Source organism: Streptomyces macrolidinus (assembly GCF_023887685.1).
GTDB classification, from domain to species: domain Bacteria; phylum Actinomycetota; class Actinomycetes; order Streptomycetales; family Streptomycetaceae; genus Streptomyces; species Streptomyces macrolidinus.
On the sequence record NZ_JAMWMR010000033.1, the window covers coordinates 1 to 55,543 of the forward strand.

The 55,543-nt window shown below is 71.2% G+C and carries 53 protein-coding genes (1 of these 53 cut by a window edge); 21 read left to right on the forward strand and 32 right to left on the reverse strand.

Annotated elements, in window-relative coordinates; translation table 11 throughout:
- Nucleotides 1–122 precede the first annotated feature (122 nt).
- On the reverse strand, nt 123–986 hold the full coding sequence (locus NGF19_RS26410; RefSeq protein ID WP_252428064.1) for a phosphotransferase enzyme family protein: 864 nt from the start codon (nt 984–986) through the stop codon (nt 123–125).
- 186 nt (nt 987–1,172) lie between these two features.
- Between NGF19_RS26410 and mgt the strand changes: the two genes are divergently transcribed.
- Entirely contained in the window at nt 1,173–2,375 is a 1,203-nt protein-coding gene (gene mgt, locus NGF19_RS26415) for a macrolide-inactivating glycosyltransferase (protein ID WP_252428065.1), read from the forward strand.
- A gap of 86 nt (nt 2,376–2,461) precedes the next feature.
- Here the strand turns inward: mgt and NGF19_RS26420 are convergent, their stop codons facing one another.
- A complete protein-coding gene (locus NGF19_RS26420; RefSeq protein WP_252428066.1) occupies nt 2,462–4,729 on the reverse strand; it encodes an MMPL family transporter in 2,268 nt (755 codons plus the stop codon).
- Nucleotides 4,730–5,006: 277 nt separating this feature from the next.
- On the opposite strand from NGF19_RS26420, the gene NGF19_RS26425 reads away from it, so the two are divergent.
- From NGF19_RS26425 to NGF19_RS26435, 3 genes are all read left to right on the forward strand, one after another.
- Nucleotides 5,007–5,555 (forward strand): DUF1697 domain-containing protein, encoded by a 549-nt coding sequence (locus NGF19_RS26425; RefSeq protein ID WP_252428067.1) that lies wholly within the window; start codon nt 5,007–5,009, stop codon nt 5,553–5,555.
- Between the two features lie 100 nt (nt 5,556–5,655).
- On the forward strand, nt 5,656–6,264 hold the full coding sequence (locus NGF19_RS26430) for a TIGR03086 family metal-binding protein (protein ID WP_252428068.1): 609 nt from the start codon (nt 5,656–5,658) through the stop codon (nt 6,262–6,264).
- Nucleotides 6,265–6,320: 56 nt separating this feature from the next.
- Complete coding sequence (locus NGF19_RS26435) at nt 6,321–6,938, forward strand: mycothiol-dependent nitroreductase Rv2466c family protein (RefSeq protein ID WP_252428069.1); 618 nt, start codon at nt 6,321–6,323, stop codon at nt 6,936–6,938.
- Here the strand turns inward: NGF19_RS26435 and NGF19_RS26440 are convergent.
- The 13 genes from NGF19_RS26440 to NGF19_RS26495 all read right to left on the reverse strand — a co-directional run bounded on the left by NGF19_RS26440 (nt 6,901) and on the right by NGF19_RS26495 (nt 20,186).
- A complete protein-coding gene (locus NGF19_RS26440) occupies nt 6,901–7,683 on the reverse strand; it encodes a sirohydrochlorin chelatase (protein ID WP_252428070.1) in 783 nt (260 codons plus the stop codon). The two genes, NGF19_RS26435 and NGF19_RS26440, sit on opposite strands and share 38 nt — an antisense overlap.
- Before the next feature lie 6 nt (nt 7,684–7,689).
- Nucleotides 7,690–8,592 (reverse strand): ABC transporter permease, encoded by a 903-nt coding sequence (locus NGF19_RS26445; protein WP_252428071.1) that lies wholly within the window; start codon nt 8,590–8,592, stop codon nt 7,690–7,692.
- Nucleotides 8,585–9,463 carry an ABC transporter ATP-binding protein gene (locus NGF19_RS26450; protein WP_252428072.1) on the reverse strand — a complete coding sequence of 293 codons (879 nt, stop codon included), beginning with the start codon at nt 9,461–9,463 and terminating at the stop codon, nt 8,585–8,587. The genes NGF19_RS26445 and NGF19_RS26450 overlap by 8 nt, the downstream gene beginning before the upstream one ends.
- A gap of 12 nt (nt 9,464–9,475) precedes the next feature.
- The gene (locus NGF19_RS26455; protein ID WP_252428073.1) at nt 9,476–10,591 is read right to left on the reverse strand and encodes an aliphatic sulfonate ABC transporter substrate-binding protein; all 1,116 of its coding nucleotides are present in this window, start codon (nt 10,589–10,591) and stop codon (nt 9,476–9,478) included.
- A 363-nt stretch (nt 10,592–10,954) separates the two neighbouring features.
- Nucleotides 10,955–12,307, reverse strand: a complete 1,353-nt coding sequence (locus NGF19_RS26460; RefSeq protein WP_252428074.1) for a sulfate adenylyltransferase subunit 1 — start codon at nt 12,305–12,307, stop codon at nt 10,955–10,957.
- 2 nt (nt 12,308–12,309) lie between these two features.
- On the reverse strand, nt 12,310–13,248 hold the full coding sequence (gene cysD / locus NGF19_RS26465; protein ID WP_252428075.1) for a sulfate adenylyltransferase subunit CysD: 939 nt from the start codon (nt 13,246–13,248) through the stop codon (nt 12,310–12,312).
- A gap of 50 nt (nt 13,249–13,298) precedes the next feature.
- The gene (locus tag NGF19_RS26470; protein ID WP_252428076.1) at nt 13,299–14,009 is read right to left on the reverse strand and encodes a phosphoadenylyl-sulfate reductase; all 711 of its coding nucleotides are present in this window, start codon (nt 14,007–14,009) and stop codon (nt 13,299–13,301) included.
- Entirely contained in the window at nt 14,006–14,221 is a 216-nt protein-coding gene (locus tag NGF19_RS26475) for a hypothetical protein (RefSeq protein ID WP_252428077.1), read from the reverse strand. Before NGF19_RS26475 ends, NGF19_RS26470 begins: the two co-directional genes overlap by 4 nt.
- A complete protein-coding gene (locus NGF19_RS26480; protein WP_252428078.1) occupies nt 14,218–15,909 on the reverse strand; it encodes a nitrite/sulfite reductase in 1,692 nt (563 codons plus the stop codon). The genes NGF19_RS26475 and NGF19_RS26480 overlap by 4 nt, the downstream gene beginning before the upstream one ends.
- Before the next feature lie 125 nt (nt 15,910–16,034).
- Entirely contained in the window at nt 16,035–16,118 is an 84-nt protein-coding gene (locus tag NGF19_RS31185) for a putative leader peptide (RefSeq protein WP_365624005.1), read from the reverse strand.
- 105 nt (nt 16,119–16,223) lie between these two features.
- Complete coding sequence (locus NGF19_RS26485) at nt 16,224–16,793, reverse strand: GNAT family N-acetyltransferase (protein ID WP_252428079.1); 570 nt, start codon at nt 16,791–16,793, stop codon at nt 16,224–16,226.
- A 99-nt stretch (nt 16,794–16,892) separates the two neighbouring features.
- Nucleotides 16,893–18,272 (reverse strand): hypothetical protein, encoded by a 1,380-nt coding sequence (locus tag NGF19_RS26490; RefSeq protein ID WP_252428080.1) that lies wholly within the window; start codon nt 18,270–18,272, stop codon nt 16,893–16,895.
- 261 nt (nt 18,273–18,533) lie between these two features.
- Nucleotides 18,534–20,186, reverse strand: a complete 1,653-nt coding sequence (locus NGF19_RS26495; protein WP_252428081.1) for an acyl-CoA dehydrogenase family protein — start codon at nt 20,184–20,186, stop codon at nt 18,534–18,536.
- Between the two features lie 205 nt (nt 20,187–20,391).
- Here NGF19_RS26495 and NGF19_RS26500 point away from each other — a divergent pair, with 205 nt between their 5' ends.
- On the forward strand, nt 20,392–21,486 hold the full coding sequence (locus NGF19_RS26500) for a YihY/virulence factor BrkB family protein (RefSeq protein ID WP_372505888.1): 1,095 nt from the start codon (nt 20,392–20,394) through the stop codon (nt 21,484–21,486).
- A 7-nt stretch (nt 21,487–21,493) separates the two neighbouring features.
- Nucleotides 21,494–22,234 (forward strand): helix-turn-helix domain-containing protein, encoded by a 741-nt coding sequence (locus NGF19_RS26505; protein WP_252428082.1) that lies wholly within the window; start codon nt 21,494–21,496, stop codon nt 22,232–22,234.
- Nucleotides 22,235–22,275: 41 nt separating this feature from the next.
- On the opposite strand, the gene NGF19_RS26510 is transcribed toward NGF19_RS26505, so the two are convergent.
- Nucleotides 22,276–22,677 (reverse strand): VOC family protein, encoded by a 402-nt coding sequence (locus NGF19_RS26510; protein WP_252428083.1) that lies wholly within the window; start codon nt 22,675–22,677, stop codon nt 22,276–22,278.
- A 68-nt stretch (nt 22,678–22,745) separates the two neighbouring features.
- Nucleotides 22,746–23,669, reverse strand: a complete 924-nt coding sequence (gene mmuM, locus NGF19_RS26515; protein ID WP_252428084.1) for a homocysteine S-methyltransferase — start codon at nt 23,667–23,669, stop codon at nt 22,746–22,748.
- 108 nt (nt 23,670–23,777) lie between these two features.
- Between mmuM and NGF19_RS26520 the strand changes: the two genes are divergently transcribed.
- A complete protein-coding gene (locus NGF19_RS26520) occupies nt 23,778–24,533 on the forward strand; it encodes a class I SAM-dependent methyltransferase (protein WP_252428085.1) in 756 nt (251 codons plus the stop codon).
- On the opposite strand, the gene NGF19_RS26525 is transcribed toward NGF19_RS26520, so the two are convergent.
- Complete coding sequence (locus NGF19_RS26525; RefSeq protein ID WP_252428086.1) at nt 24,514–25,368, reverse strand: alpha/beta fold hydrolase; 855 nt, start codon at nt 25,366–25,368, stop codon at nt 24,514–24,516. The genes NGF19_RS26520 and NGF19_RS26525 overlap by 20 nt on opposite strands.
- A 59-nt stretch (nt 25,369–25,427) precedes the next feature.
- Between NGF19_RS26525 and NGF19_RS26530 the strand changes: the two genes are divergently transcribed.
- Complete coding sequence (locus NGF19_RS26530; protein WP_252428087.1) at nt 25,428–25,805, forward strand: MerR family transcriptional regulator; 378 nt, start codon at nt 25,428–25,430, stop codon at nt 25,803–25,805.
- 25 nt (nt 25,806–25,830) lie between these two features.
- Here the strand turns inward: NGF19_RS26530 and NGF19_RS26535 are convergent, their stop codons facing one another.
- Entirely contained in the window at nt 25,831–26,553 is a 723-nt protein-coding gene (locus NGF19_RS26535; RefSeq protein ID WP_252428088.1) for a TetR/AcrR family transcriptional regulator, read from the reverse strand.
- 65 nt (nt 26,554–26,618) lie between these two features.
- Between NGF19_RS26535 and NGF19_RS26540 the strand changes: the two genes are divergently transcribed.
- From NGF19_RS26540 to NGF19_RS26550, 3 genes are all read left to right on the forward strand, one after another.
- Nucleotides 26,619–27,248, forward strand: coding sequence for a class I SAM-dependent methyltransferase (locus NGF19_RS26540; protein ID WP_252428089.1), 630 nt, complete (start codon nt 26,619–26,621; stop codon nt 27,246–27,248).
- Nucleotides 27,249–27,530: 282 nt separating this feature from the next.
- Complete coding sequence (locus tag NGF19_RS26545; protein WP_372505886.1) at nt 27,531–28,025, forward strand: hypothetical protein; 495 nt, start codon at nt 27,531–27,533, stop codon at nt 28,023–28,025.
- On the forward strand, nt 28,022–28,828 hold the full coding sequence (locus NGF19_RS26550; RefSeq protein ID WP_252428090.1) for an isocitrate lyase/PEP mutase family protein: 807 nt from the start codon (nt 28,022–28,024) through the stop codon (nt 28,826–28,828). The genes NGF19_RS26545 and NGF19_RS26550 overlap by 4 nt, the downstream gene beginning before the upstream one ends.
- Nucleotides 28,829–28,850: 22 nt before the next feature.
- Here NGF19_RS26550 and NGF19_RS26555 read toward each other — a convergent pair whose 3' ends face one another.
- From NGF19_RS26555 to NGF19_RS26580, 6 genes are all read right to left on the reverse strand, one after another.
- Nucleotides 28,851–29,933, reverse strand: a complete 1,083-nt coding sequence (locus tag NGF19_RS26555) for a lytic polysaccharide monooxygenase (protein ID WP_252428091.1) — start codon at nt 29,931–29,933, stop codon at nt 28,851–28,853.
- 46 nt (nt 29,934–29,979) lie between these two features.
- Nucleotides 29,980–31,107, reverse strand: a complete 1,128-nt coding sequence (locus NGF19_RS26560) for a glycoside hydrolase family 12 protein (RefSeq protein ID WP_252428092.1) — start codon at nt 31,105–31,107, stop codon at nt 29,980–29,982.
- Nucleotides 31,108–31,302: 195 nt separating this feature from the next.
- On the reverse strand, nt 31,303–32,094 hold the full coding sequence (locus NGF19_RS26565; RefSeq protein WP_252428093.1) for an alpha/beta fold hydrolase: 792 nt from the start codon (nt 32,092–32,094) through the stop codon (nt 31,303–31,305).
- Entirely contained in the window at nt 32,091–32,699 is a 609-nt protein-coding gene (locus NGF19_RS26570; protein WP_252428094.1) for a TetR/AcrR family transcriptional regulator, read from the reverse strand. The genes NGF19_RS26565 and NGF19_RS26570 overlap by 4 nt, the downstream gene beginning before the upstream one ends.
- A gap of 100 nt (nt 32,700–32,799) precedes the next feature.
- Complete coding sequence (locus NGF19_RS26575; protein WP_252428095.1) at nt 32,800–33,615, reverse strand: alpha/beta fold hydrolase; 816 nt, start codon at nt 33,613–33,615, stop codon at nt 32,800–32,802.
- A gap of 124 nt (nt 33,616–33,739) precedes the next feature.
- Nucleotides 33,740–34,606, reverse strand: a complete 867-nt coding sequence (locus tag NGF19_RS26580; RefSeq protein ID WP_252428096.1) for an RNA polymerase sigma-70 factor — start codon at nt 34,604–34,606, stop codon at nt 33,740–33,742.
- A 285-nt stretch (nt 34,607–34,891) separates the two neighbouring features.
- On the opposite strand from NGF19_RS26580, the gene NGF19_RS26585 reads away from it, so the two are divergent.
- Together NGF19_RS26585 and NGF19_RS26590 are read left to right on the forward strand one after the other, a co-directional pair.
- Complete coding sequence (locus tag NGF19_RS26585; protein WP_252428097.1) at nt 34,892–35,377, forward strand: carboxymuconolactone decarboxylase family protein; 486 nt, start codon at nt 34,892–34,894, stop codon at nt 35,375–35,377.
- Between the two features lie 119 nt (nt 35,378–35,496).
- Complete coding sequence (locus NGF19_RS26590; RefSeq protein ID WP_252428098.1) at nt 35,497–36,729, forward strand: MFS transporter; 1,233 nt, start codon at nt 35,497–35,499, stop codon at nt 36,727–36,729.
- A gap of 94 nt (nt 36,730–36,823) precedes the next feature.
- Here the strand turns inward: NGF19_RS26590 and NGF19_RS26595 are convergent, their stop codons facing one another.
- Nucleotides 36,824–39,697, reverse strand: coding sequence for a glycoside hydrolase family 2 TIM barrel-domain containing protein (locus NGF19_RS26595; protein WP_252428099.1), 2,874 nt, complete (start codon nt 39,695–39,697; stop codon nt 36,824–36,826).
- 178 nt (nt 39,698–39,875) lie between these two features.
- Here NGF19_RS26595 and NGF19_RS26600 point away from each other — a divergent pair, with 178 nt between their 5' ends.
- The 3 genes from NGF19_RS26600 (at nt 39,876) to rsgA (ending at nt 43,449) form a co-directional block, all read left to right on the forward strand.
- Complete coding sequence (locus NGF19_RS26600; RefSeq protein WP_252428100.1) at nt 39,876–40,550, forward strand: pyridoxamine 5'-phosphate oxidase family protein; 675 nt, start codon at nt 39,876–39,878, stop codon at nt 40,548–40,550.
- A gap of 57 nt (nt 40,551–40,607) precedes the next feature.
- Nucleotides 40,608–41,957, forward strand: a complete 1,350-nt coding sequence (locus NGF19_RS26605; protein ID WP_252428101.1) for a radical SAM protein — start codon at nt 40,608–40,610, stop codon at nt 41,955–41,957.
- Nucleotides 41,958–42,366: 409 nt separating this feature from the next.
- The gene (rsgA, locus tag NGF19_RS26610; RefSeq protein ID WP_372505889.1) at nt 42,367–43,449 is read left to right on the forward strand and encodes a ribosome small subunit-dependent GTPase A; all 1,083 of its coding nucleotides are present in this window, start codon (nt 42,367–42,369) and stop codon (nt 43,447–43,449) included.
- 52 nt (nt 43,450–43,501) lie between these two features.
- Here rsgA and NGF19_RS26615 read toward each other — a convergent pair whose 3' ends face one another.
- Nucleotides 43,502–43,873 (reverse strand): DUF4180 domain-containing protein, encoded by a 372-nt coding sequence (locus NGF19_RS26615; protein WP_252428103.1) that lies wholly within the window; start codon nt 43,871–43,873, stop codon nt 43,502–43,504.
- Nucleotides 43,874–44,047: 174 nt separating this feature from the next.
- Here NGF19_RS26615 and NGF19_RS26620 point away from each other — a divergent pair, with 174 nt between their 5' ends.
- Complete coding sequence (locus NGF19_RS26620; protein ID WP_252428104.1) at nt 44,048–45,307, forward strand: SGNH/GDSL hydrolase family protein; 1,260 nt, start codon at nt 44,048–44,050, stop codon at nt 45,305–45,307.
- On the opposite strand, the gene NGF19_RS26625 is transcribed toward NGF19_RS26620, so the two are convergent.
- Complete coding sequence (locus NGF19_RS26625; RefSeq protein ID WP_252428105.1) at nt 45,277–46,257, reverse strand: TrmB family transcriptional regulator; 981 nt, start codon at nt 46,255–46,257, stop codon at nt 45,277–45,279. The genes NGF19_RS26620 and NGF19_RS26625 overlap by 31 nt on opposite strands.
- Before the next feature lie 501 nt (nt 46,258–46,758).
- Here NGF19_RS26625 and NGF19_RS26630 point away from each other — a divergent pair.
- The 3 genes from NGF19_RS26630 to NGF19_RS26640 all read left to right on the forward strand — a co-directional run bounded on the left by NGF19_RS26630 (nt 46,759) and on the right by NGF19_RS26640 (nt 50,355).
- Nucleotides 46,759–47,856, forward strand: coding sequence for a protein phosphatase 2C domain-containing protein (locus NGF19_RS26630; protein WP_252428106.1), 1,098 nt, complete (start codon nt 46,759–46,761; stop codon nt 47,854–47,856).
- 122 nt (nt 47,857–47,978) lie between these two features.
- A complete protein-coding gene (locus NGF19_RS26635) occupies nt 47,979–49,721 on the forward strand; it encodes a pyruvate dehydrogenase (RefSeq protein ID WP_252428107.1) in 1,743 nt (580 codons plus the stop codon).
- Nucleotides 49,722–49,878: 157 nt separating this feature from the next.
- Nucleotides 49,879–50,355, forward strand: a complete 477-nt coding sequence (locus NGF19_RS26640) for an ATP-binding protein (protein ID WP_252428108.1) — start codon at nt 49,879–49,881, stop codon at nt 50,353–50,355.
- 153 nt (nt 50,356–50,508) lie between these two features.
- Here the strand turns inward: NGF19_RS26640 and NGF19_RS26645 are convergent, their stop codons facing one another.
- Entirely contained in the window at nt 50,509–51,552 is a 1,044-nt protein-coding gene (locus NGF19_RS26645) for a DUF2637 domain-containing protein (RefSeq protein WP_252428109.1), read from the reverse strand.
- A 384-nt stretch (nt 51,553–51,936) separates the two neighbouring features.
- Here NGF19_RS26645 and NGF19_RS26650 point away from each other — a divergent pair, with 384 nt between their 5' ends.
- Nucleotides 51,937–52,728, forward strand: coding sequence for a GntR family transcriptional regulator (locus NGF19_RS26650; RefSeq protein WP_289738092.1), 792 nt, complete (start codon nt 51,937–51,939; stop codon nt 52,726–52,728).
- A 34-nt stretch (nt 52,729–52,762) separates the two neighbouring features.
- Here NGF19_RS26650 and NGF19_RS26655 read toward each other — a convergent pair whose 3' ends face one another.
- From NGF19_RS26655 to NGF19_RS26665, 3 genes are all read right to left on the reverse strand, one after another.
- Nucleotides 52,763–53,287: a DUF2231 domain-containing protein gene (locus tag NGF19_RS26655; RefSeq protein WP_252428110.1), complete on the reverse strand. Its 525-nt coding sequence runs from the start codon at nt 53,285–53,287 to the stop codon at nt 52,763–52,765.
- A 172-nt stretch (nt 53,288–53,459) separates the two neighbouring features.
- Nucleotides 53,460–54,245, reverse strand: a complete 786-nt coding sequence (locus NGF19_RS26660; RefSeq protein WP_252428111.1) for a hypothetical protein — start codon at nt 54,243–54,245, stop codon at nt 53,460–53,462.
- 151 nt (nt 54,246–54,396) lie between these two features.
- On the reverse strand, nt 54,397–55,543 hold the 3' portion of the coding sequence (locus NGF19_RS26665; protein WP_252428112.1) for a PucR family transcriptional regulator. 602 nt of this gene lie beyond the right edge of the window; the window shows 1,147 of its 1,749 coding nt (coding positions 603–1,749); its start codon lies beyond the right edge, outside the window; it ends in the stop codon at nt 54,397–54,399.

The window sequence follows — 55,543 nt, forward strand, 5'->3', positions numbered from 1 at the left end:
GGGGGCGGGCGCGCGGGGGGGGGGGGGGGGGGGGGGGGGGGCGGGGGGGGGGGGGGGGGGGGGGGGGCGGGGGGGGGGGGGGGGGGGGGGCGGGGGGAGGGGGGGCGGGGGGGGGTCGGGGGTCAGAAGGGGTACCAGCGGACGGACTCGTCCCCCTCCCGCAGCGACGCCACCCGTCGCTCGAACTCGGCCAGCGCCTTGGGGTTGCTCGGCGCGTGCTGGGAGACCCAGGCGCAACTCGCGGTCTCGCGCGCCCCGCGGAGCACCGAGCAGCCCTCCCACTCGCGCACATCCCAGCCGTAGGCCCGCGTGAAGGACTCGTACGCCTGTGTCGGCAGCCCATAGCGGTCGTGGGACAGCGCCATCACCACGAGGTCGTGCTCGCGCAGATCGGAGGCGAAGGTCTCCAGATCGACCAGCACCGGGCCGTCCGGACCGATGTGCACATTGCGGGGCAGCGCGTCGCCGTGGATCGGACCCGGCGGCAGATGCGGCGTCAGTGCGGCAGCGGCGGCGGCGAACCCGTCGCGGCGCTCGCGCAGATACGCCGCGTCCGCCGGGTCGACGGCGTCGCCCGCGAGCCGCAGCCAGCGCTCCACACCGCTCAGCAGATCACGGGCGGGCAGCGCGAAGGAGGGGGAGGGCAGGGCGTGCACGATCCTCAGCAGCTCCGCCAGATCCCGCGGCTCGGCGGGGCGTACGGCATCGGGCAGCCGATGCCATACCGTCACCGGGTGGCCGTCCACCAGCAGCGCCTCGGGCTCGGCGGCGCGTACCGCGGGGACCTCCGCTTCGGCCAGCCAGCGGGCGATGTCCAGCTCCCGTCGTGCGCGGTCGAGGAGTTCGGCGTCGCGGCCGACCTTGACCACGAGGTCACCGGCGGCGAACACCGCGTTCTCGCCCAGGGCGAGGAGCCGCGCGTCGCTCGCCGGGCCGGGCACTACGCCCGCCGCGGCCAGTACGTCGCGTGCCGTCGCCTCGTCCATCGTCCGCCTCCGTGTGCTCGACGCGTCGCCGTCGTCCTCGGTGTCCTGTCGTTCGCCGGTCAGTGTCGCATTCGCACAGGTGGGGCCGTACGGGTGGTGCCCTGATGGCCGGTGTGCACAGGGCCACCGGCGCGGTCGTCCGTAATCGCATTGCACGAGACGTATCGTCTCGCCTACGGTCGGGGCATGCCTACCACTCCGCACCCCGCCCATATCGCCATGTTCTCCATCGCCGCGCACGGCCATGTGAACCCGACCCTGGAGGTGATCCGTGAACTCGTCGCGCGTGGACACCGGGTCACCTACGCGATCCCACCCGCGCTCGCGGACAAGGTCGCCGAGACCGGAGCCGAACCCGTCCTCTATCGCACGACACTGCCCGCCCCCGACGACGACCCCTCCGCCTGGGGCACCACCCTCCTCGACAACGTCGAACCCTTCCTGGACGACGCGATCCAGGCGCTGCCCCAACTCATCGAGGCGTACGAGGGCGACGAGCCGGACCTCGTCCTGCATGACACCGCCTCCTACCCGGCCCGCGTCCTCGCCCACCGCTGGAACGTCCCGGTGATCTCCCTCGCCCCCCACTACGTCGCCTGGAAGGGATACGAGGAGGAGGTCGCCGAACCCCTGTGGGCCGAGCCCAGGAAGACCGAGCGCGGGCAGGCGTACTACGCCCGCTTCGCGGCCTGGCTCGCCGAGAACGGCATCAGCGAGCACCCCGACCGGTTCGCCGGCTACCCCACGCGCTCGCTCGTCATGGTCCCGAGGGCCCTCCAGCCCAACGCCGACCGCGTCGACGACACCGTCCACACCTTCGTCGGCGCCTGCCAGGGCGACCGCACGGCGCAGGGCGACTGGCACCGGCCGGCCGGTACCGACAAGGTGCTGCTGGTCTCCCTCGGGTCCAGCTTCACCAAGCAGCCCGCCTTCTACCGCGCCTGCGTGGAGGCGTTCGGCGGACTGCCGGGCTGGCACATGGTGCTCCAGATCGGCCGGCACGTCGATCCGGCGGAACTCGGGACCGTGCCCGACAACGTCGAGGTACGGGACTGGGTGCCGCAGCTCGCCATTCTGAAGCAGGCCGACGCCTTCATCACGCACGCCGGAGCGGGCGGCAGCCAGGAAGGCCTCGCGACCGCCACCCCGATGGTCGCGGTGCCCCAGGCGGCCGACCAGTTCGGCAACGCGGCGACCCTCGAATCGCTGGGCGTCGCCCGCCAGTTGCCGACCGAGGAGGCGACGGCCGAGGCGCTGCGGGAGGCGGTGCTGGCCCTCGTCGACGACCCCGAGGTGGCGCGCCGGTTGAGCGAGATCCAGGCGCAGATGGCACAGGAGGGCGGCACCCGGCGGGCCGCGGACCTGATCGAGGCGGAACTGCGCGGGTGATACGGCCGGTTGTGGTCCCGACATGACGTCGACGGCCGGGGCGAGCGCCCCGGCCGTCGACGTTCGACGTCAGTACCGGCGGAAGGTCAGACCCCGACCCGCTCGCCCTCCGGCGCCTGTCGCGGCGGCACCACGGGCGACTCGTCGTGGGTGAGGTCCGGCAGCCGGTGCAGCCACTTCGGCAGATACCAGTTCCGCTCGCCGAGCAGCGACATCACCGCCGGGAGCAGGACGCCCCGGATGACCGTCGCGTCGATCAGGACGGCGGCGGCGAGGCCCACGCCCATCTGCTTCATGGACTGCATGGACAGCGTGCCGAAGATCGCGAAGACGGCGACCATGATCACCGCGGCGCTGGTCACGACACCTGCCGTGGTCACCACACCGTGCGTGATCGCCTCCTTCGTCGTACGGCCCCGCAGCCGCGCCTCACGGATCCGGGAGACCACGAACACGTGGTAGTCCATCGAGAGCCCGAACAGGATGACGAAGAGGAACAGCGGCAGCCAGGTGACGATCGCGCCCACACCCTCGGCGCCCACCAGAGACGCGCCCCAGCCGTGCTGGAAGACCGCGACCAGGATGCCGTACGCGGCGCCGACCGACAGCAGGTTCAGCACGATCGAGGTGATCGCCACCGTCAGCGAGCGGAACGACAGCAGCATCAGCAGGAAGGCGAAGACGACGACGAACGCGAAGACCGGGATCACCGATCCGACGAGCTGGTCATTGAAGTCGTGCGACCCCGCGATCTGTCCGGTGATCGGCGCCTGGACGCCCTCGACCTTGCCGAGCGTGTTCGGCCGCACCGTGTCCCGCAGCAACTCCAGGCTCTTGCTCGCCTTGTCCTGGTCGGAGCCGCCGACCAGCGGGACGGACACCAGGGCGACGTTCTGCGCGTCGTGCGTCTTCACGGTGACCGGGCCGCGCGACGCCCCCGAACTGACCGCCTGGGCACGGAACGCGGCGAGCGCGTCCTTCACCTCGGGAGCGTTGATGTCCTTCGCCTTGACGACGACCTCGGCCGGCTCGGAGCCGCCCGGGAAGGCGTCGTTGACGCGGTTGTAGGTGGCCACGATGGGCAGCCGGTCGCCGAACTCCTGGTCCAGCGTGAGGTTCTCGGTCTTCATACCGAGCGCGGGCGACGCGATCGCCAGCAGCGCACCGGCCGCGACCACCAGCGAGACCGCGGGCTTGGCGAGGACGACCTTCAGCACGGCACGCCAGGTGCGGCTGCCCTCCGCCGCGGTGCGGCCCCGACGGGCGTTGCGCGCCCGCCGCTTGTCCGGGTGCAGGAACGGGATGCGGCCCTTCTCGACCCGCTCGCCGAGCAGCGACAGCAGCGCGGGCAGCACGGTCACCGAACCGACCATGGCGACCGCCACGACCATCAGCGAGGCCAGACCCATCGCCTCGAAGGTGGCGAGCCCGGTGAACAGCATGCCCGCCATCGCGACGCACACGGTGACACCGGAGACGATGACGGCGCGTCCGCTGGTCGCGGCGGCGATCCGCAGCGCGGTGGCCGGGTCGTGCCCGGCGGCCCGCTCCTCGCGCTCGCGGCGCAGATAGAAGAGGCAGTAGTCGACACCGACGGCCAGACCCACCAGCAGCATCACGGAGTTGGCGGTGTCGTCCATCGGCTGGAGATGGCTGACGATGCCCATCAGACCCATCGTCGCGATGATCGCGGTGAGGGCGAGCGCCACCGGCAGCAGCGCCGCGACCAGCGCCCCGAACGCGATCAGCAGGATGCCGAGCGCCACCGGCACCGCGGAGTACTCGGCCTTCTTGAAGTCGTCGCCGAACGCGTCGGAGAACGTCTTCTGCATGCTGGCGCCGCCGATCTCCTCGATCCGCAGCCCCGCGTGCTCCTTCTCGACCTGGGCGACGGCCTTCAGCACCGGCTCGACCCGGTCGCCCGCGGTGTCCGGGTCGCCGCGCATCTCGAACTGCACGAGTGCGCTGCGCCCGTCCTTCGAGATCGTCTTGGTGTCGTACGGCGAGGTCACGCCGGTCACCCGGCCGGTGCCCTCGACGGTCCGCACGACCGCGGTGACGGCGGCGCGGAACCGCTCGTCGGTGGCCGTGGTGTGCCCGTCCTCGGCCTGGATCAGCACCGTCTCGCTCGCCGGCTGCTTGATCCCGGCGTCCTCGATGATCCTGGCGGCGGTGCGCGTCTCCCCCTTGAGCTGGTCGGCGTTGTCGACATCGACCCGGCCCGCCGCCGAGCCGACGGCCATCGCCAGCACCACGAACACCACCCAGATGCCGACGGCGGCCCAGCGGTGCCGGGCGCTCCAGCCGCCGGCCCGCGCGGCGATCCCTCGCACCCGCTCGTCCCCACTCCCCATGCCGGGCCTGCCCCCTCGTTCGCGGGTGACGACGCCCTGCCGCCACCGTTCGATTCGAAGGTAGGGGAGGCATAAGCGCGACTCGTCGTACTGGTCGGTGAATCGTGAGCGCCCCGGCTCCTCCCGGCGGACCGCGCCGGTCTACCCATCCGGGAGGACCCGCCCCTTACATCTACTCAGGGTTGTCGGGGGTCGGTATCAGGGTCCGACCGCCGTCTCCCGAGCCATGGCAACAGGCCAACCCTCAGATCGCGCACGGCCGTTCTAGGGTGAGCGGATGACGACGACGTACGCGGCGCTGCTGCGCGGGATCAACGTGGGCGGCCACCGGAAGCTCCCGATGGAGCGGTTGCGCGCGCTGCTGACCGGGCTCGGACACACCGGGGTGACCACGTATCTCCAGAGCGGCAACACGGTCTTCACGGCGGGCCACGGTGACGAGGAGAGCCTGGCCTTGGAGGTGAGCGGCGCGATCGAGGAACAGCTCGGCTTCGCTGTCGACGTCCTCGTACGCGACCACGCGTATCTGACGGCGGTACGGGACGCCTGCCCGTTCCCGGCGGACGAACTGGAGGGTCGGCAACTGCACGTCACGTACTTCTCGGCCTCCGTGGACACCGAGCGGTACGCGGAGATCGACCCGGCCGCGTATCTGCCCGAGGACTTCCGGCTCGGCGAACGCGCGCTCTACCTCTACGCCCCCGACGGACTCGGCCGCTCCAAGCTGGCCGAGCAACTGGCCAGGCCCCGACGGAACAAGGGGCTGATCGCCACGACCCGCAACTGGAACACGGTCGTCAAACTGGCGGAGCTGACGGCTCCTTGAGCGCACCGCAGCTCGCGTACATCGCCGCCCGAGCCGGACTCCCCGGCCCCCTGTCGCGTTTGTTCAAGAGCCCGCCCGCCACCCCTCCTAGCGTGGAGGCATGAACGACGCCTACAAGAACGTGCACCCCTTCCTGGTCGAATGCGCCGCCGAGGCGGCCCGCGTGGCCCGCGGTGTCACGGCGGAGCAGTTGTCCGACCCCACCCACTGCCCCGGATGGGATGTCCGTGCCCTGGTGAACCACTGGGTCCTCTACACCTCCCACGGCATGGAGCACCGCGCCCGGCGTACGACGCTTCCCGAGGAGCTGACCGCACGCGACTTCACCGCGGACCCGAACTGGGCGCGGGCGTACGCCGACCAACTCGACCGTGCCGTCGCCGCCTGGGACGACCCCGCCGTGTGGGAGGGCGAGATCGACCTGGGCATGGCGAAGACACCCGCTGCCGAACTGGCGTCGATGATCGTCAAGGAGATGGCCGTCCACGGCTGGGACGTGGCCGTGGCCACCGGCCAGGAGTACCACGTCTCCGAGGCGGCGGCCCGGCTGATCCTGGACGTCGTCGAGACCCACGGCGACCTCTACCGCCAGTACGACGGCTTCGCCGCCCCGGTGCCCGTCCCGGCCGACACCCCTGTCTTCGCACGGGCGTTGGCGGCGAGTGGGCGCGACCCGCAGCAAGGCCGGGCCGGAGAAGTGGATCACTGAAAAAGGCCGGCGATTGGCCCACGGTCCCGGGCCCTTCGGCGGCTAGCGTCGACGGCATGCCGACTACTCCTGCCGTGCGCGTCGACGCCTACTTCGACCCCGCCTGCCCCTTCGCCTGGATCACCTCCCGCTGGCTGCTGGAGGTCGAGCGGGAACGCCCGCTCGACCTCCGCTTCCATGTGATGAGCCTGTATCTGCACAACCTCGGCAACGAACTGCCGGACTGGTACCGCACATTGGTCGACAAGTCGATCGGCCCGGTCCGGGTCGCCGTCGCCGCCGCCGAGCATCACGGCGAGAAGGTGCTGCGGGATCTGTACACCGCGTTCGGGACCCGGATACACGAGCGCAAGGAAGAGGACTTCGACGCGGTGATCACCGAGTCCCTCGCCGAACTCGGGCTGCCGGCCGACCTCGCCGCCGCCGCGCACGACCCCGCCTACGACGACGCCGTACGCCGCAGCCATGACGCGGGCGCCGAGCCGGACTCGGGCGACTATGTGGGCACGCCCACCCTCCATGTCGACGGAACCGTGTGGTTCGGACCCGTGCTCCGGGCCATTCCGAGAGGCGCGGACGCGGCCGAACTCTTCGACAGCTTCCGGGTGTTGGCCGCGCACCCCGACTTCTTCGAGCTCAAGAGGACAAGGACGGGATCGCTGCGCTTCGACTGAGACGACACGAGGGGGCGCGGGCCGGTAGCGGGGCTCGCGCCTCGGCGTAGCGTTCCAGTACCAGCCGCGCCATCTCCGGTGCCGGGCCCAGGACTTCCGCGCAGACGTCCGCGTGCGCCGCGTCCCGAGCGATACGGTCCGGCAGCAGGCCGGGCGCCAGGACGTACGGGGCCACGGCCACGCGGGCGCAGCCGAGGGCGCGCAGTTCGCGTACCGCGTCCTCGGTGCGCGGGAGAGTGGCGGAGGCGAACGCAGGCCGCACGGCGCACCAACCGGTGTGCCGCCACTCCCGCGCGATGTCAGCGATCACTGCGATCGCCTCCGGGTCGGTGGACCCCGCCGAGGCCAGGACGACCCCGGTCGAGGGCTTGTCGGCGGGCGTCAACCCCGCCTCGTACAGGCGCCGTTCCAGCGCCTGGAGCAACAGCGGCGACGGGCCGAGCACGTCGGCCTGCCGGATCCGCAGCGTCGGCGGCGCGTTCCGCAGCACCGCCGGGATGTCCGCCTTGGCGTGGAAGGCGCGGGTCAGCAGCAGCGGCGCGGCGACGACGTCCCGTACGCCGTCCGTCGCCAGCGACTCCAACGCCCCAGTGACGGAAGGGGCGTTGAAGTCGAGGAAGCCCGTCTCCACGCGCAGCCCCGGCCGCAGCGAGCGTACCCGCCGAACCAGGGCGTGAACGGTCGCCGCGTGCCGCGCGTCGCGGCTGCCGTGGGCGATGACCAGGAGAACCGGCGCAGGGCGCACGGGACTTCAGCCCTTCACCAGCAGGCCGCGACCGCGCAGCACACGCCGTTCCAGCGGGCTGAAGACCAGCAGGTCGACGGCGACTCCGACGAACAGGATGAGGAGGATGGCCTCGAAGACCATGGCCATCGAGCTGGCGTTGCGGCCGTTCTCCAGCAGCGCGCCCAGGCCGATACCGAGGTCCGGCGACGAGGCGATGATCTCCGCCGCCATCAGCGAGCGCCAGGAGAACGCCCACCCCTGCTTCAGGCCCGCCAGATAGCCCGGCAGCGCGGCCGGCAGGACGATGTGCCAGGCGCCCCGCAGCCCCGTCGCGCCCATCGTGCGGCCCGCCCGCAGGAACAGCGGCGGCACCTGGTCGATACCGGAGACCAGGCCGCCCGCGATCGAGGGGACCGCGCCGAGCAGGATCACCGCGTACATCATCGAGTTGTCCAGGCCGAGCCAGATCACGGCGGGCGGCACCCACGCCACCGACGGCAGCGACTGCAGACCGGACAGGACCGGCTTGACGGCCGCGCGCACGAACTTCACGCGGGCCACCAGCAGTCCGAGCGGGGTGCCGATGGCGAGCGCGAGCAGGAAGCCGAGCAGGCCGCGCGAGACGCTGGTCCAGATGTAGCCGAGCAGCCTGCCCTCGAGCCAGGCGTTCTCGAACTCGCGTCCCACGTCGGCGGGCGACGGCAGCTTCGCCGGGTCGTCGACGATCTTCAGGGAGATCAGGGCCTGCCAGACCACGAGGACCAGGGCGACCGCGATCAGCGGCGGCAGGATCTTGTGGACGACGGTCTGCCGCAGCGGCGGGCGGCTCGTGGCCGGGACCTCCAGAGCGTCAAGTCCCGCCTCGACACTGCCCTGTTCGGCGCCCCGAGTCGGCCTCGTCGCTGTCGTCGTCTCGGTGTCAGCCATGACGGCGGATCTCCCCCCGCAGTACTTCGGTGATCTGCAGGGACAGTTCGGCTACCGGCGCGTCCTCGACACGGCGTGGCTGGGGGATGTCGACCGTCCACTCACGGGCCACCCGGCCCGGCCGGGAGGACAGCAGCACCACGCGCTGCGCGAGCCGTACCGCCTCGCGCACGTTGTGCGTGACGAACAGCACCGACAGCCCCGTCTCCTGCCAGATCCGGGTGAGTTCGTCGTGCAGGGTGTCGCGGGTGATGGCGTCGAGCGCGGCGAACGGCTCGTCCATCAGCAGCAGTCGGCTGTCCTGCGCGAGCGCCCGCGCCATGGCGACGCGCTGCCGCATACCGCCCGACAGTTCGTGCACCCGCTTGCCGTACGCCCCGTGCAGCCGCACGAGTGCGAGCAGCTCCTCCACCCGCGCGCGCCGCTCGGACGCGGGAACTCCCCTGAGCCGCAGGGCGAGTTCGATGTTCTTGCCCGCCGTCAGCCAGGGGAACAGGGCGTGTTCCTGGAACATCAGGGCCGGGCGGCCGTCCGTCGTGAGGGACCCGGCGCTGGGCCGGTCGAGCCCCGCCACCAGGTTCAGCAGCGTGGACTTGCCGCAGCCCGAGGCGCCCAGGAGGGTGACGAACTCGCCCGGCGCGACATCGAGATCGATGTCGTCCAGGACGAGCTGCTCCCCGCCCGGCCCCGCGAAGGACTTCGAGACATGCCGAAGGCGAGCCGCGTACCGGCCCGCGTCGGCGCTCTCGGAGGCGCTGCCGGTCTCGGCGGCTTCGGCGGCTTCGGCAGCTTCAGCGGCCTGGGCGGCCCGGGCGGCCTTCTCGGCTTTGGCGTACGTCGTGGCCATGGTCGTCATCTCCTGGGAACGCATCGCGTACGGCGGCTACTTGACGCCGAGACCGGCGTCGTCGACCGGACTCTCGCCCGCGGCCTTGAGCACCTTGTCGAGGAGGGTGAGGTCGTAGATGCCGTCCAGCTTCGGGTTCTTCAGCAGGCCGGCCTTGACCGCGTGCCGCGCCTGGGCGTCCAGGGTCGAGGCCAGCGGGTCGTCGGTGAACTGGATGGACTTCCACGCCGGGTCGAGGACGTTCGCGGGGAGCGCCTTGCCGGAGACCACGGCGAGTTGGTCGTTCGCCGCCTTCTTCGCCGCGTCCGGATGGGCCTTGATCCACTTGTTGGTGTCGACCGAGGCCTTCAACACGGCGTCGACGGCCTTCGGGTGCTCCTTGAGGAAGCTCTGGGACACGATGATGTTCGTGATCACGAACGTGTTGTCCGGCCACAGCGTCGACTCGTCCAGCAGGACCTTGCCGCCCTCGGCGACCAGCTTGGACGCGGTCGGCTCAGGCACCCACGCGCCGTCGATGGACCCGGACTTGAAGGCGTCCGGGGTGACCTTGTTGTCGGTGCGGACGACCGAGACGTCGCCCTTGCCGCTCTGCGCGTCGACCTTCCAGCCTTGCTCTGCCGCCCAGTTGAGGAGCGCCACGTCCTGGGTGTTGCCGAGCTGAGGCGTCGCTATCCTCCTGCCCTTGACGTCCTTCAAGGAGCTGATCTTGTTCGGATTCACGACCAGCTTCACACCCCCGGCCGCCGAACCGCCGACGATACGCAGGCTCTTGCCGCCGGACTGCGTGTAGCCGTTGATCGACGGGGACGGGCCGATCCAACCGATGTCGATGGCACCGGAGTTCAGGGCCTCGATCTCGGAGGGACCCGCGTTGAAGATCTGGTACTTGGCCCGCGTACCGCCAAGTGCCTCCTGGAAGAAGCCCTTTCGCGCGCCCACGAGCGCGGTTCCGTGCGTCAGGTTGCCGAAGTAGCCGATCTTCACGGAGTCGAGCCCGTCGATCTTCTTCGCCCCGGCGGCGACCTGCTGGGTGGACGGGTCCTCCTGGGCCTGCGAGCCGTAGCCGCATGCGGTGAGCGCGAGGAGGGGGAGGGCGACGAGCGCGGCGAGGCGGCGGCGAAGCCGGGACGGGGGGAGGGTGGCAGACACGGGAGGTGGTCCTCTCGTCGGTCCGGCGGTCACGGGTTCTCAGGTCGTGGCCGGGATATCGGCAGGTCTTCGGTCCCGCGGAGCGCGGGAGGTGTGGGCGCGCGGGCAGTGCGCGTACGTCATCACGCACATCGCGCCACTCCGCCCTGCCCTCCCCCAAACTCCGTTCGGGGGGACCCCCACCCGAGGGCACCTCCCCCAGACTTCGTCCGGGGGGACCCCCAGCCGACGCGGCCACCCTCCTTCGCGAACGTGGAGTAGACGTCGGTGGGAGTCATCGAGGGAGTCATCGAGGGAGTCGCGGAGGGGGGCATGCGGGGGGTCATGGAGGGGCGCATGGCCGTGGTCATGGTGGGGGCCATCTCAGAAGTCCCACCCGTCCTCGGCGGCCGGGTCCGTCACCGGCTCGGGCGCGGCGAACGACTCGCCGACCATGCCCGCGGTCAGCGTGGTGCCGTCGGCCGGGTCGATCAGGATGAACGAGCCGGTCCGGCGGGAGTCCGCGTAGGCGTCCACGGGCAGCGGTTCGGCGGTGCGGAGCGTCACGCGGCCGATGTCGTTGGCCACGAGCTGCCCCGGCCGCGGGTGCGGGGAGAGGTCGTCGAGGGTGAGCCGGGAGGGGATGTCCTGGACGAGGGCCTTGACCGTGCGCGTGCCGTGCTTGAGCAGGACCCGGTGCCCGACGGTCAGCGGCTGGTCGGCGACATGGCAGACCGTCGCGTCGATGTCCTGCGTGGCCGAGGGTGCGTGCTCGGTCGGCACGATCAGATCGCCGCGGGAGATGTCGATGTCGTCCGCCAGCAGCAGGGTCACCGACTGCGGGGTCCGGGCGGCCTCGACCGGGCGGCCCAGCAGGTCGATGCCGGAGATCGTCGTCGTATGCCCGGACGGCAGGACCGTGACCCGCTCCCCGACCCGGAACACACCGGCGGCGATCTGGCCCGCGTACCCCCGGTAGTCCGGGTGCTCGGCGGTCTGCGGGCGGATCACGTACTGCACCGGCAGTCGCGCGTGGCCGTGCGCCGGGTCGTGGCCGACCGGCACGGTCTCCAGATGCTCCAGGACGGTCGGGCCGCCGTACCAGTCCATGGTGGCGGACGGCTCCACGACGTTGTCACCGGCCAGTGCGGAGATCGGGATCGCGGTGACCTCCAAGACGCCCAGCTCGGTCGCGTACGCCGTGAACTCCTCGGCGATCGCCGCGAAGACGGGTTCCCGGTAGTCGACGAGGTCCATCTTGTTGACGGCGAGGACGACGTGCGGGACGCGCAGCAGGGCCGCGATCGCCGCGTGGCGGCGGGTCTGCTCGACCACGCCGTGGCGCGCGTCGACCAGGATCACCGTCAGTTCGGCCGTGGAGGCGCCCGTGACCATGTTGCGGGTGTACTGCACATGGCCGGGCGTGTCGGCGAGGATGAACCGGCGCCGTGGCGTGGCGAAGTAGCGGTAGGCCACGTCGATGGTGATGCCCTGCTCGCGCTCCGCGCGCAGCCCGTCGGTGAGCAGCGCCAGGTCGGGACCGTCCTGGCCGCGGCTCGCCGAAGCGCGCTCCACGGCCTCCAACTGGTCGGCGAGGACCGACTTGGAGTCGTGCAGCAGCCGGCCGACGAGCGTGGACTTGCCGTCGTCCACGGAACCGGCGGTGGCGAACCGCAGGAGGGTGGTGGCGGAGAGATCCGCCGCCCTGGTGGTCGGGGTGGTCGTCGTTGTCGTCATGGTCAGAAGTACCCCTCGCGCTTGCGGTCCTCCATGGCGGCCTCGGAGAGCTTGTCGTCGGCGCGGGTGGCGCCGCGCTCGGTCAGCCGGGAGGCGGCGATCTCGGCGATGACCTGCTCCAGCGTCACCGCGTCCGAATCGACTGCGCCGGTGCAGGACATGTCGCCGACGGTGCGGTAGCGCACCAGCCGCCGCTCGACCCGCTCGTCCTCCTCCGGGCCGCCCCAGGCGCCCGCCGTCAGCCACATGCCGGACCGTTGGAAGACCTCCCGCTCATGGGCGAAGTAGATCTCGGGAAGCTCGATGCCCTCCCGCGCGATGTACTGCCAGACGTCCAGCTCGGTCCAGTTGGACAGTGGGAAGACGCGGACATGCTCGCCGGGCGCGTGGCGGCCGTTGTAGAGCTGCCACAGCTCGGGGCGCTGGCGGCGCGGGTCCCACTGGGAGAACGCGTCGCGCAGGGAGAAGACGCGCTCCTTGGCGCGGGCCTTCTCCTCGTCCCGCCGCCCGCCGCCGAAGACGGCGTCGAACCGCTCGGACCGGATCTTCTCCGTCAGCGGCAGCGTCTGGAGCGGATTACGGGTGCCGTCGGGACGTTCCCTCAACACACCCCGGTCGATGTAGTCCTGTACGGAGGCCACATGGAGGCGCAGCCCATGGGCCGCCACCACACGGTCGCGGAACTCCAGCACCTCGGGGAAGTTGTGTCCCGTGTCCACATGCAGCAGCGAGAAGGGCACCGCGGCGGGCGCGAACGCCTTCAGCGCCAGATGCAGCATGACGATGGAGTCCTTGCCGCCGGAGAAGAGGATCACCGGCCGCTCGAACTCGCCCACCACCTCGCGGAGGATGTGCACGGCCTCGGATTCGAGGGCGTCGAGATGGGAGAGGGCGTACGGGGTGTCCGTCCCCTCCCGCGCCGTGACGACGGGTGGCGTCATCCGGGTCTCCTTCATGCTCGTCATAGTGTTCGCGGAAGTCGCCGTCATCGTCAGCCGTGCAGCCCGCACTCGGTCTTGGCGCGCCCCGCCCAGCGGCCGGCGCGCGGGTCCTCGCCCGCCGGCACCCTGCGGGTGCACGGGGCGCAGCCGATGGAGGGGTAGCCGTCCTGCAGCAACGGGTTGGTGAGCACGCCGTGTTCGGCGACGTACGCGTCCACGTCGTCCTGCGTCCAGCGGGCGATGGGCGAGATCTTGACCTTGCCGCGCTTCTCGTCCCAGGCGACGACAGGGGTGTCCGCCCGGGTCGGGGAGTTGTCGCGGCGCAGCCCGGTCACCCAGGCGTCATAGCCCTTCAGCCCCTCCTCCAGCGGCTGGACCTTGCGCAGCGCGCAGCACTGGTCGGGGTCGCGGTCGTGCAGTCGGGGGCCGTGCTCGGCGTCCTGCTCGGCGACCGTCCGGCGCGGGGTGAGCGTGACGACGTTGACGTCCATCACGGCCTCGACCGCGTCGCGGGTGCCGATGGTCTCCGGGAAGTGGTAGCCGGTGTCGAGGAACACGACGTCCACGCCGGGCAGCGCACGGGAGGCGAGATGGGCGACCACCGCGTCCTCCATGGAGGAGGTCACGCACCAGCGCGTACCGAAGGTGTCGGCGGCCCACCGCAGGACGTCCAGCGCCGGGGCGTCCTCCAGGTCGCGACCGGCACGCTCGGCAACTGCCTTGAGATCCAACGCCGTTCGCTCATTCTGACGGTTCGTCATATCTGGTCCTCTCCGCTGTCGGTACGCCGAAGACCCCGGCTCAGCAGGCCGAGGAACGCGAGCCGGAAGGCCCGGTTGCACGACGCGCACTCCCACGCGCCTCCCCCACTCTCGACTGCGCTCGAGCGGGGGGACCCCCATCCTTCTTCGCTGGGCCGCAGGTCCTCGTCGCCGCAGTACGGGCAGTAGAAGGGTGCCGCTCGCCCGCTCACGACAGCGCCTCCTCGTCGGCGCGCGCGGCCCAGGCGGCGAACCGCTCGCCGTCCGCGCGTTCGGTCTGGAACCGGGTGAGTACGCGCTCGATGTAGTCCGGCAGGTCGCGCGAAGTGACCTTCAGACCACGGACCTTGCGGCCGAAGCCCGCTTCGAGGCCGAGCGCGCCGCCGAGGTGCACCTGGAAGCCCTCGACCTGCTGACCGTCGTCGTCCAGGACCAGTTGACCCTTGAGGCCGATGTCGGCGACCTGGATACGGGCGCAGGCGTTCGGGCAGCCGTTGAGGTTGATGGTGATCGGCTCGTCGAAGTCCGGGAGGCGGCGCTCCAGTTCGTCGATCAGCGAGGAGCCGCGCGCCTTGGTCTCGACTATGGCCAGCTTGCAGAACTCGATACCGGTGCAGGCCATGGTGCCGCGCCGGAACGGCGAGGGCCGCACGACGAGGTCCAGCGCCCGAAGGCCCTCGACCAGAGCGTCCACCTCCGACTCCGCCACATCCAGCACGATCATCTTCTGCTCGGCCGTCGTACGGACCCGGCCCGAGCCGTGCGCTTCCGCGAGGTCCGCGATCTTCGTCAGCGTGCTGCCGTCGACACGGCCCACGCGCGGCGCGAAGCCGACGTAGAAGCGGCCGTCCCGCTGCCGGTGCACGCCGACGTGGTCGCGCCAGCGCGTCACGGGCTGCGCGGGCGCCGGACCGTCGGCCAGCGCGCGCTTCAGATACTCGTCCTCCAGCACCCGGCGGAACCGCTCGGCACCCCAGTCGGCGAGCAGGAACTTCAGGCGGGCGCGATTGCGCAACCGCCGGTAGCCGTAGTCGCGGAAGAGGGAGATGACGCCCTCGAAGACATCGGGGACCTGGTCCAGCGGCACCCAGGCGCCGAGCCGCTGCCCGAGCCTCGGGTTGGTGGACAGGCCGCCGCCGACCCACAGATCGAAGCCGGGGCCGTGTTCGGGGTGGCGCACGCCGACGAAGGCCACGTCATTGATCTCGTGCGCCACGTCCAGCGACGGCGAACCGGAGATCGCGGCCTTGAACTTGCGGGGCAGGTTCGAGTAGGCCGGGTTGCCGATGACCCTGCGGTGGATCTCCTCGATGGCCGGGGTGCCGTCGATGATCTCGTCCTCGGCGATCCCGGCGACGGGCGAGCCGAGGATCACACGGGGCGTGTCGCCACAGGCCTCGGTGGTGGACAGCCCGACGGCCTCCAGCCGGTTCCAGATCTCGGGCACGTCCTCGATCCGGATCCAGTGGAACTGGATGTTCTGCCGGTCGGTGATGTCGGCGGTGCCGCGCGCGAACTCCTGCGAGATCTCGCCGATGACGCGCAACTGCCGTGTGGTGAGCCGCCCGCCGTCGATCCGGACGCGCAGCATGAAGTACTCGTCGTCCAGCTCCTCGGGCGCCAGGACCGCGGTCTTGCCCCCGTCGATCCCGGGCTTGCGCTGGGTGTACAGACCCCACCAACGCATGCGCCCCCGCAGGTCGTTGGGGTCGATCGAGGCGAAGCCCCGTCGGGAGTAGATCGTCTCAATACGTGTCCGTACTGCGAGACCGTCGTCATCCTTCTTGAACTGTTCGTTGGCGTTGAGCGGAGTGAAGTGCCCCGCCGCCCACTGTCCCTCGCCACGGTGACGACTCACCTTGCGGCGGGACACGGCAGGGTTCTGTGGCGTGGCGGCCATGGGGAACACGTCCTTCGAGGCAGGCAGACGGAACCGCTCGGACCTGCGGAAACGGGCGCACGGCGCAGTGCGCGCGGCAGGGCGCGAGAGTGAAAGAGAGGGGGGAACGGGGCTGGTCGGTACGCTCAGCTCGCCGGACAGATGGCGCTGGACATGCGGCCGAGATCGACGTGCCGTCGACTCACCAAGGCAATTCCAGCTCCAGACATGACGGAAGCGTGGCACGGCACTTTGGACGTAGTCCAGCTTCATCCGACATGCGGACACCCTTGTCTCGTCATACGAAACAAGGGTGTCTGGAAGGTGCGAGGGGATCAGGCGTGGGCACCCGGCCACGGACCCGGCGTGGCGACCTCCGGCTCCTCCGTCACCTCGGTGTCGAACAGCCGGAAGCCGCGCCGCTGGTAGTTGGCCATGGCGTGCTCGCCGTCCTTGCTGCACGTGTGCAGCCACACCCGCTTCGTCTCCGCCAGCCCGGGCCGGCGGTCCGCGAGGTCCCAGGCGCGGGCGACCCCGTACGAGAGCAGATGCCCGCCGATCCGCCGCCCGCGGAAGGCCGGGAGGAGCCCGAAGTAGACGATCTCCACGACCCCGTCGTCCTGCGACTCCAGCTCCACGTATCCCGCGGGCGTGCCCCGGTCGTAGGCGACCCAGGTCTCCACGCCCGGCCGGTCCAGGTACTCCTGCCAGCGCGCGTACGTCCAGCCCAGCCGGTCGGTCCAGCGGATGTCGCCGCCCACCGAGGCGTACAGGAAGCGGCTGAACTCCGGCGACGGCTCCTGCGCGCGGACGACGCGGACATCGCCCTCGGGGGCCTCGGCGTGTCGCAGATCGGCCGGGGACGTCTGCTCCAGCGACCAGGTGGTCACGATCAGGGTGCTCATGCGGTCAGGGAATCACGCGGTCACACGGTACGACAATGGCCGTCCGCCACCGCCCCCTGAACCGGTCGTGCCCCGCACAGGTCCGCCCCTGAACAGGCCCTACTCCAGCGACTCGGCCACGGACTCCAGGGGAACCGCGTACAGCACCCTCCCCGTGGCCTGCCCGTCCGTGTCCGCCACGCCCTCGGTCAGCGTCCACAGTTCGTCCGTCGTGCGCGCGTACGACAGGGACGCGGTGTGCCGTCCCCAGCAGGCATAGGTCCCGTCCGCCGCACAGGTCGCGGCCTTCGCCCCGGAGGTGTTCTGCCGCCAGAGCGTGCCGGGCCTGCCGCCGACGGTCGGTGTCCGGTCGATGTACCAGTCGGGCTGCGCGGTCGGCGTGCGCCGGTACGAGACCACGCCCCGGACCCGGGACGCCTCCGTCTCGTACGCCTCGGTCGCCCGCACGTCGCCGCGCGCGTCCGTGGCCAGCAGACCGCCGCGGCCGGGCTCGGCGCTGTACGCGTAGCGCCACACGCGAGCCGTGCGGCTGGGGTTCGTACGGGTCACCTGCTCGCCCGCGACCAGGCTGCCGCTGCTCGGCGTCGAGGTGCTGTCGAGCGAGAGGGCGGCGAAGCAGGGGGCCGCGCGGTTGTCGGATCGTGAACAGGGGCCCTGGGTCAGACGGTAGGAGCCGACCGCGGGCAGCACATAGCGGTTGCCGTGGGCCGCGTAACCGCCCTCGACGCGGCCGACCGCGCTGCTGTCGACGTTCGCCCGCAGGATGCGGCGCAGGTCGAAGACCAGCAGGGAGTTGCGGGCGGTGACGAGCAGCTTGTCCTGGTGCCAGACCATGCCGGACATCCGGGTGCGGACGGGGACGAAGTCCTTGCCGCCCTCGCGCGGGGCGACCAGCAGGACCCAGCGGTAGGCGAGGCGCGCCGGGTCGTTCGCGTCGATGAAGGCGATCCGGGCGAGGCCCTGGTCGGCGTCCGGGCCGCCGGAGCGGTGGTGGGGGTGCGTCCAGCCGGACAGGATGACCCGGTCCGGGCCCCAGCGGCCGTCGGCGCCCGCGCTGTCGGAGGTGGTGACGGACCGGGGCATCCACTGCGTCGTCGTCGCGTCGTCACGGTCCCAGCAGTAGGCGCGCGCGGCCGTCGGCTTGACGGGCAGCGCGGCCGTCTCGGAGCTGTCGCAGCCGGGCCGGTCGCGCAGCGTGTGGTCGGCGGACGCGAGGACGTCGTGCACGCCGACGCCGCCGCCGAGGGAGCGGGTGAGAGTGTCGAGGGTGCCGCGGTCGGTGAGGTTCTCGTGAAGGCGGAACTGCGCCATCCGGTGCGCGGAGGTGATCCGGGTCAGGCCTCCGGGGTTGTCCCCGCCCACGGCCTGTGAGGTGCTGATCAGCGTGGCGGCGCCGGTGAGCGCCAGCGCGGCCCCGGTCAGTGCCGCCCGCAGCGCACGGCCTCGGTTCCTGCGTCGATGCCTGCCACGGTGCTTCATACAACCTCCTGGCATGGGCCAACTGCTCCTCGTGGTGTGCGCGTTGACGAGGAGCAGGTGGGGTGGCCTGTGAGAGGGATGCTACGACAGCCGGATACGGGAGCGATCGAAGACCCGGGAAAACGAGGGCAATCCCTACCGAGGGGTGCTATGGGTGCCAGAACGACGGAGCAGCGGAGCGACGCAGGGGCGCGCGGCTGCCCTGCGCGCCCCTGTCACAGGGCGCTGATCGACCTTCAGGTGACGGCTGGTGACGAGGCGTCAGGAGACCGGCCGCGCCCGCTCCACCACCGAGGCCAGGTCCAGCGTGTGCGGCAGCGTGCCGAACGCCCCGCCCCAGTCGCCGCCCAGCCGGGAGGCGCAGAACGCGTCGGCGACCGCCGACGGCGCGTAACGGACGAGCAGTGACCCCTGGAGCACCAGGGCGATCCGCTCCGTCAGCCGCCGTGCCCGCGCCTCGATGCCCTCCAGGTCGGCGAGTTCGGTGAGCAGGCCCTTGATCGCGCCGTCGAGGCGGTGGTCGGCGCCGCGCGCCTGGCCGACCTCCCGCAAGAAGGCGTCGAGCGCCCCCGGTTCACGCTGGAGCGCCCGCAGCACATCGAGCGACTGGACGTTGCCCGCGCCCTCCCAGATGGAGTTGAGCGGCGACTCGCGCAGCAGCCGGGGCATCCCGGACTCCTCCACATAGCCATTGCCGCCGAGGCACTCCGAGGCCTCCGTCACCAGCGGCGTACAGCGCTTGGTCACCCAGTACTTGGCGGCCGGCACCGCGAGCCGCAGCAGCGCCCGCTCCTGCTCGCTCCCGTCGTCGTACGCCGCCGCGAGCCGCAGCGCCAGCGTCGTCGCCGCCTCCGACTCCAGCGCCAGGTCGGCCAGGACGTTGCGCATCAGCGGCTTGTCGACGAGCCTGCCGCCGAACGCCTCCCGGTACGTGCAGTGGTGGATCGCCTGCGCCACGGCCTGCCGCATCAGCGAGGCCGAACCGAGGACGCAGTCGAGCCGCGTCGCCGCGACCATCTCGATGATGGTGCGCACCCCGCGCCCCTCGTCGCCCACCCGGCGCGCCCAGGTGCCGTCGAACTCGACCTCGCCGGAAGCGTTCGAGCGATTGCCGAGCTTGTCCTTGAGCCGCTGGATCATGAACACGTTGCGGGTGCCGTCCTCCAGCACACGCGGCACGAGGAAGCAGGTGAGGCCCCCCTGGCCCGTCCCCGAAGGGGCCGCCTGCGCGAGGACCAGGAACCCGTCCGACATCGGGGCCGAGCAGAACCACTTGTGGCCCGTCAGCGCGTACGTCCCGTCCTCGGCGAGCGGCCGGGCCACCGTGGTGTTCGCCCGTACGTCGCTGCCGCCCTGCTTCTCCGTCATGCCCATACCGAAGACGGCCCCGGCCTTGCGGGACGCCGGGCGCAGCTCACGCTCGTAGACCACGGACGTCAGCCGCGGCTCCCACTCGGCGGCGAGCGCCGGTTCCGACCGCAGGGCGGGCACCGCGGCATGGGTCATCGACAGCGGACAGCCGGTGCCCGCCTCCACCTGCGTCCACACCAGGAAGGCCGCCGCGCGGCGCACATGCCCGCCCGGCCGCGCCCAGGCCGCCGTCAGACCCGCGCCGACGGCCTTGCCCATCAGCCGGTGCCAGGACGGATGGAACTCCACCTCGTCGATCCGGTTGCCGTAGCGGTCGTGCGTCTTCAGCTTCGGGGGGTTCTCATTGGCCTCCACCCCCCACTCCTGCACCTGGGCGGAGCCCGCGCCACGCCCGAGCTCCGACAGCTCGTCGCGGGCCTCGTCCAGGAGCGTGGGATCGAGATGCCGTTCGACGGCCTCGCCGAGGGCCCGGTCGGCACGGAAGACGTCGTAGGCGACCAGCGGCGGGGCCTGATTGGTCACGGTGTGCGTGCGCGCTGCCATGTCTGCGAACTTACCGCCCGGTACGCCATCGGTCACCCCCCATCACCCGGGTGCGACCGCCGCACCGCGCGGGGCCGTTCCTCACCGGGACCGGTGTGCCGCACGGCGGCGATACCGTAAGAGCGTGCAGTCAGCAGCAAGTGATACCCCCGAGCCGACGTCCGGCCGCCTCCGCCGAGCGCGCGCCCTCTACCGGAACGTCTCCATGCGCAGGACCACCTGGCTGTTGCTGAAGGACACGGTCAACTCGTGCATGGAGTACCGCATCCTCGGCCTCGCCGCCGAGGCGGCGTTCTTCACCCTGCTCTCCGTGCCGCCGCTGCTGCTGAGCCTGATCGGCCTGCTCGGGTACGTCGACGTCTGGACCGGCGCCGACACCATCCACAGCCTGGAGAACAACCTGCTGGAGGCCTCGCGGACCGTCCTGTCCGACCGGGGCGTCAAGGAGATCGCCCAGCCGATCCTGCACGACGTGATGAAGGGCGGCGGACCGGACGTCATCTCCCTCGGCTTCCTGATCGCCCTGTGGTCCGGATCGCGGGCGGTGAACGTCTTCGTGGACACGATCACGGTGATGTACGGGCTCGACGGCGCCCGGGGCATCGTGAAGACCCGGCTGCTCGCGTTCGGCCTGTTCATCGTGGCGCTGCTGATCGGCTCGGTGGCACTGCCGCTGATGGTGGCGGGACCGGACGCGATGGTGAAGGTCCTGCCCTGGTCGACGACCGTGGTCCAGGTCCTGTACTGGCCGGTGGTCATCGTCCTGTCGATCGTGTTCCTGACCACGCTGTACCACGTGTCCGTACCGGCGCGGTCGCGCTGGGTCGAGGACGTGCCCGGCGCGCTGGTGGCGCTGGCGATGTGGGTCCTCGGCAGCTTCCTGCTGCGGATCTATCTGACGCACACGGTCGAGGGTCCGACGATCTACGGCTCGCTCGCCGCGCCCGTCGCCGTGCTGCTGTGGATCGGCGTGTCGGCCTTCGCGGTACTCGTCGGCGCGGCCGTCAACGCGGCGATCGACCGGGTCTGGCCGGCCGCGGCGACGGCGGCGGCCCGCGAGGCGAACGAGCGGCTGCGGCAGGAACAGGCGGCGGAGTACGCGGCGCGGGCCGCCGCCGCCCGCGCGGCCGACGCCGACCCCGACGACCCGGACATGCCCTCCGAGTTCCCCGAGCGCTGGTCCCGCTTCCTGCCCCCGGAGGACGTGACGTCCCGCCTGCGGATGCAGACACGCAGCGCGCCCAGCACCCCCAGCGCGTCCGCCCAGTCGCAGAACGGGCGAGGGGCGGCGGGGGACTGAGACGCGCGTGGCCGCCGCCGAAGACACCCCTGACACTGCCGCCGGGTACGCGGAGCGGGCGTCCCGGCTCGCGGGTGCCGTCGTGTGGACCAGCACACCGGCGCCCGCCGCACCCGTCGTGCCCGCCGAGGGGCGGCCGGTCCTGCCCGACGGCTGTATGGACCTGCTCTGGACCGAGGGCCGCCTCCTGGTCGCCGGACCGGACACCCGCGCGTACCACCCCGAGGGCCCGCCCGCACGCTGGGCCGGCGTCCGTTTCGCCCCCGGTGCCGCACCGGCCTTCCTGGGTGTCCCAGCCCATGAACTGCGGGACCGCCGCGTCGAGTTGGCCGATCTGTGGCCCGCCGCGCGGGTACGCCGACTGACCGGGCGCGTGGACGCCGCCGCCGATCCCCCGAGCGCACTGGAGAAGATCGCGCTGGACCGGGCGCGGGAGATGCCCGCCCCGGACCCGCTGCCCGGCGCGGTGGTCGCGGCGCTCACCGCGGGCCGCTCGGTCGCCGCCACCGCCGACGAACTGGGCCTCGGCCCCCGCCAGTTGCACCGCCGCTCGCTCGCCGCGTTCGGCTACGGACCGAAGACGCTGGCCCGAGTGCTGCGGCTCCAGCGGGCGCTGGCACTGGCGCGGTCCGAAGTCCCGTACGCGGAGACGGCGTTCCGCGCGGGCTTCGCCGACCAGGCGCATCTGGCCCGGGACGTGAAGGAGCTGACGGGGATGCCGCTGGGCGCGCTACTGGCCCGCGGGTAGGCCCGCGCGCCCAACTGACCCGTGGACAGGTCCGCGACGCCCTACTGGCCCGCGGGGAGGTCCGCGAACAGATCGACCCCGTTGCCGTCCGGGTCGTGCACGACCGCGTACCGCATCCCCCACACCGCGTCCCACGGCTTGAGTTCACCATGGTGCCCGGCGTCGACCAGCTCCTCGTACGTCCCGTCCACCTCGGCCGGGGAGCCGCAGCGGAAGGCCAGCCCGACCCGGCCGCCGCCGGTCGACGGCCGCCGGCCGGGGTGGAAGGAACGGACGACCTCCTCGGTGTCCAGAGCGAGCCGCAGCCCGCCGGGCAGTGCCGCCTCGACATGCGGCTGCTGCTCGGCATCCTCGGGGAAGACGGGCCCGAGACGGCGGTAGAAGGCGAGGGAGGCGGCCATGTCGGAGACGACGAGGCCGATCACATCGAAGCGTGGAGTCATGCCGTCACCGTAGGCGGCGCCCGCAGACCGGGTCTTGAACGAATCGGACACGACCGGCCCCGGCCGGTTCAGGCCGCCGCCCGCAGCGTCGCGGCGATCGACGCGATCGTCTCCGGTCCCACCCGGCAGCAGCCGCCGATCAGCCGCGCCCCGGCGTCGCGCCAGCCCGCGACCCGCGCGGCGGCGAAGGTGGCGCGGCCGTCCCACGCGTGGGTCCGGGCGTCCCAGGACTCGCCGCTGTTCGGGTAGGCCACCACCGGCTTGCCCGTGACCCGCGCAGCCGTGGCGACCGCGCCGTCCACCTCTTCCGGCGCACAGCAGTTGACGCCCACCGCGATCACTTCGTCCACCTCGGCGGCCAGGGCGAACGCCTCGGCCAACGGCTGCCCGGCGCGCGTACGGTCACCCGAGACGGTGTACGACAGCCAGGCGGGGACACCGAGTTCACGGACCGCGCGCAGCAGAGCGGTGGCCTCGTCCGTGTCCGGGACGGTCTCCAGCGCGAGCACGTCGGGCCCGGCGGACGCCAGCACCTCCAGCCGGGGGCGGTGGAAGGCCTCCAACTCCGCGACCGTGAGCCCGTAGCGCCCCCGGTACTCGGAACCGTCGGCGAGCATCGCCCCGTACGGCCCGGCGGACGCCGCCACCCACAGCGGCCGGGCGACCCCCTCGGCCTGGGCACGCGCCGCAGCCTCGCGAGCCAACCGCACACTGAGTACGAGGAGTTCGGCCGCGCGGTCATGACCGATGCCACGCCTCGCGAACCCTTCGAGCGTCGCCTGGTAGCTGGAGGTGATCGCCACGTCGGCGCCCGCCATGAAGTACCCGAGGTGCGCCTCGGTGATCGCCTCCGGCCGCTCGGCGAGCAGCCGCGCCGACCACAGGGCGTCGCTCAGGTCGTATCCGGCCGATTCGAGCTGGTTCGACAGCCCGCCGTCGAGGACGAGCGGTCCGGCGGCGAGGGCTTCGGCGAGGGCGGGAACGGTGGTCATACCACGACGCTAGTACCGACGTCGGTACCCCGCGCGCGGAGTCCTGGAGCGCTTCGCCGCGACGTCGGACACCTGACAACTGATGCCACGGCAGTTAGCTTCGGCCGTATGGCTGATGAAGAGTTCGCGCACCCCCGGCTCGCCGCGCTCTACGACCCGCTCGACCCTGATCGCGGCGACCTCGACGCATACGTCCGGATGGCCGATGAGTTCGGGGCGCGCCAGGTGCTCGACATCGGTTGTGGAACAGGCGTGTTCGCGCTGATGCTGGCCGATCGCGGGATCGAGGTCGTGGGCGTCGACCCCGCCCGGGCGTCCATCGAGGTGGCCCGAGGCAAGCCGGGCAGTGAGCGGGTGCGTTGGATCTGTGGTGACGCGACATCACTGCCTGCCCTGCGAGTCGACCTGGCGACCATGACCGCGAACGTCGCCCAGGCCATCGTCGAGCCACGGATGTGGCGGCAGACCCTGCGCGGGGCGTTCGAGGCGCTACGGCCGGGCGGCTACCTGGTGTTCGAGACCCGGGACCCGGCGCGGCGCGCCTGGGAGGAGTGGAACCGGGAGGCCTCACGTCGTGTGACGGAGATCCCGGGTGTCGGAGCGGTCGAGACCTGGGTCGAGGTGACCGACGTGAGCGGACCCCTGGTCACGTTTCGCTCGACCTATGTGTTCGCCGCGGACGGGCAGGTCCTGACCTCGGACTCGACCCTGCGCTTCCGCCAACGCGACGAGGTCGAAGCCGAGTTGACCGCACAGGGATACCTGCTGGAGGCGGTGCGCGACGCACCTGACCGTCCGGGCCGGGAGTTCGTGTTCCTCGCGCGTCGTCCCGATGCTGATGCTGTCAGGAGCGGCTCTCGGTGAGGAAGTCGCTGATGAGGGCGGCCCATTCGGCCGGGCGCTCGACGAAGGGGAGATGACCGGTCGCGATCTCGGCGTAACGCGCCCCGGGGATGGCGTCGGCGAGTTGCCGGTGGTGCTGCGGGGTGACGAGTTGGTCGAGCGTGGTGGAGATGACGAGGGTCGGCACGTCGAGCGTGGCGAGGTCGGCCCGGACGTCGACGTGGTCGAGGACCAGGTCGACGTGTTCCGGTGTGCCGGGCGGGACGGTGGCCGCGGCCGTCTTGAGGGCGGCGTCGAGATCGTCCTGGGCGAGGGCTTCCAGGGCCGGGGTGCTGAAGGCGATCAGGGAAGTGAAGGCGGCCACCTGCCGTGGGTCGTCGGCGTCGAGCAGGTCGCGCCAGAGCCGGGCGGCGAGCCGCAACCGCGGGTTGGGACGAGCGAAGCCCGCGGTGAGGACGAGGGCGGTGACGCGGTCGGGGTGGCGGGTGGCGGCTCGGACGGCCACGGGGCTGCCCAGGGAGTACCCGGCGATGGCGAAGGTGTCGAGACCCTCCTCGACGGCGGTGGCGACCAGTTCGTCGGCCAGGGTGTCCAGGTCGAGCGGTGCCGTGGCGCGTGGAGTGCGGCCGGTGCCGGGGTAGTCCGGGCCGACCACGGTGTGCTGTGCGGCCAGAGTGTCCAGTACGGGGCCGTAGTTGGCGTCGATGCCGCCACCGGCGCCATGGGCGAGCAACAGTCCTGGACCGCTGCCGCGCACGATGCGGCCGAGGGTGGAGACGGGCAGGGAAGTGGCGGCCGGAGAAGTGGTGGACGGGGCAAGGGAGTTGATCGGCGAAGTCGCCTTGGTGCTGGTCATGTCGTGGAAGCTGCAGTCTGACATCGATGTGAGAGTCAAGGGAGTGAGGTGGGGGTCACATGCGTATGGGCGAGATGGTCCGGCGGACCGGGGTGAACGAGCGGTTGCTGCGCTACTACGAGGAGCAAGGACTCCTGGCGCCCGAGAGGCTGCCGAGCGGCTACCGGGTCTACAGCGACGCGGACGTGGAGACGGTCCGGCGTATCCGTACCCTGCTCGCGGCGGGACTGCCGACCGCGACCATCGCTCAGGTGCTGCCGTGCGTCCGCGACGACGGTTCCGGGCTCGCACCCGTGTGTCCCGACCTGGTGGCGCAACTGCGCGGCGAGCGTGAGCGCATCAGGCACGCGATCAAGGATCTCCAGGCGTCACAGGGCATGCTCGACACCATCATCGCCGCAGGCCCCGTCGACGGTACGAACCGGCAAGCGGCGTAGGGGAGTTGACCTCGACCGCCGGGCATCACGCGCCCTCGGAGCACAGGTGGGCCGTCAAGGCCGTGCGGGCCCACTCCTCCCAGGCGTCGGGGGTCCAGCCGCGATCGCGGACGAAGATCAGATACAGCTCCGGGCTGAGCAGCCCGTACAACAGGTCGGCGGCGCGGTCGGTGTCGATGCCGGGGCGGGCGTCGGCCTTGGTGACCAGGGCCTTCGCCGCGGCGTGCTGGACGATGTAGCGGGGGTCGGGGCCCGTGGACCACTGCGCGGCGATCTCCGGGTCGGTGGCCGCGGCTGCCGCGATCATCGGAATGATCGGGGCGACCCGGCCGAGGATCTCGCCCACACCCCGTACGTGCACCCGCAGTTGACCGGCGGCCGTCGGCTCGGCGCACGCGGTGCGGAACCACTCGCGGTCCATGGTGGCGACCGGCTCCGCGTCCCCGGCGATGGAGGTGTCCACCACGTCCTTGAACAGCGCGCGCTTGGTGCCGAACGCGAAGTAGACGGTCTGGACGGCCACGCCCGCGCGGTCCGCGACCTCCTGAAGGCTCGTCGCCCCGTACCCCTGCGCGACGAACAACTCCCGCGCCGCCGCTACGACCTTCTCGCGCGTGCGCCGCGAGCGCTCGGCCCGCTTGTCGGGCCGTCGCCTGCCTGATCGCTCGCCGGACTCCCCGTCGGACCGCTGGTCCAACCGCTCGGAGTGCTCGCCGGATTGCTCGTCGGATCTCTTGACCGCAGCCATGCCTGGATTCTATCTCTGGAGTTGGCCACTAGAGTTCGACTCTAGAATCTTGGAGGGCAACGATGATGAGTGAGACTCGGACAGCCGCGGAACTCGACCAAGAGGCGGCCGTACGCCGTCTGATGGAGGACTACTACCGAGAGGGCAAGCCGCCCTGGGACACCGATGTCACGCCGCCCGAGCTGGTGGCCCTGGTGGAGGGCCCCGACGCACTGACGCCCGGTCGCGCCCTCGAACTCGGCTGCGGCACCGGCACCAACGCCGTGTACCTGGCCCGGCACGGCTGGCGGGTGGCGGCCGTCGATCTGGTCGACCGCGCGGTGCGCCAGGCCCGGGAGAAGGCCGACGCGGCGGGCGTGGACGTCACGGTGCTCTGCGCCGACGTCACCCGGCTCGACGAAGCGGGCGTCCCCGGCCCGTACGACCTGTTCTTCGACCTGAGTTGCTACTGCGGTATCCCGGCGCACCGCCGAGACGGCTACGTCACCGGCCTCACGCACCGCGCCGCCCCCGGCGCACGGCTGCTGATGTTCGGGTACGCACCCGAAGCGTTCGGCGACCCGATCTCCGGCGTCACCGCGGACGAACTCCGCGCCAGGTTCACCGGGTGGCGACTGATCGATGTGACGCCCGGTACGAACGAGGTTCCGACCGCTTGGTTCACACTGCGCCGCGACGGCGCCGCGGCGATGTGAGAGGGGAGGAAATACGCCCGCGATACGAGGCATACGCCACACCATGGAGCCGTGGGAAGGACCGTGGGGCTGGTGTGGGGCGCGCTGGTGGCGCAAGATCTGACATCGAAGGAACACACGTGTCCTTCCCAGGGGTGAGCGCCGGGCGCATCCCCTTCCACGAAGCCCCTGGGGCGTCCCGACCGGAACCGGGGCGCCCCAGGTCCCGGCCCCCGTACCCCCGACCGGGACGCGGCCCACACTTCGGCGAACGCCGAAACGATCCGCGCCTAGCGTGCCCGTATGACCGAAACGCAGTACGCAACCGGAACCCCGCACCGCAGCACGACCGAGCAGGAAGCCCTCGCCGCGGGCGTCGTCGCCATGGTGGAGCACGTCCTCGCTCTCGCGGCCACCTGGACCGCATGGGACGGCCACCCCCGCCACACCGACGACCGCGTCTACACCCCGCACAAGGCGATCCGCCGAGTCGCCGACCACATGGTGGACCATTTCGCCGAATTCGAGGCCAGGCTGGCGGGCGAGGAGCCGCTGCCCGACCACTGGCACGCGTCGGCCTGCACCACACCGGCCGACCTCGCGCGCTTCACACAGGAGGACCTGGACGAGGCACGCAGCAGGCTGACCCGGCTGGCACTGATCTGGTCCGTCCGGCTCCGCTCGCTCTCCGACTGGCAACTCGACCACTCACCGGGCGAGGGCTGGACCTTCCGCCAACTGGCCCAGCATGTACAGGAGTCGGCGTACTACGCGGACGCGATCGGCGACCTGTCATGACCGCCTTCGCCGACCTTCACCAGGCAGGCGCGCCCCTGTTGCTGCCGAACGCCTGGGACCAGGCCTCCGCGTTGTCCCTCGCCGCCCGTGGCTTCCCGGCCATCGGCACCACCAGCCTCGGTGTCGCGGCCTCCGCCGGACTGCCCGACGGCGCCGCCGCCACCCGCGACCTCACTCTCCGCCTCGCAGAAGCCCTCGGCACACGGCCCTTCCTGCTCTCCGTCGACGCGGAGGCCGGGTTCAGCGACGACCCGGACGAAGTGGCGGAGTTCGCCCGGCGGTTGTGGGCGGCGGGGGCCTGTGGCATCAACCTGGAGGACGGGCTCGGGTCCTCCGACGTGCTCGCCGCGAAGATCGCCGCAGTCAAGTCCGTGGTGCCCGGCCTGTTCGTCAACGCGCGCACGGACACCCACTGGCTGGGAGACGGCGACATGGCGGACACGCTGCGCCGACTCGACCGCTACCAACAGGCAGGCGCAGACGGCGTGTTCGTACCCGGTCTGACCGAAGCCGAGGAGATCGCCACCCTGGTGAAGCGGCTAGACGCGCCCCTCAACATCCTCTGCTCCCCGGCCGCTCCCACCGTCCCGCACCTCGCCGACCTCGGCGTCCGCCGGATCAGCGTCGGCTCGCTGCTGTACCGGCGGGCACTGGGCGCGGCCGTGGACGCGATGGCCGCCATCGCGGACGGGCGCACTCCGCAGGGCACCGTTCCCTCGTACGCGGACGTCCAGGCGCTCAGCATGCACGTGACCGGGCGCGCCGGCGGAGTGCCGACGCGCCCGGCGGGTTACCAGCAGTAGGCCGGTACGGCCGGTGGTGACGTCAGGTGGCGTCGCAGCCGATCGAGCCGATCGGATAGTCGTTGCCCGTGGAGGTGGCGGTGAACCCGAAGGTGACACTGCCGTCGGCCGGCACGCCCCCGTTGTACGCGGTGTTCTTGACCTTGACCGTGTCACCGCTCGTGGACAGGGAACCGTTCCAGATGTTGTCGATCTGCGTCCCGGTACCGGGCTTCCAGCTCACGGTCCAGCCGTTCAGCGGTGCCGTGCCGTGGTTCATCACCTGCACGGAGCCCTGGAAGCCGCCGCTCCAGGAGCTGTCCACGGTGTACGCGGCCATGCAGGTGCCGGTGGACGGGTCGGTCGGAGTGGGGGTGGGCGTGGGGGTCGGGGTGGGCGTCGAGGAGTCGGAGCCCCGGATGCCCGTCACCTCGCCGTGGCCGCCGTCGAACGCGATGTCCGAGCAGGAGAAGAAGTTCTCCTGGCTGTCGGAGCGCACCCACTGGATGAAGACCAGCGCGTTGCCCGAACGGCCCGAGGGAAGGTTCAGGTTCCAGTAGTAGTGGCCGCCGTCGGTGCCCGGCGAGCCCGACTGGGACGGGTTGGTGACCGTCTGGATCAAGTCCAGGTCGGCCCAGCGCAGTTGCGAGGTGGGTGACCAGCCCTGCTTGGTCACATAGACACGGAAGTCACCCGGGTGAGCGGCCCAGTTGCTGTACTGGACCTGCATCGAGGCACCGGAGGTCAGGTGCGTCCGGGGCCAGTCGCTGCGCGCGGCGTTGTAGGCGGAGAAGTCGTACGGCGACTTGTTGCCCGCGCTGCACAGGGTGCCGTCCGGCACGTAACCCGAGCCCCGGCCACCCGCGTTGGAGTCGAGCACGGCGAACCAGTTGTACAGAGGCGTGGTGCCGCTCTGGGCCACCGCGGCCTTGCAGGCGGGGTTCGTGGGGTCGAGGCCGCCGCTCGGGGTGCGGGCGTCCTGGTAACACAGGTAGGTACGCGAACCGGGCATCATCGCCACGCCGTGCGCTTCGGCGCGTCCCTGACCGAGGAACGTCAGGCCCAGTGCCGCGAGGAGGGTGGCGAACGCCGCCGCCACCGACAGAAGTCTGTTGCGTCGAGCCACGATCGTCCTGCCTTCCTTATGGGGGTTGGATGGTCCGTATGAGGTCTCAAGCCTTGGTGCAGGCGGTGCCGTTGAGGGTGAAGTCGCTCGGTGCGGCGAAGGTGCCGCTGTAACTGCCCTGGAAGCCGAACGACTGGCTGCCGCCCGCCGCTATCTGCGCGTTGTGCGACTGAGCGGTCGCGGTGACGGCACCGGAGGCCGGGGACACCGTGGCGTTCCAGGAGTTGGTGACGCGCTGCCCGGAGGGCAGGGTGAAGGCGAGCTTCCAGTTGTCCACGGGGGTCGAACCGGTGTTGCGGATGGTGACGTCGGCGGTGAACCCGTCCGTCCAGACGCTCGTCCCGTACGTCACCTGGCAGGAGCTCTGGCCGGGGGGAGTGGTGCCGCCGCCGCTACCGGTGTTGACCGTCGAGGAGAACGACGTCACGGCGAGCCCCGCACCGTTCTGCCACGGCTCGAAGCCTGCCTGAACACTCGTCAGATACCAGTCGGCGGATGCCATTTGGCGCGAGATCGCCTGCTGGACGAAGTCCATCACGTCGAAGTTCCAGCTGGTGATCGCCGACGGGGCGACGAAGGACAGCACGTTGTTGGAGCCGTTGTTGCCGGACCACACCTGCCAGGTACGGCCGCCGACCGTGGCCGTACCGCTCTGCGAGCCCACCGGCTGGATCGAGCCGACCTTGTTGAACCAGACCATGATCTCGGTCTGGTTCACGCCGTCCTTGCGTGCCGTCGGGTCCAGCCAGATGTCGTAGGCGGCGTCGTAGACCGCGTCGTTGACGTAGCTGTACGAGATGCTGGTGGGGGCGCTGGAGATGGTGTTGAGCCGCGCCGGAAGCGCGGTACCCGGCGAACAGTTGGTGTAGTGGCAGCCGTTGTAGACGGACGGGTACGACTTCGGGGCGCCGTTCGTCGGCACCGATCCGTCGGCCTGACTGATCCGGAAGCCGGAGTCCGTCACGGTGATGCACTGGGTGGCGTCCGTACCCCAGCGGTTGTTCTGGACGACATAGCGGCCCTGGATCGTGGTCGATCCGAAGGTGTCGCAGATCTGGGTGTCGGCGTGGGCCGCCGGAGCGGTCGACAGAACGGCGGCGACCAGGGCGAACACGGTGAGGAGCGCGCCCAGTAAGCCGCGCGTCGTATCGAGCCGGTGGGGCAGCAATCGCATGGGAGGCCTCTTCGGGGGACGAGGTCGGAGGGAGGAGTGCTCCCCGCTTGCGCATCTATGGGAGCGCTCCCATCATTGGAAGGGAACTATAGGAGTAGGTCATGTTCATGACAACACCTCGCGCACGTCCGAACCTCCTTGGGTGCGCGGGGTGTTGAGCGGGGTGGTGGAGGTGGTGGGGACGCAGGGGTGGGGCTACCGGTCTCCGCGCCCCCGAAGTGCCTCCATGAGCCGTACCCCGAACTCCCGTGGATACTCAAGCGCCCCGACGTGCCCGCCCGGGAACTCGGTGAAGCGGCTGCCGGTCAGCTCGGCCGTGACGGAGGCGGTGCGGTGGAGGAGTCCGCCGCGCGAGTCGACGCCCGCGGCGAGGGTGAGCGGGGCGGCCTTGAGGGCCGAGAGATCCGGCTTGTGCGAGCTGAAGGGGCGGAGGACACGGCTGAGGAAGACAGCCATGGGTGTGGCCAACTCCTCTTGCTCGGACGGAGGTTGACCCTCGACGGGTGCCGACGGTTCCTTCTCCTCCAGCCCGGCGGCCATCCGCGCCCCGGCCGCCTGAAGGCCCGCCCTGCGATACGTGTCGCACACGTCGGCGAACATCGCGTGCTGCCGCGCCGCGTCCGGCAGTACCTCCACGACCGGCGGCTCGTGCGCGACCACGTGCCGCAGTCGCTCGGGGTGGCGGGCGAGCAGGTCCAGCGCCGCGATCCCACCCGAACTGGCCCCGAAGACGTACGCCGACTCGCCGTCCGGCAGCACCTCTTGGAGCACGCGCCACGCACCCTCGCTCCACATCTCGACTCGCTGCTCCTCGACGGGCAGACCGAGACGTCCATGGGCGAGCCCGAGCGGGTCGTAGGTGACGACGGTGAAGTGAGTGGTGAGAGGATCCGTCATCGCGTCGAGGCCACCGGGGTGGCCCGCACCGCCGGGGAGGACCAGCAGGACCGGGCCGTCGCCGCGTACGTCGTAGTGGAGGTGGGTCATGACGGGCTCTTCTCCTTGCGCTGAGCTTCGCGCCGCTCTTCGCGGGGCCAGTGTTCCAGTGCCGTGTGCAGGGCGTCGACGGCCTTGTCCCACGAGGCCCGTACATCGCGTGACGCGTTGAAGCCCCCGGCGGCTTCGAGGGCGCAGTAGCCGTGGAAGGTGCTGCGCAACAGGCGTACGGCGTCGGTGAGATCGGGCTCTTCGAGGCCGTAGGCGCGCAGCATGCCGTAGGTGATCTCGGCGGTGCGGCGCATCGCGCGGGAGTCGGCCGCGAGGGGCTGGTCGAGCCGGATCTGGGTGGCCGCGTACCGTCCCGGGTGCTTCAGCGCGTACGTACGGTAGGCGCCGGCGAAGGCGGCCAGCGCGTCCCTGCCCGCGCATCCGGCGACGGCCGCCGCGATGTGGTCGATCATCTCCTCGCCCGCCAGCAGGGCGAGTCGGGTGCGCAGGTCCTGCACGTTCTTGATGTGCGAGTACAGGCTGGCGTCCTTCACGCCGAAGTGGCGGGCGAGGGCGGAGACGGTGACGTTCTCGAAACCGACCTCGTCGGCGAGGTCGGCCGCTGCCGCGACGACCCGCTCGACGGTGAGCCCGGCACGGGCCATGCGCGTCTCCTTACCTAGAGGTCCTAGGTAATACTCTAGCCCGCCTAAGTGGCGCCGTGAAGAGGCGAGTTGAGCGAGGGGGCGCGGCCGGGCGCTTGGCCTACGCCTCGGCGGCGACCCGGTCGACCCAGTCCAGCATCAGCGCGTCGAACAGCTCGACCTGCTCGATCTGGAGGTTGTGTCCGGCCATGTCCAGCGTCGCGAAGCTCGCCCGCGGGTAGTGCGGCAGCAGTTCGAACTGGTCGAGGTAGCCGACGCTGGAGTCCTGCCGCCCGGTCACGATCAGGGTCGGCCGCTGGAACGGCTCGCCGTCTTCCGGGCCCTCGGTGAGCTGCCAACGCTGCCGGATACGGGCCATCGCCTCCGTGTCGGCCGCGTCGAGGCCGGACAGGATCTCTTCACGGAACCGCCGCGCCGTATCCGAGGTCTGTACCACCGTGACCTCGTCGAACTCCTCGGCGACCTGCGGGTCCAGCGAGTCGAGCAGACCGGGTTCGCTGCGCAGCACCTGGTGGGCGGGGACCCTGCGCTCGGGTGGCTCGACCGCGTCGGCGAGCGGGCAGATCAGCGCCAGCCCGAGGACCTGCTCGGCCCGGGACCTGGCGAGCGCGCGGGCGAGATAGCCGCCGTAGGACTCGCCGACGAGCAGGAAGGGCTCGCCGCCTATGGTGCGGTCGACGAACTCCTCCACCGCCCGCAGCATGTCGTCCGAACTCGCCATGGACGGCGGGGCGGGCGACTTGCCCATCGCGGGGAGATCCGGATACAGCCGCCGGTACCCCTCTCGTCGCGCGAAGACCGGTTCCATGCAGCCGAGCATCAGGCGATGGTCGGGCGTCCAGCCGTGCAGAGCCAGGACGGGGCGACCGGCTCCCTTCTCGACGAAGTGCAGGGTCATGGAGGCGTTGTCGGACATGGCGGATCCTTGTCGGTCGGACGTATGGCCTGGCCCGAGCATCCTGCCACCCGGGTCTGACATCGACGGGACGAGAGGGGGAGGGGCGTGGACCGCCGGGCAGACGGGAATTTGACGACAGGTCCTAGCGGCTCATCGTGATCTCCTGGCCGATACGCGACAGCTTCGCGGGGTTGCGTACGGCGTAGAGCCCGGTGATGAGGCCGCCGTCGATACGCATCGTCAGGACGGTGTCGGTCTCTCCGTCCACCTTGATGATCAGCGCGGGGTGTCCGTTGACCTGGATCGGCCGCAGCGACGCCAGGCCGGCGAGTCGGCTCAGTCCATGGGTCACCCGGTCGGCGCCGACGATGGGTGCGAGGGCGGCCCGTACGACTCCGCCGCCGTCGGTGAGCAGGACGACGTCCGGTGCGAGGATGTCGAGCAGCCGCCTCATGTCGCCTGTCGCGACCGCCTGTTGGAAGGCGGCGAGCGCGTCGCGCGCCTCGGCCGGGGGAACGACTTCACGCGGGCGGCGCGCGGCCACGTGAGTACGCGCGCGGTGGGCGATCTGGCGGACCGCGACCGGTGTCTTGTCGACGGCCTCCGCGATCTCGTCGTAGCCGAACCGGAAGACCTCGCGGAGCACGAACACCGCGCGCTCGGTGGGCGCGAGCGTCTCCAGGACCAGCATCATCGCCATCGAGACGCTGTCCGCCAGCTCGACGTCCTCGGCCACGTCGGGCGCGGTCAGCAGTGGCTCGGGCAGCCAGGGGCCGACGTAGGACTCCTTGCGCCGACGCAGCGTACGCAGCCGGATCAGGGCTTCCCGTGTGGTGATCCGGACCAGGAAGGCGCGCCGGTCCCGCACCGTGTCGAGATCGACGCCCACCCAGCGCAGCCAGGTCTCCTGCAGCACGTCCTCCGCGTCGGCCGCCGAGCCGAGCATCTCGTAGGCGACGGTGAACAGGAGGTTGCGGTAGGCGACGAAGGTCCGGGTGGCCGAGTCCATGCGGCGGTCGGAAGCAGGGCGTTCATCAGTGAAGGTTCCGGTATCGGGATCGGTATCGCTGTGGATGGCTCGCTCGCCGCGTTGATTCATCATGGCTCCTACCCGTCCGCTCGCGACCATGTCACGCACGAGATGCCGGACCCGGCCGTGGTGTGACACCTGAAGCGGGTGGCCTACGTCACACAACGGTGCTGTCACAGCGACCTGTCGACCGGCATCTCTGGGTCGTCACGCTGCCGGGCGAACGAGCCGCACGGCAGCCCGTCACACGAGTGAGGACGAGCCATGGAACCCCGTATCAACCTGATGACCAACCCGATCGGTGCCAGAATCGGCAAGCGGTTCTACAACGTCAACCTGGCGATTCAGGAGGCGGACCTGCCCAAGTCGGTGCAGGAGTTGGTGGCGCTGCGCGCCAGCCAGATCAACGGCTGCGGCTGGTGCGTCGACGCCCACACCAAGGAGGCCGCGGCGCAGGGAGAGACCGCGGTCCGGATCAACCTGGTCGCCGTCTGGCGCGAGTCGACGGTGTTCACCGAGGCCGAACGCGCCGCGCTGGCGCTTGCGGAGGAGGGAACTCGGCTCGCCGACCACCATCAGGGTGTGTCCGACGAGACCTGGTCCGAGCTGTGCAAGCACTACGACGAGGACCAGATCGCGGCACTGGTCTCCCTGGTTGCCATGATCAACGCGGCCAACCGACTCTCCGTGATCACACACACGCGAGGCGGGTCGTACACCCCGGGCAAGTTCGCCACCCTCGCGGACTGACCGAGCGGAACCGCGGCCCGGCCCAGGGCTCCGGCCTCGGGCCAGGCCGCGGTCGGCGTACCGTATGGGCGTCTTGACGTTCGTCGGTCGGGCGACACGGGGGTACGGGGGAGTGGCTGGTGGGGGAGAAGCGGGCTGGTGGGCGGGTACGGGACTTCCGGATCTTCTGGGGTGCGCTGACGCTCTCCGTCCTCGGTGACTCCTTCGCCCTGATCGCGCTGCCGCTGCTGGTGCTGGAGGCGACCGGGTCCGTCGCGCGCATGGGGCTGCTGACGGCGGTCGGTGGCGCGGCGATGGTGCTGTCCGGGGTCTTCGCCGGGGTGGTGGTGGACCGGGTGGATCGCAGGAAGCTGCTCATCGCCTGCGATCTGGTGCGGATGGTTCTCTACGGGCTCGTGCCGCTGGTGTGGCTCGCCGGGCCGCGGATCTGGCTGCTGTACACCGTGCTGCCGCTGTGCGAGGCGGTCGGCATGGTGTTCTCCGTCGCGTATGTGACCGTCGTCCGCGGCCTGGTCGACGCCGACCGGATCACCGAGGCCAACGGCCGGTTGAACGCGAGCGCCGCGGCGGCGGGGGTGGTCGGCCCGCTCGGCGCGGGTGTCGTGGCGGCCTGGGCGGGTCCGGCGGCGGCGGTCGCGGTGGACGCGGCGAGCTTCGGTGTCTCGGCGGTGTGTCTGAGCCTCGTACGGTTCCGGCGGGGCGTGTCGCCCGAACCGGCCGCGGATCGGCAGGGGTTGTGGCGGGATCTGCTCGCCGGGGCGTCGTTCCTGCGGCGCCATCCGATCCTGCGTGTCCTGACGCTGCTGCTGTGCCTGTTCAGCTTCCTTGAGCTGGGCCTGAACGACCTGATCATCTACCACCTCAAGCACGACCTCGGGCAGGGCGACGGCACGGTCGGCAGCGTCCTCGCGATCGGCGCGCTGGGCACGATCGCCGGGGCCCTGCTGGTGGCCCGGATACGCCGTGGCCTCGGCTTCGGACCCACCTGGATCGGCGCGGTGACCGTCAGTGGCTGTGCGCTGGGCGGCATCGGGCTGGCCGGTGGGGTACCGTCCGTCGCCCTGCTGACCGCGGCGTTCCTGGGCAGCGTCAGCATCGCGGGAACGTGCTCGATGTCCCTGCGCCAGGAGGTGACCCCGGAGCATCTGCTCGGCCGGGTCACCTCCGCGTTCTGGACCATCCACTATGCGGCGGCCCCCATCGGCGCGGCCGTGGTCACGTGGGCGGCACAGCACCACGGCACAGCGGCGGTGGGTGCGGTCTGCGGCACGGCGTGCGTGGGCATAGCGGCACTGGCCCTGTTCACCCCGGTACGAACACGCCGCCCGGAGGCCGCGCCCGAGGGGGCGTGAGTGAGTGCCGGGGAGCGGGTCAGTCCCTCGTGCTCCGGGTGATGCGGTAGAGCACGTTCGGACGCAACGGCCCGTCGGGCGCGGTGAGATCGGGTCACTTCGGTCCATCGACCGCCGAGAAGACGAAGGAGAACTCCCTGGGTTCGGCTCGCAGGAAGTACCGCGGCAGCGGGCCCGGACCGCACGACTGGGAACCGATGCCGTGCTGACCGTGGTCGAGGTTGAGCCACACCGTGTCGCCGGGCGTGAGGTCGGTGAGGTGCCTGGCGGCGTCCAGTTGCTCGTTCGTCCAACGGCGTGCGCTGAACCAGAACTCCGGGTCGCCGTCGATCCTCAGGCCGCCGATCTCCGCCCAACGGACGTCGGCACGGGCGCCGTTCTCCTGCGGGCGGACGTACGGGGTCTGGAGATCTTCCACGGTCGCGCTCCAACGCCCCAGTAGCGACGCTGACTTGGTGTCCGGGTACGCCTCACCAGGGCCGCCGCCGAACCAGCGCACCCGGTCCGCCGTACCCGGAAGCCCCAGCCTGATCCCGAGTCGCGGCAGCGGGACCGTCCAGTCGCCCTCGGGTGCGACGGAGACCCTCAGCTTCAGTCGGGTGCCGTCCGAGGTCCAGCGGTAGATCGCGGCCAAGCCCAACTCGCCGGCCGCGGGCGCCACTCGGGTTCGTACGGTCAGTGCGTCGCCGCCCGGCTCGACCGCGTCCAGGCGGTGCCGCATACGGTGCAGGCCCAGCTTGCGCCACAGCAGGCCGTAGCGGGGGTCGGACTGCCACGGCGCGCCCATGTCGTTGTCCGTCGGCGCCCGCCACACGTCCAGGCGGAGCCCGGTCACCTCGACTTGGCCGACGCTCCTGAGCGCGCCCGTACGCGCGTCGAAGGAGGCCGGGCCGAGACTGATCCGGTCATCGACGGACACGGGGGTCGCGGTCGGGGTGACCCGCGCGGGTGGCCGCGTGGAGAGGGGGAACTGGGCCCAGGCGACCGGGTGTTCCCGAGGCGCCCACGCCGTGTCGGCTGCCAGTGCCGCCCGAACCGTCCACTGCGTCTCACCACCGCGCCTGTCCGGCGGCGGCTGTGGCAGCTTCACCACCGCCGACTCTCCTGGCGACAGGGCCGGGACCGCCAGTGGGCCCGACTCTACCGTCTCGCCGTCGACTTGGCAGGACCAGGAGAACGCCAGCGCCGACAGGTCCGCGAAGTCGTACAGGTTGCGGATCCGTACGGCCCCGTCCGCCCCCTCGTCCTCGATACGGACCGGCTCGATCACCTTCTTGTACTCGACCAGTCCCGGCGACGGCGTCCGGTCGGGGAACAGCAGTCCGTCGCAGACGAAGTTCCCGTCGTGCAACTCCTCGCCGAAGTCGCCACCGTAGGCGAAGCCGAGGCGTTCGTCCCGGATGCCGTGGTCGATCCACTCCCAGACGAAGCCGCCCTGGATCCGGTCGTACGTCTCGAAGAGCCGCTGGTAGTCGGCGATGCCACCGGGGCCGTTGCCCATCGCGTGGCCGTACTCGCAGAGGATGAAGGGGAGTCGGCGGCGTCTGAGGGGGCCGCCGTCCAGGCCTCGGCCGATTCGCTCGACCTCCTCGTGGCACGCGTACATCCGTGAATACACGTCCGTGTCACGGCAGTTGATGTCTCGCTCGTAGTGCACGAGCCGCGACGTGTCCCGGCCGTGGATCCACTCGGCCATCGCCGTCAGGCCCCGCCCGGTGCCCGCCTCGTTGCCGAGGGACCACAGGACCACCGACGGGTGGTTCTTGTCCCGTTCGACCATGCGGGCGGCACGGTCCAGGAGCGCCGGGGTCCAGCGGTCGTCGTCGACCGGGTTGTCCCGCCAGGCCTGTTCGATGAAGCCATGGGTCTCCAGGTCGCACTCGTCGATGACCCACAGCCCCAACTCGTCGCACAGGTCGAGGAAGGCCGGATGCGGCGGATAGTGCGAGGTGCGCACGGCGTTGATGTTGTGCCGCTTCATCAGCAGCACGTCCGCCCGCATGGTCTCCGGATCGAGCGCGCGCCCGTTCTCCGGATGCCATTCATGGCGGTTGACGCCCTTGAAGAGGATCGGCCTCCCGTTCACCGTGATCCGGCCGTCCGTCAGGGCGACCGTACGGAAGCCGATCCTGAGCGGTACGCGTTCGCCCTCGGTGGTCAGCACACCGTCGTACAGCGTCGGGGTCTCCGCGGTCCACGGTTCGACGGGCACGGTCACCAGTTCGCCGGTGGCGACCTCGATACCGAGCGCGGGGACGGTGACCCGGCCCGGAACGTCCGAGTCGACCTTCAGCGTGCCCTCGCCCCGGACATGGTCGTACGAGGCGTGCACGAAGAAGTCGAGGACACCGCCGGCGGGGCGGTGCAGCAAGGTGACGTCCCGGAAGATGCCCGGCAGCCACCACTGGTCCTGGTCCTCCAGATAGGACCCGGCCGACCACTGGTGGACCCGGACCGCGAGCACGTTGCCGGTCGGCTGGAGCAACTGCCCGACCGCGAACTCGTGCGGCAGCCGCGAGCCCTGGAACGTACCGAGGTCCGTGCCGTTCAGCCAGACGCGGGCGCAGGACTCGACACCGTCGAAGCGGAGAACGGCCCCGCCGTCCGAGGGCCAGCTCTCCGGCAGGTCGAAGACGCGCAGATGGTCACCGGTCGGGTTCTCGGTCGGCACCCGCGGCGGGTCGACCGGGAAGGGATAGAGGTGGTTGGTGTAGATGGGGGCGCCATGGCCCTGGAGCACCCAGTGGCCGGGGACCGCGACCTCCGCCCAGGCACCCGCGTCGAAGCCGGGCTCGGCGAACGCGTCGTCCTCGGCGTCGGCGGTGGCGGACAGCCGGAAGCGCCATCTGCCGTTCAGCGAGAGGGACGCCGCGTCCGAGGACGCGTACCAGGCACGCGGCGGCAGGAACCCACTGCCCGGTGCGACATCCTCGATGTAGTCGGTGGTGGTACGGATGCGGAGGGACATCGGCATCGGTCTCCTGGACGAGATCGGCGTGTCGCTGATATCTGAGCCAGGGACCATCCTGCACGCAGTCCCCGGGACTGCGCCCCACCTTGCGCGCAACAGCTCGCGAACCGGTCCGCCCCGGTCGTACGTGAACACCGGGCGACAACCGGCAGGAAGGCTCGATAGCGTCGCGATCATGACACAGTCGCCGTATCCCTCCACCCTTCCGCAGACCGAACTCACCCGGCACCGCCGCCTGCGCGAGCAGGGCAGTGACCGCCGGGCCGATCTCGACGCCATCCTCGACGCGGGGTTCGTCTGTCACCTCGGGGTGATCGTCGAAGGGCGGCCCCTGGTCGTGCCCACGGTGTACGGACGGGACGAGCGCGTGCTGTACCTGCACGGCTCGGTGGCCAGCCGGAGCATGGCGGGCGGCACCCCCGTATGCGTCACCGTCACCCATGTCGACGGACTCGTCCTCGCGCGCTCGGTGTTCGAGCACGGCGTGAACTACCGCAGCGCGGTCATCCACGGCACCGCCCGCAAGGTCACCGACCCGGACGAGAAGCTGGAGGGGCTGCGCCGGCTCACCGAGCACGCGACACCGGGGCAGTGGACCTACGCCCGGCAGCCGGGCCGCAAGGAGTTGGCCGCCACCACCCTGCTCGCCCTCTCCCTCGAAGAAGCATCGGTCAAGATCCGTACGGGCGCCCCCGACGACGGCGACGGACCCGACGCCGACCTGGGCATCTGGGCCGGAACCCTGCCGCTCACCGCCACCTGGGGCGCCCCCGAGCCCGACCCGCTGCTGCCGCCGGACATCCCCGTACCAGCCCACCTCGCGCGACGCGAAGGGACCCGGCACGGCTGACGCGCGGGCCGGGGCATACCGTGAGGAGTCGAATGCCCGAGCCGGGAGGAGATATGGATGGGTAGCCGCACCGCACTGGTCGAGGATCTGATGGAGCGATTCCCGCACGTACCGCGGGAAGCCGTCTTCAAGGAGGACCTGCTGCGCGGAGGCGTGGCCTTCGACGCCTCCGCCCTCAGCGACAACGAGAGCGGCGAGGTCAAGCCGAAGTCGTACTTCATCTTCTCCTTCGACCACGGCACCCTGCCCGAACTGGGCGAGGCGGCACTGCGGCGCCCGCCCGAGGAGATCATCCTCACGGGCGGCCCGTACGACCTGCGCCGTACCGTCGTCTCGGTACGCGTCAACCCGGCCTCGCCCTACCGGGTGGCCGCCGACGAGGAGGGGCTGCTCGGCCTCTACCTCGACGGCAAGCGGATCGCCGACGTCGGCGTCCCGCCCATGCCCGAGTACTACCGCCACACCCTCTCCAACGGGAAGTCCGTGATGGAGGTGGCCCCGACGATCCAGTGGGGCTATCTGATCTACCTCACCGTCTTCCGTGTCTGCCAGTACTTCGGCGCCAAGGAGGAGTGCCAGTACTGCGACATCAACCACAACTGGCGCCAGCACAAGGCGGCCGGGCGGCCCTACACCGGGGTGAAGGACGTCGAGGAGATCCTCGAGGCGCTGGAGATCATCGACCGGTACGACACCCAGAAGGCCTCCACCGCCTACACGCTCACCGGCGGCGCCATCACCTCGAAGGTCGCGGGCCGCGACGAGGCCGACTTCTACGGGCACTACGCCAAGGCCATCGAGGAGCGCTTCCCCGGACGCTGGATCGGCAAGGTCGTCGCACAGGCCCTGCCGAAGGACGACGTACAGCGGTTCAAGGACTACGGGGTGCAGATCTACCACCCCAACTTCGAGGTGTGGGACCGGCGGCTGTTCGAGCTGTACTGCCCCGGCAAGGAGCGCTACGTCGGCCGCGACGAGTGGCACCGGCGCATCCTGGACTCGGCGGACATCTTCGGCGCGCGCAATGTGATCCCCAACTTCGTGGCGGGCGTGGAGATGGCCGAGCCCTTCGGCTTCACCACGGTCGACGAGGCGATCGCCTCGACCACCGAGGGGCTGCGCTTCTTCATGTCGAACGGCATCACGCCCCGCTTCACCACCTGGTGCCCGGAGCCGACGACCCCGCTCGGCAAGGCCAACCCGCAGGGTGCGCCGCTGGAGTACCACATCCGTCTGCTGGAGGCCTATCGCGCCACGATGGACGACTTCGGTCTCTCCTCGCCTCCCGGCTACGGCCCGCCCGGACCGGGCCGCGCGGTGTTCTCCGTCAGCTCGTTCATGGACAGCCTTCCCGCGCGGGAAGCTTCTGACGAAGCCGATGGCGCCGAGGAGCCGTCGCGCGCGTAACGCCCTGACCGGGGTGGGGTGTTGAGGGCCGTCGATACGACGGCCCCCGACGCCCCGCCCCGGTGGGAGTACGAACCCCCGGTCAGTTCCAGAGTCCGCGACCGAGGGGAACGCGGGGGACCGGACGCCGACTCCCGAAATACGCTGGCGGGCGGTCGAGCGGGCGGGTTAGGGTGGCGGTCGTACGCCGGGGTCGGATCGTGGCCGCCGGTACGCGCCGGTGATCGCCGGCAACTACAGGGGATGAAGGGGGTGTTGACCGATGACTGTTCTTGCGACGGGCGCTGCCCGCCTCCAGGAGTTCATCTCGTCCACCTCCGTGGCCATCGGCTGACACCCATCCACAGGCGCGCCTCTGCGCGCCCGCCGGGGCCACCCTTGTGAAGGGTCTCCCTTGACTTCCATCTCCATGCAGTCCGCTTCTTCCGCGCTCGCCCCGTACGGCTGGGACGACGCATGGGCGGAGGCCTTCGCCCCGTACGACGCCGAAGGGCTGATCGCCGGGCGGGTCGTCCGCGTCGACCGCGGCCGGTGCGACGTGGTCACCGCCGACGGGGTGATGTACGCCGACACCGCCTTCGTCACCCCCCACGACCCGCTGCGGGTCGTGTGCACCGGCGACTGGGTCGCCGTCGAACCCGCGGGCAACCCCCGCTATGTACGGGCGTATCTGCCGCGCCGTACGGCCTTCGTGCGCTCCGCCTCCTCCAAGCGGTCCGAGGGGCAGATCCTCGCGGCCAACGTCGATCACGCGGTCGTCGCCGTGTCGCTCGCCGCGGAGCTGGACCTCGCCCGGATCGAACGCTTCCTCGCGCTGGCCTGGGAGTCCGGGGCGCAGCCGGTCGTGGTGCTCACCAAGGCCGACCTGGTGCCGGACGCGACGACCCTCTCGTACCTCGTCCAGGACGTCGAGACGACCGCGCCCGGCGTGCCGGTCCTGCCGGTCAGTTCGCAGCGGGGAGAGGGGCTCGACGCCCTCGCCGCGCTGGTGTCCGGCGGTACGTCCGTCCTGCTCGGGCAGTCCGGCGCGGGCAAGTCGACCCTGGCCAACGTGCTGCTCGGCGAGGACGTGATGACCGTCCAGGCCACGCGGGACGCGGACGGCAAGGGGCGCCACACCACGACCACCCGCAATCTGCTCGCCCTGCCCGGCGGCGGCGTCCTCATCGACACACCCGGCCTGCGCGGGGTCGGGCTCTGGGACGCCGAGACCGGTGTCGGCCAGGTGTTCTCCGAGATCCGTGACCTGGCGGAGGGCTGCCGCTTCGACGACTGCGCCCATGACAGCGAGCCCGGCTGTGCGGTGCGCGCGGCGGTCGAGGACGGGGAACTGCCCGAGCGGCGGCTGGAGAGCTACCGGAAGCTGCTCCGGGAGAACCAGTGGATCGTCGCCAAGACGGACGCCCGTGTCCGGGCGGAGCGGCGGCGCGAGTGGAAGCGGAAGGGTGCCGAGGGGAGGGCCGCGATGGAGGCGAAGCGCGGACGGCGGTAGTAAGACCGGTCTCTGGGTGGGGAGTCGGCCCGTCCGGCTCCCCACCGGCGCCTCAGGCGGTCGGCCCCGCCAGACGTGCGTGCAGTTCGTCGAGGTCGGCCACGAACCACGTCTGACGCCCGCGGTTGCACTCCCGTACGAAGTCACGCAGCGCCGAACTGGCCTCCGTATGACGGGAGATGTCACCGACCACCGCCAAGCCCATGCGGTACTGGACGAACTTCTGCACGATGTCTCCGGCGACGCGGGTACGGAGCTGGAAGAACATCTCGTCGAACCGGTCGGCGGGGACGGCCACCCACGCGGCGCCCTGGTAACCGGCGTTGCCGATGAGATCCGTGGCATCGCGCTCACCGCAGATGGGCTCGCCCTCGGCAGCGCATATCAGGACGGGGATGTCGTGGATCTTCTCCAGGGTGCTCATGCCGGGCAAGGCTAGTTCGGCTGGCGGGCCACGGCGATCGCATTTGGCGCTGTCTGCGTGGTCCCTTCTCAACACGAAGGGGTGACTGGGTGTTTGTTACCCCGTCGGCGTGTCCCGGGCAGACATGGATCGCCGGTCCCGTGCCAGGGACCGCCCGTGAAGAGAGTGCTCCGTATGATCCAGTTGCCGCGCGCATGGGTAACCCGGCGCCGTTGCCTCGCTGTTCTGGCCCTCACCCTGCTGTCGACCACGGCCACCTTCCCGGGCGCGTCCGCCCGGTCCGAGAACGCCCCACTCTGGACCGGGACTTGGGAGGCCGCTCCCTCCGGGACCGCTCCCGAGCTTCCGGACGCCTCCATCCGTAACGTCGTGCACACCAGTGTCGGTGGCGTCGCCGCCCGTATCCACGTCTCCAACCGCCTCGGCACCGCACCGCTGCAACTCGACGCCGTCACCGTCGCGTTGCAGCGTCCTGGCCCGGCCGCCGGACCCGACGCACTGCCTGGCTCCGTGCGCGCGGCCACCTTCGGCGGGGCTGCCTCCGTGACCGTCCCGGTGGGTGAGGACCGGATCAGCGACCCCGTCGACTTCCGGGTCCCGGCGGACAGCAACCTCCTCGTCACCGTGCACGCACTGGCCGGTTCCGTCCCGGCGACGTACCACGAGACCGCGCTCCAGAGCAGCTTCGTCGCGCAGAGCTCCCATCGGGCCGCCGACGTCGACGGAGCCGCGTACACCAGGACCGTTTCCCACTGGTACTACCTGAGCGGTGTCGATGTCCTGCGTCCGTCCGACGCGGGCAGTGTCGTCGCGTTCGGTGACTCCCTCACCGATGGCACCGGATCCACCCCTGGCACCAACCACCGCTGGCCGGACCGGCTTTCACAGCGCCTGAGCGCGCTGCCGGAGAGCCGAAGGCCCGGTGTGCTGAACGCGGGGATCGGCGGCAACCGTCTCCTTCTGGACGGAACGGGGCCGAACGCGCTCGCCCGCCTCGACGCCGACGCCCTCTCCCGCGGCGGGGTGCGCACCCTGATCGTCCTGGAGGGCATCAACGACCTCATCGTCGCCCCGTCCCGGCTGGATCCGGCCGCCTACGCACGGGCGTACCGGCAGATCGTGGCCCGCGCACACGCCCTCGGTGTCCGCGTCATCGGCGCCACGCTCACGCCGCTCGGCGGCCACAAGCTCTGGAGCCCGGAGCGGGAGAGCGTACGACAGGAGATCAACACTCTCATCCGGGGCCAACTCTTCGACGCGGTCGCGGACTTCGACGCCGTCGTCCGCGATCCGGCCCGCCCCGTCCGCATCCTGCCCGCTTACGATCCGGGCGATCACCTTCACTTCAACGATGCGGGGATGAAGGCACTCGCCGACACGATCGATCCCGCCTTCCTCGCCGGTCAGTTACGCGCCACCCAGCCCCGTTCGTAAGCATGCCAGCCCAGTTGGAGCCGGGTCGTCACCCCGGCCAGCTCCATCAGCCGCTTCACCCGGCGCTGCACCGTCCGTAGCCCCAGGTCGAGTTGCTTGGCGACGCTCGCGTCGGTCAGCCCGGCGAGCAGCAGGGACAGGACCTGCAGATCGGTACTGTCGGGGCCGCTCGGTCCGTCCTCGATGATGTCGGGCGTCCCGAGCCGTAGCGGCAGCGCGTCCTGCCACACCGACTCGAAGAGACCGGAGAGCAGTTCCAGCAGTCCGCTCGCGTGGACGACGAGCGCGGCCGGTTCCGTGATGGGGGAGGTGAGCGGCACCATCGCCAACGTCCGGTCGGCGACGACCAGTTTGGTCGGCACCCTGTCGACCACCCGTACCTCTTCGTCGCGGCCGAGCGCGGCGGTCAGTTCGGTGATGCCGTGGGGCTGGTCAAGCACGGTCCGTTCGACGACCACCCGGTAGTGGACGCCGCGGTCGGTGGCCTGTTCCTCCGCGTCGTTCTCCATACCGGACACGGCGACCGGGGCGCCGGTGACGAGGGCGCAGACCTCCTCGGTCGCGCCGAGTTGGAGCTGGAGGAAGCGCTGGGTGACCGCGGCGGCGCCGATCACCACCTCGACCAGGTCGTGCACCGCGGGCTCGGCCGCCGCCGCCCGGTACTCCTCGGCGAGCAGCGCCGCCGCCAGCTCCGCCTTCTCCAACTCGTGCCGCCGCTGGGTGAGCAGCGCGCCGAGGGCGACCCCGGGCGGTGCGGCGACCCAGCGGCCGGGGCGCGCGGTCGACTGGGCCGCGAGGCCGTGCCGCTCCAGTTGGCGCAGGGTGCGCTCGGTGGCGTGCTCGCCGAGGGTGAGCCGCCGCGCGAGATCGGACACATCGGCGGCGCCCACGGACACCAGTGCCCGGTACGCCGACTCGTGCGTCTCGTCCAGGCCTATCACTGCCAGCATCAGCCGTCGTTCCTCCCGAAAGACCACCTTTGCGGTGCGGCACCGTGGCGGAAACCGGCCACGGCACAATCCCGCCTCAGCACATCGTCGCCGTAGCGCCTCCCCCTCTGCCAAAGTGGCATCACCGCTGAACAACCGCGGTCCGCCACAGCCGGATCGAGCCTACTCGACGGACCAGGACGCGGAAGTTCCGCCTGCGCAGGGGAGATTGGGGACGCATACCCGACGGGATCCGGGCAGCACACCGGGTCCGGTCGCCCAGGCACCGCCGGGCGGTTTCCCCGTGGGGGGTGGAACCGTCCGGCGGCCGTTCAGGATTGGCCGGATTCCTCTCTTCATCGACGAGGCGTCGACCGGCCCGAGACGCAAGCCACCGCCCTCCCGGACGGGAGTCACCGCCTTCCCAGACGGAAGCCGCCGCTCTACCAGACGGACGCTCCCCCTCACCCGATTTCCGCTTGCCCCATTTTCATACGGCCCCCACGAGGGACAATCGAGGGCATGAGCCAGCAGGGGGAGAAGCCCACCGAGCACGAGGGCGACTGGTGGGGGCAGTTGTACGACGACGCCACAGGGGACACGGCAGCGGCGCCCACGCGAGCGGCACCCACAGCCGACACCGCGTCGCCCTCGCCCACGTGCACAGCCGCCGCCCCGCTCGCCTACGACGCCGAGCCCACCGCCCTCCCGCCCGCCGACCCGGACGGCCTCGAGGACCTGGTCGCCGACACCGTGCTGGACGGCGCGCAGTACGGGACCTCCACCCTGCGTGCGGCCTCCGTACGCGGCGACCGCGCCCGCGACCGGGGCGAGCCGCGCCGGGACTCCCTGCTCGTCGCCCGCTTCGGCACGGGCGAGCAGGCGCTCGTCCTCGTCGCCGTGGCGACCGGCGCTCCGGACACGCCCGGGTCCCACCGGGCCGCCGCCGAGGTGTGTCACTGGATCGGCCGAGCCGTCGGACGCAGTCACGCCCGCCTCGGCGAGGACCTCAGGGCCGCCCGGCGCGGCGATCTCAAGTCGGGCCTGCACCGGCTGACCGACCGCGGCCTCGGCAAGCTGCGCGCCCGCGCCGCCGAGCAGGGCGTCGAGCCCGAGGAGTACACCGCCTCCCTGCGCTGTCTGCTGCTGCCGGCCGACCCGTCCTGCCGTACGCGGGTGTTCTTCGGCGTCGGCGCGGGCGGCCTGTTCCGGCTGCGGGACGGTGAGTGGCAGGACATCGAGCCACGGGCGGCCGACGCGACGGGCGACGCGGTGGTCGGCTTCGGCGGGGGCCGCCGCCCCGCGCAGCCCCCCGAGGGTGACGGGCTCACCATGGACCTGGGGATCACGACGCCCCCGAGCCCGTACGAACCGGCCCCCGAACCGCCACGGGCCCCCTTCCGCTTCCGCGCCTCGATCGCCCGGCCGGGTGACACCCTCCTGCTGTGCAGCGGTGGCCTCGCCGACCCGCTGCGTGCCGAACCGAGCCTCGCCGAGCACCTGACGAGCCGCTGGTCGACGGCCGGACCACCGGGGCTCGCCGCCTTCCTCGCGGACACCTCGGTCCGGGTGAAGGGCTACGCCGACGATCGCACGGCCGCCGCCGTTTGGGAGGCGTGATCCCGGCCGCTGTGGATTGATGGAGCCAAGGCCTTGTCGCCGGGCTGCCGCCCGCCGGGCGGACGACGGCGGTCCCGGCGGTCCCGACGGCGGGATCTCGAACCGAAGGGGTGCATGGATCCATGGCCAAGCAGAACGTCGCCGATCAGTTCGTCGACATCCTCGTGCGCGCCGGAGTCAAACGCCTGTACGGGGTGGTCGGCGACAGTCTGAACCCGATCGTCGACGCCGTACGCCGCAACCCGGCCCTCGACTGGGTCCATGTGCGGCACGAGGAGACCGCGGCCTTCGCCGCGGGCGCCGAGGCACAGATCACCGGGAAGCTGACCGCGTGCGCGGGCTCCTGCGGCCCCGGCAACCTCCACCTCATCAACGGCCTGTACGACGCCCATCGCTCCATGGCCCCGGTGCTCGCCCTCGCCTCGCACATCCCCTCCAGCGAGATCGGCCTCGGCTACTTCCAGGAGACCCACCCGGACCAGTTGTTCCGCGAGTGCTCCCACTACAGCGAGCTGATCTCCAACCCCCTCCAGATGCCCCGGCTGCTGCAGACGGCGATCCAGAACGCGGTCGGGCGCAGCGGGGTGAGCGTCGTCTCGCTGCCCGGTGACATCGCCGACCAGCCCGCCCCCGACAGGCCCGCACAGACCGCGCTCGTCACCTCCCGGCCCACGGTCCGCCCCGGTGACGAGGAGATCGACCGGCTGGTCGACATGATCGACCGGGCCGAGAAGGTCACCCTCTTCTGCGGCAGCGGCACAGCGGGCGCGCACGCCGAGGTCATGGAGTTCGCCGGGAAGATCAACGCCCCGGTGGGGCACGCCCTGCGCGGCAAGGAATGGATCCAGTACGACAACCCGTACGACGTCGGCATGAGCGGACTGCTCGGCTACGGCGCCGCGTACGAGGCCACCCACGAGTGCGATCTGCTGATCCTGCTGGGCACCGACTTCCCGTACAACGCCTTCCTCCCCGACGATGTGACGATCGCTCAGATCGACGTACGCCCGGAGAACCTGGGCCGCCGCTCCAAGCTGGACCTCGCGGTGTGGGGCGATGTGCGCGAGACCCTGCGCTGCCTCGTCCCGCGGGTGAAGCCCAAGGAGAGCCGACGCTTCCTCGACAAGATGCTGAGGAAACACGCGGACGCCCTCGAAGGCGTGGTGAAGGCGTACACGCGCAAGGTCGAGAAGCACATCCCGATCCATCCCGAGTACGTGGCCGCGGTGTTGGACGAACTCGCGGAGGACGACGCGGTCTTCACCGTCGACACCGGTATGTGCAACGTGTGGGCCGCCCGCTATATCTCCCCCAACGGCCGTCGGCGCATCATCGGTTCGTTCTCCCACGGCTCGATGGCCAACGCGCTGCCGATGGCGATCGGCGCGCAGTTCACCGACCGGCGGCGGCAGGTCGTGTCGATGTCGGGCGACGGCGGATTCTCCATGCTGATGGGCGACTTCCTGACCCTCGTGCAGTACGACCTGCCGGTGAAGGTGGTGCTGTTCAACAACTCATCCCTGAGCATGGTCGAGTTGGAGATGATGGTCGCCGGACTGCCCTCCTACGGCACCGCCGTCAAGAACCCCGACTTCGCCGCGGTGGCCCGCGCGTGCGGCGCGTACGGCATCCGCGTCGAGAAGCCCAAGCAGCTCGCGGGCGCGCTGAAGGACGCCTTCCGGCATCAGGGCCCGGCCCTGGTCGACGTGGTCACCGACCCGCACGCCCTGTCCATCCCGCCCAAGATCAGCGCGGAGATGGTGACGGGCTTCGCGCTCTCCGCCTCCAAGATGGTGCTCGACGGCGGCGTGGGACGCATGGTGCAACTGGCCCGCTCCAACCTCCGCAACGTGCCCCGCCCGTAGCCCTGGCGCGCCCCTTCCGTGTGGGAGATGTCTCGGCCCCCTTATGTCTGGGCTTGCCCCTGCGGGGGCATGGATTCCGTGGACGTGTTCGAGCACAAGGGGTTTCCACAGCCACGTGCGGGGGGTCATGAACAGGCGAACACGAGGGGGTGGTCCCGTGGTCTTCGGGGCCAAATCGGCGAGGACGACGAAGGAGCCGACCGACAGCGTCGCCGTCCGGTCGGGCGACAGCACCGCCGTCCGGGCGGACGGCACCCAGCTCAGGCGCCGGCTGGGGCGCGCCGATCTGAAGGCGGTACCCGAAGCGCGCAGGGCGCTGCGGGAGTTGCTCAGGCAGTGGGGGAGGCCGGGCTGTTCCGAGACAGCCGAACTGCTCACCAGTGAACTGGTCACCAACGCGCTCATCCACACCGATCACGACGCGGTCCTGACCGCCACGGTCTCCGCGCACGGACTCCACGTGGAGGTACGGGACTTCGTGGCGCGCAAGCCGAGGCCGCAGGCGCCGAGTCCCGAGGAGGGGACCCACGGCAGGGGGCTGCTGCTGGTGGAGTCACTCGCCGACGCGTGGGGCGTACGGGCCCACGGCGTCGGGAAGTCGGTCTGGTTCGAACTCGACGCGGAAGCGGCCTGAACGACGGCTACGACGTCCTGAACGACGGCCTGTTCGGCCGCTACGACGGCCTGTTCGGCCGCTACGACGGCCTGTACGACGGGAAGCCGCCGAACGGCGGGAAGGGGGCGCGGCGTTGTGCCGCGCCCCCTTCCCCCTGGACGAGCGTCCCGTCTAGCCGAACTGCTGCTCCAGGTCCTTGAGCTTGCGCTCCAGGGAGTCGAGCCGGGGCAGCGCCATGGTGTCGTCCTCGGCCGTGAGGTCGACCGTGACGGCGTCAGCGGAGGACTTCGGGACCGGCTGGAGCGACGGACGCGTGGACGAGGTCAGTTCCGGCGCCGCTATGGCAGGCTCCGCAGGGACCGGCTCGTCCGCGCGCTCCACGGTCTGCACCTCGACCTTGCGCCCGCCGTTGCCCCCGCTCAGCGGGCGGTGACCGCGGCGGACCGCCTTGAGGTGCGCCCGCTCGAGCCGCTGCTGCTCGCGTCGACGCGTCTTGTCCTGCTCCTTCTGGCGCTGCTCGTCGCGGACCTCCTCGACGGCCTCGTCCAGGCTGCGCACGTTCTCCAGCAGCATCAGCGACCAGGCCTTGTACGTCTCACGGGGCGCCCGCAGCCAGCGCACGATACGGATCTGCGGCAGCGGCCTCGGCACCAGGCCCTGCTCGCGCAGCGCGGCGCGGCGGGTCTGCTTCAGCGCGCGGTCGAAGAGCACCGCCGCCGACAGCGACATGCCCGCGAAGAACTGCGGGGCGCCCGCGTGGTCGATGCCGCGCGGGGCGTGCACCCAGTTGAACCAGGCCGCGGCACCGGCGAACGTCCACACGAGGATCCGGGAGCCGAGCGCCGCGTCACCGTGGCTGGCCTCGCGCACCGCGAGCACGGAGCAGAACATGGCCGCGCCGTCCAGGCCGAAGGGGACCAGGTACTCCCAGCCGTCGCTGAGGCCGAGGTTCTGCTCGCCGAATCCGACCAGACCGTGGAAGGAGAGCGCCGCGGCGACGGCCGCACAGCAGAACAGCAGCGCGTAGGACGCGATGCCGTATATGGCTTCCTTGCGCCTGCGGCGCTCCTCGCTGCGCTCCCACGAGTCCTCGGTGACGTTCGAGCTCTCCTTGGACCGCTTGCCGCGCGCGATCACCGCCACCGCCACCAGCACACCCACGAGCAGTATGGCGCCCGGAAGCAGCCAGTTCAGCGATATGTCGGTCAGTGTCATCTAGGGTCCCTTGCCTGGGGATAGGGCGTAACGCCCGCCATAGTGGCCCAACCCCGCCTGCCCTCAGGGGGTTTCGGGGCAAGAGGCCGCCGGGGAAGCGCAAGGGGATGCCCGCAGCGGCGTTCTGCTCGAACTGCCGCTTGAGGGGCGGGAGTTGAGTGCGAACGAGACTACCCGTACGGCTGGTTCCACGTGAAATTCCTGCGGCGATCGCGAACGTTGTGGAACGCGCGTGTTCCGTATGGGGGCTCGTTCGTAAATGATCTTACGGGACGCGACGCACGACCGGTCCCCGGACAGGGCCTAAGGTGCTGGACGGGCGGTATAACACCCCATATGCGACCCTGAGCGCCGCCCGGCGCGACGAGAACCGGAGGAGGACCGTTGGAGCAGGCCCGTTCCCGCATCTCGGCGGACTCCGCCGAGACGGCGGCCCCGCAGGCCCCTCAGCAGGCCGTTCGGCAGGTCCGCGACCAGGGCGCCGCCACCCGAGGTGAACACACCCACAGCGAGCCGCCGGTCCCACAGCCGCGCCCGCTGGACGCACGCCCCGTCGTCCAGCGGGCCTCGGTGCGCCGACAGGTCCTCGACGCCCTGCGCACCGCGCTGCTCGCGGGGGAGTTGGAGCCCGGCGAGGTCTACTCGGCGCCCGCGCTCGGTACACGCTTCGGGGTGTCCGCGACCCCCGTACGCGAGGCGATGCAACAGCTCGCCCAGGAAGGCGCCGTCGAGGTCGTCCCCAACCGGGGCTTCCGCGTCGTCGTGCGCGACGCCCGCGAGCTGGCCGAACTCGCCGAGGTACGGGCGCTGATCGAGGTCCCGGTGATGCTGCGGCTCGCCCGCACGGTACCGGCCGAACTCTGGGCGGAACTGCGCCCGTTGGCCGAGGCGACCGTCCGGGCGGCGTCCTCCGGGTACCCGGCGACGTACGCCGAGTCCGACCGCGCCTTCCACCACGCCGTGCTCGCCCTCGCGGGCAACGAGCAGGTGACGCGGGTCGCGGAGGACCTGCACCGCCGCGCCCAGGGGCCGCTGGTCGGCGGTCAGCTCCCGCCCGGCCGCGCGGAGTTGCTCGCCGACGCGGCCCAGCACACCGCGCTCCTGGACGCGCTGGTCGCCCAGGACCTCACGGTGGCACAGTCGTTGGTGCGGGAGCACTTCGCGGGGGCGGTCTGAGGGCCGGTACCGCCCACCCCGCTGCTGCCGACCGTCACTCTCCGTCCGTGTCCCGGTGCTCCGTGGCCCGTTGCGAGAAGCCGTCGTGCCAGGCGGCCTTCGCGCCGGAGTCGCCGATGCGGTAGACGTCGACGACCGCACCGGCGGCCACCACGACGGACAGTACGACCGCCGCGACCCGGACGACCATGCCGCCCCGCGCCCCGGCCGCGGCCGACGGGCCCGCCTGCGGCGCGGACGCCCTGCCGGTGGTCCACCAGACCGCCGCCGCCAGCACGAACAGGCCCGCGACCCATGGCAGCAGCCCGTCACCCAGCTCCGCATGCCGACGCACCAGCGCGTCACTGTCCACGTGCTGCTCCAGCCACTCGCCCGCCTGGGTGGTCAGGGGCACGGCCACCAAGGAGGCGAAGGCGAGCACGGGCAGTATCAGGCCCAGTCGCCGCGCGGCCTTGGGCCAGACGGCGCCGACCACGAGCGCCAGCGCGCTGAGCGGGACCAGTACGACGACGGCATGAACGAACAGAACGTGCGCGGGCAAGCCGTTGACCAGGCTCATCGGATGCTCCTCCAAGAGGCGACCGGGGGCGGACGGCACGGTTCCGGCCCGTGTCGGCCCCATCGGCGCGCCAGCCTGACACAGATGTTTCTCAGTACTCTCTGAACTCTCCGAACCTCAAACGTGATGAATGACTCTCTGAACGTCGAACGGGACGAATGTGGGCGAAGTGCTATGAAGCGGCTGGTTCCGGTGGTGGCTCCGTCGCGGCCAGTTGGCGTGCCAGCCAGGTCGGTACGCCGCCGAGGAGCCGGAACAGCCGGCCCGCCTCGGCGCGCAGCCGGGACGCCTCAGGTTCGCTCTCGGTGTCCGCGAGCGACACCAGCGCCGGGGCCGTACCGACGAGATAGCCCAACTCCTCGCGGATTCGCAGCGATTCACCGAACCCGTGCCGTGCCTCCGCCCGGTCGCCGTCGCGGAGGGCGAGCCCGGCGAGATGGCGCCAGGTGAAGGAGAGCAGTAACGCGTCACCGTGCGCGGCGGCGTTCGTGTGGGCGCGCTGATAGGCGGCGCGGGCCGCCTGCGGGGAGCGGGCCAGGTTCTCGGCGAGCAGCCCGCGCCGGAAGTCCAGCAGCGCGCGGCCCGAGGAGCCGGGCGCCACCAGCGCGGCGGCCCGGCCGAGCGCGACCCGCGCCTCGTCCGCGCGGTCGCGCACCCCGTGCAGCGTGGCCGCGTACGCCAGTTGGCCGCGCTCACAGGCCGCGGCGCCCCGCTCCTCGTCGCTGTGAGCCTGCGCCTCGGCCGTGCGCAGCGCGTCCTCGGCCTCCTCCCACCCGCCCTCCGTGTACAGACACCGCTCGACGAGCAGCGAGGCCCGCTGGAGCGAGGCCTCAGCCGTCTGCGAGGTGAGGAGGGCAGCCGCGTCGGCCCAGCACGCGCGTGAGCGCAGCCGCCATACCGCGGTCTGGAGAGGATCGTCGGAGGTCGTTCCGGAACCAGACATGGCGGTATGCGCCACATTGCCCTCCCAGAGCACGCCATTGAGCTGTTGAGTGGTGGCGGCATTCCAGCACCAATCGCGGCGCGGGGCCAAGGGGGCGGGTGAAAGAATTCACAAAGTTCGGGGACTTCGGCGGCCCGCCGGTCGCCGGATCGGTGGCGGTACGGCCTCAACTCATGCGCAGGGCCAGGAAGAAGTCGAGCTTGTCCTCCAGACGCGAGAGGTCACGGCTCGTCAACTGCTCGATGCGCCCGACCCGGTAGCGCAGCGTGTTGACGTGCAGATGGAGCCGGGTCGCGCAGCGCGTCCAGGAGCCGTCGCAGTCGAGGAACGCCTCCAGGGTCGGGATCAGCTCCGCGCGGTGCCGACGGTCGTAGTCGCGCAGCGGGTCCAGCAGCCGGGCCGTGAAGGCGCGGCGTACGTCGTCCGGGACGAACGGCAGCAGCAGGACATGGGAGGCCAGCTCCTGATGCCCGGCCGCGCAGACCCGGCCGGGACGGGCGGCAGCGACCCGGCGGGCGTGCCGCGCCTCCTCCAGGGCGCCGCGCAGCCCCTCGGCCGAGTGCACCGCGGCGCTGACGCCCAGGGTGATCCGGCCGTCGCCGTCGAGCCCGGCGGACAGCGGGCCCCGTACGGCCTCCAGGAGAGTGTCGGCGTGGATGCCCGACTCCGGTCCGCCGTGGTCGGAGGGGACTGCGGGCAGGGGGACCAGGGCGATCGCCTCGTCACCCACGTGGGCCACAGCGATTCGGTCGGACTGCTCCGGGCCCGACGGCGGGTACTCCTGGCTCGACGGGTCCGTGGCGGGGCCGATCAGGATCTCCTCCAGGAGCGACTGGGCGACCGGTCCGCCCTCGATCGAGCCGCCGTCCCACTCGACCTGGGCGACGACCACCTGCCAGTGCGGCGCCGCCCCGAGTCCGGGCAGCAGCACGGGCGCGGCCACCCGCAGCCGGGCGGCGATCTCGGCGGGCGCGGCGCCCGTCTGTGTCAGCTCCAGGACCTCCTGGGCGAGACGGCGCCGCACGGTGCGCGCCGCGTCCCGCCGGTCCCGCTCCACCGCGATGAGCTGGGTGACGCCCTGGAGCAGGTCGAGCCGCTCGGCGGGCCAGTCCCCGGCGTCCGCCTCCACGGCGAGCAGCCAGTCGGACAGCACGGTCTCGCGCACGTCTCGTGCATCTCGTACGTCTCGTATGTCTCGCGCGTCCGGCGAAGCCTCGCCCGCGCTCGGGCCGCCGCCGGGGACCGGGCCGCCGCTGGAGATCGGGAAGAGCGAGTACGTCGTCGTGTCGACCGTCACCCGGTGCGGTCCGCGG

What these genes read in the sequence shown, in the direction of transcription:
- NGF19_RS26410 (WP_252428064.1), bottom strand. Translation starts at nt 986, where the DNA reads ATGGACGAGGCGACGGCACGCGACGTACTGGCCGCGGCGGGCGTAGTG.
- mgt (WP_252428065.1), top strand. Translation starts at nt 1,173, where the DNA reads ATGCCTACCACTCCGCACCCCGCCCATATCGCCATGTTCTCCATCGCC.
- NGF19_RS26420 (WP_252428066.1), bottom strand. Translation starts at nt 4,729, where the DNA reads ATGGGGAGTGGGGACGAGCGGGTGCGAGGGATCGCCGCGCGGGCCGGC.
- NGF19_RS26425 (WP_252428067.1), top strand. Translation starts at nt 5,007, where the DNA reads ATGACGACGACGTACGCGGCGCTGCTGCGCGGGATCAACGTGGGCGGC.
- NGF19_RS26430 (WP_252428068.1), top strand. Translation starts at nt 5,656, where the DNA reads ATGAACGACGCCTACAAGAACGTGCACCCCTTCCTGGTCGAATGCGCC.
- NGF19_RS26435 (WP_252428069.1), top strand. Translation starts at nt 6,321, where the DNA reads ATGCCGACTACTCCTGCCGTGCGCGTCGACGCCTACTTCGACCCCGCC.
- NGF19_RS26445 (WP_252428071.1), bottom strand. Translation starts at nt 8,592, where the DNA reads ATGGCTGACACCGAGACGACGACAGCGACGAGGCCGACTCGGGGCGCC.
- NGF19_RS26450 (WP_252428072.1), bottom strand. Translation starts at nt 9,463, where the DNA reads ATGCGTTCCCAGGAGATGACGACCATGGCCACGACGTACGCCAAAGCC.
- NGF19_RS26460 (WP_252428074.1), bottom strand. Translation starts at nt 12,307, where the DNA reads ATGACGACAACGACGACCACCCCGACCACCAGGGCGGCGGATCTCTCC.
- cysD (WP_252428075.1), bottom strand. Translation starts at nt 13,248, where the DNA reads ATGACGCCACCCGTCGTCACGGCGCGGGAGGGGACGGACACCCCGTAC.
- NGF19_RS26470 (WP_252428076.1), bottom strand. Translation starts at nt 14,009, where the DNA reads ATGACGAACCGTCAGAATGAGCGAACGGCGTTGGATCTCAAGGCAGTT.
- NGF19_RS26480 (WP_252428078.1), bottom strand. Translation starts at nt 15,909, where the DNA reads ATGGCCGCCACGCCACAGAACCCTGCCGTGTCCCGCCGCAAGGTGAGT.
- NGF19_RS31185 (WP_365624005.1), bottom strand. Translation starts at nt 16,118, where the DNA reads ATGTCTGGAGCTGGAATTGCCTTGGTGAGTCGACGGCACGTCGATCTC.
- NGF19_RS26485 (WP_252428079.1), bottom strand. Translation starts at nt 16,793, where the DNA reads ATGAGCACCCTGATCGTGACCACCTGGTCGCTGGAGCAGACGTCCCCG.
- NGF19_RS26490 (WP_252428080.1), bottom strand. Translation starts at nt 18,272, where the DNA reads ATGAAGCACCGTGGCAGGCATCGACGCAGGAACCGAGGCCGTGCGCTG.
- NGF19_RS26495 (WP_252428081.1), bottom strand. Translation starts at nt 20,186, where the DNA reads ATGGCAGCGCGCACGCACACCGTGACCAATCAGGCCCCGCCGCTGGTC.
- NGF19_RS26500 (WP_372505888.1), top strand. Translation starts at nt 20,392, where the DNA reads ATGCGCAGGACCACCTGGCTGTTGCTGAAGGACACGGTCAACTCGTGC.
- NGF19_RS26510 (WP_252428083.1), bottom strand. Translation starts at nt 22,677, where the DNA reads ATGACTCCACGCTTCGATGTGATCGGCCTCGTCGTCTCCGACATGGCC.
- mmuM (WP_252428084.1), bottom strand. Translation starts at nt 23,669, where the DNA reads ATGACCACCGTTCCCGCCCTCGCCGAAGCCCTCGCCGCCGGACCGCTC.
- NGF19_RS26520 (WP_252428085.1), top strand. Translation starts at nt 23,778, where the DNA reads ATGGCTGATGAAGAGTTCGCGCACCCCCGGCTCGCCGCGCTCTACGAC.
- NGF19_RS26525 (WP_252428086.1), bottom strand. Translation starts at nt 25,368, where the DNA reads ATGACCAGCACCAAGGCGACTTCGCCGATCAACTCCCTTGCCCCGTCC.
- NGF19_RS26530 (WP_252428087.1), top strand. Translation starts at nt 25,428, where the DNA reads ATGCGTATGGGCGAGATGGTCCGGCGGACCGGGGTGAACGAGCGGTTG.
- NGF19_RS26535 (WP_252428088.1), bottom strand. Translation starts at nt 26,553, where the DNA reads ATGGCTGCGGTCAAGAGATCCGACGAGCAATCCGGCGAGCACTCCGAG.
- NGF19_RS26540 (WP_252428089.1), top strand. Translation starts at nt 26,619, where the DNA reads ATGAGTGAGACTCGGACAGCCGCGGAACTCGACCAAGAGGCGGCCGTA.
- NGF19_RS26545 (WP_372505886.1), top strand. Translation starts at nt 27,531, where the DNA reads ATGACCGAAACGCAGTACGCAACCGGAACCCCGCACCGCAGCACGACC.
- NGF19_RS26550 (WP_252428090.1), top strand. Translation starts at nt 28,022, where the DNA reads ATGACCGCCTTCGCCGACCTTCACCAGGCAGGCGCGCCCCTGTTGCTG.
- NGF19_RS26560 (WP_252428092.1), bottom strand. Translation starts at nt 31,107, where the DNA reads ATGCGATTGCTGCCCCACCGGCTCGATACGACGCGCGGCTTACTGGGC.
- NGF19_RS26565 (WP_252428093.1), bottom strand. Translation starts at nt 32,094, where the DNA reads ATGACCCACCTCCACTACGACGTACGCGGCGACGGCCCGGTCCTGCTG.
- NGF19_RS26570 (WP_252428094.1), bottom strand. Translation starts at nt 32,699, where the DNA reads ATGGCCCGTGCCGGGCTCACCGTCGAGCGGGTCGTCGCGGCAGCGGCC.
- NGF19_RS26575 (WP_252428095.1), bottom strand. Translation starts at nt 33,615, where the DNA reads ATGTCCGACAACGCCTCCATGACCCTGCACTTCGTCGAGAAGGGAGCC.
- NGF19_RS26580 (WP_252428096.1), bottom strand. Translation starts at nt 34,606, where the DNA reads ATGGACTCGGCCACCCGGACCTTCGTCGCCTACCGCAACCTCCTGTTC.
- NGF19_RS26585 (WP_252428097.1), top strand. Translation starts at nt 34,892, where the DNA reads ATGGAACCCCGTATCAACCTGATGACCAACCCGATCGGTGCCAGAATC.
- NGF19_RS26595 (WP_252428099.1), bottom strand. Translation starts at nt 39,697, where the DNA reads ATGTCCCTCCGCATCCGTACCACCACCGACTACATCGAGGATGTCGCA.
- NGF19_RS26600 (WP_252428100.1), top strand. Translation starts at nt 39,876, where the DNA reads ATGACACAGTCGCCGTATCCCTCCACCCTTCCGCAGACCGAACTCACC.
- NGF19_RS26605 (WP_252428101.1), top strand. Translation starts at nt 40,608, where the DNA reads ATGGGTAGCCGCACCGCACTGGTCGAGGATCTGATGGAGCGATTCCCG.
- rsgA (WP_372505889.1), top strand. Translation starts at nt 42,367, where the DNA reads ATGCAGTCCGCTTCTTCCGCGCTCGCCCCGTACGGCTGGGACGACGCA.
- NGF19_RS26615 (WP_252428103.1), bottom strand. Translation starts at nt 43,873, where the DNA reads ATGAGCACCCTGGAGAAGATCCACGACATCCCCGTCCTGATATGCGCT.
- NGF19_RS26620 (WP_252428104.1), top strand. Translation starts at nt 44,048, where the DNA reads ATGATCCAGTTGCCGCGCGCATGGGTAACCCGGCGCCGTTGCCTCGCT.
- NGF19_RS26625 (WP_252428105.1), bottom strand. Translation starts at nt 46,257, where the DNA reads ATGCTGGCAGTGATAGGCCTGGACGAGACGCACGAGTCGGCGTACCGG.
- NGF19_RS26630 (WP_252428106.1), top strand. Translation starts at nt 46,759, where the DNA reads ATGAGCCAGCAGGGGGAGAAGCCCACCGAGCACGAGGGCGACTGGTGG.
- NGF19_RS26635 (WP_252428107.1), top strand. Translation starts at nt 47,979, where the DNA reads ATGGCCAAGCAGAACGTCGCCGATCAGTTCGTCGACATCCTCGTGCGC.
- NGF19_RS26645 (WP_252428109.1), bottom strand. Translation starts at nt 51,552, where the DNA reads ATGACACTGACCGACATATCGCTGAACTGGCTGCTTCCGGGCGCCATA.
- NGF19_RS26655 (WP_252428110.1), bottom strand. Translation starts at nt 53,287, where the DNA reads ATGAGCCTGGTCAACGGCTTGCCCGCGCACGTTCTGTTCGTTCATGCC.